At 69.0% G+C, this 56879-nt stretch carries 53 protein-coding genes (2 of these 53 running past the window's edge); 34 read left to right on the top strand and 19 right to left on the bottom strand.

Going from position 1 to position 56879, the window contains the following annotated elements:
- Positions 1-861, bottom strand: partial view of a ribosome hibernation factor-recruiting GTPase MRF gene (gene mrf, locus K883_RS06975; protein ID WP_020823737.1) — the 5' portion only. Its footprint begins 339 nt before the window's first position; only the first 861 of its 1200 coding nucleotides appear in the window; the start codon lies at positions 859-861; the stop codon falls past the left edge of the window.
- Positions 862-965: 104 nt separating this feature from the next.
- On the opposite strand from mrf, the gene rpmB reads away from it, so the two are divergent.
- From rpmB to K883_RS07000, 5 genes are read left to right on the top strand one after another with little or no spacing between them, the layout of a single operon-like run.
- Positions 966-1202 (top strand): 50S ribosomal protein L28, encoded by a 237-nt coding sequence (gene rpmB, locus K883_RS06980; RefSeq protein WP_036454116.1) that lies wholly within the window; start codon positions 966-968, stop codon positions 1200-1202.
- A complete protein-coding gene (gene rpmG / locus K883_RS06985; protein WP_020823739.1) occupies positions 1202-1366 on the top strand; it encodes a 50S ribosomal protein L33 in 165 nt (54 codons plus the stop codon). Before rpmB ends, rpmG begins: the two co-directional genes overlap by 1 nt.
- 2 nt (positions 1367-1368) lie before the next feature.
- Entirely contained in the window at positions 1369-1674 is a 306-nt protein-coding gene (gene rpsN, locus K883_RS06990) for a 30S ribosomal protein S14 (protein WP_008261701.1), read from the top strand.
- On the top strand, positions 1674-1937 hold the full coding sequence (gene rpsR / locus K883_RS06995; protein ID WP_009952527.1) for a 30S ribosomal protein S18: 264 nt from the start codon (positions 1674-1676) through the stop codon (positions 1935-1937). Before rpsN ends, rpsR begins: the two co-directional genes overlap by 1 nt.
- The gene (locus K883_RS07000) at positions 1934-2323 is read left to right on the top strand and encodes a hypothetical protein (protein WP_008261713.1); all 390 of its coding nucleotides are present in this window, start codon (positions 1934-1936) and stop codon (positions 2321-2323) included. The genes rpsR and K883_RS07000 overlap by 4 nt, the downstream gene beginning before the upstream one ends.
- A 34-nt stretch (positions 2324-2357) precedes the next feature.
- Here K883_RS07000 and K883_RS07005 read toward each other — a convergent pair whose 3' ends face one another.
- Together K883_RS07005 and K883_RS07010 are read right to left on the bottom strand one after the other, a co-directional pair.
- Positions 2358-3935 carry a PPE family protein gene (locus tag K883_RS07005; RefSeq protein WP_036454117.1) on the bottom strand — a complete coding sequence of 526 codons (1578 nt, stop codon included), beginning with the start codon at positions 3933-3935 and terminating at the stop codon, positions 2358-2360.
- 97 nt (positions 3936-4032) lie between these two features.
- Complete coding sequence (locus K883_RS07010; RefSeq protein WP_008261717.1) at positions 4033-4941, bottom strand: oxygenase MpaB family protein; 909 nt, start codon at positions 4939-4941, stop codon at positions 4033-4035.
- An 81-nt stretch (positions 4942-5022) separates the two neighbouring features.
- On the opposite strand from K883_RS07010, the gene K883_RS07015 reads away from it, so the two are divergent.
- Positions 5023-5685 carry a TetR/AcrR family transcriptional regulator gene (locus K883_RS07015; protein WP_020823743.1) on the top strand — a complete coding sequence of 221 codons (663 nt, stop codon included), beginning with the start codon at positions 5023-5025 and terminating at the stop codon, positions 5683-5685.
- A gap of 4 nt (positions 5686-5689) precedes the next feature.
- On the opposite strand, the gene K883_RS07020 is transcribed toward K883_RS07015, so the two are convergent.
- The 4 genes from K883_RS07020 to K883_RS07035 all read right to left on the bottom strand — a co-directional run bounded on the left by K883_RS07020 (position 5690) and on the right by K883_RS07035 (position 10093).
- On the bottom strand, positions 5690-7045 hold the full coding sequence (locus K883_RS07020) for a WS/DGAT/MGAT family O-acyltransferase (protein ID WP_020823744.1): 1356 nt from the start codon (positions 7043-7045) through the stop codon (positions 5690-5692).
- Positions 7046-7047: 2 nt separating this feature from the next.
- Positions 7048-8523: a condensation domain-containing protein gene (locus tag K883_RS07025; RefSeq protein WP_020823745.1), complete on the bottom strand. Its 1476-nt coding sequence runs from the start codon at positions 8521-8523 to the stop codon at positions 7048-7050.
- 403 nt (positions 8524-8926) lie between these two features.
- Complete coding sequence (locus tag K883_RS07030; protein ID WP_003874010.1) at positions 8927-9475, bottom strand: hypothetical protein; 549 nt, start codon at positions 9473-9475, stop codon at positions 8927-8929.
- A gap of 36 nt (positions 9476-9511) precedes the next feature.
- Positions 9512-10093, bottom strand: a complete 582-nt coding sequence (locus K883_RS07035; RefSeq protein ID WP_008261724.1) for a VOC family protein — start codon at positions 10091-10093, stop codon at positions 9512-9514.
- A 96-nt stretch (positions 10094-10189) separates the two neighbouring features.
- Here K883_RS07035 and K883_RS07040 point away from each other — a divergent pair, with 96 nt between their 5' ends.
- The 4 genes from K883_RS07040 (at position 10190) to K883_RS07055 (ending at position 15646) form a co-directional block, all read left to right on the top strand.
- Positions 10190-10840, top strand: a complete 651-nt coding sequence (locus tag K883_RS07040; protein ID WP_003874012.1) for a TetR/AcrR family transcriptional regulator — start codon at positions 10190-10192, stop codon at positions 10838-10840.
- A gap of 1 nt (position 10841) precedes the next feature.
- On the top strand, positions 10842-11972 hold the full coding sequence (locus tag K883_RS07045; protein WP_036454119.1) for an alpha/beta hydrolase: 1131 nt from the start codon (positions 10842-10844) through the stop codon (positions 11970-11972).
- Between the two features lie 116 nt (positions 11973-12088).
- Entirely contained in the window at positions 12089-14290 is a 2202-nt protein-coding gene (locus K883_RS07050) for an acyl-CoA dehydrogenase (RefSeq protein ID WP_020823748.1), read from the top strand.
- Positions 14291-15283: 993 nt separating this feature from the next.
- Entirely contained in the window at positions 15284-15646 is a 363-nt protein-coding gene (locus K883_RS07055) for a hypothetical protein (protein ID WP_008261730.1), read from the top strand.
- 3 nt (positions 15647-15649) lie between these two features.
- Here K883_RS07055 and fadD2 read toward each other — a convergent pair whose 3' ends face one another.
- Positions 15650-17338: a long-chain-fatty-acid--CoA ligase FadD2 gene (gene fadD2, locus K883_RS07060; RefSeq protein ID WP_036455303.1), complete on the bottom strand. Its 1689-nt coding sequence runs from the start codon at positions 17336-17338 to the stop codon at positions 15650-15652.
- 57 nt (positions 17339-17395) lie between these two features.
- On the opposite strand from fadD2, the gene K883_RS07065 reads away from it, so the two are divergent.
- Positions 17396-18664 (top strand): DNA polymerase domain-containing protein, encoded by a 1269-nt coding sequence (locus tag K883_RS07065; RefSeq protein WP_020823750.1) that lies wholly within the window; start codon positions 17396-17398, stop codon positions 18662-18664.
- On the opposite strand, the gene K883_RS07070 is transcribed toward K883_RS07065, so the two are convergent.
- Positions 18665-20056 (bottom strand): NarK family nitrate/nitrite MFS transporter, encoded by a 1392-nt coding sequence (locus tag K883_RS07070; RefSeq protein ID WP_020823751.1) that lies wholly within the window; start codon positions 20054-20056, stop codon positions 18665-18667.
- Between the two features lie 181 nt (positions 20057-20237).
- On the opposite strand from K883_RS07070, the gene K883_RS07075 reads away from it, so the two are divergent.
- From K883_RS07075 to K883_RS07105, 7 genes are all read left to right on the top strand, one after another.
- Entirely contained in the window at positions 20238-21242 is a 1005-nt protein-coding gene (locus K883_RS07075; RefSeq protein ID WP_036454121.1) for an ABC transporter substrate-binding protein, read from the top strand.
- Between the two features lie 113 nt (positions 21243-21355).
- Positions 21356-22030, top strand: a complete 675-nt coding sequence (locus K883_RS07080; RefSeq protein WP_020823754.1) for a 5-oxoprolinase subunit B family protein — start codon at positions 21356-21358, stop codon at positions 22028-22030.
- Positions 22031-22063: 33 nt separating this feature from the next.
- The gene (locus tag K883_RS07085; protein ID WP_020823755.1) at positions 22064-22981 is read left to right on the top strand and encodes a 5-oxoprolinase/urea amidolyase family protein; all 918 of its coding nucleotides are present in this window, start codon (positions 22064-22066) and stop codon (positions 22979-22981) included.
- A gap of 277 nt (positions 22982-23258) precedes the next feature.
- A complete protein-coding gene (locus K883_RS07090) occupies positions 23259-24704 on the top strand; it encodes an MFS transporter (RefSeq protein WP_179945049.1) in 1446 nt (481 codons plus the stop codon).
- 89 nt (positions 24705-24793) lie between these two features.
- A complete protein-coding gene (locus K883_RS07095) occupies positions 24794-25945 on the top strand; it encodes a uroporphyrinogen-III synthase (RefSeq protein WP_094081142.1) in 1152 nt (383 codons plus the stop codon).
- Positions 25936-26697, top strand: coding sequence for a sirohydrochlorin chelatase (locus K883_RS07100; protein ID WP_020823758.1), 762 nt, complete (start codon positions 25936-25938; stop codon positions 26695-26697). The genes K883_RS07095 and K883_RS07100 overlap by 10 nt, the downstream gene beginning before the upstream one ends.
- A 31-nt stretch (positions 26698-26728) precedes the next feature.
- Positions 26729-27181 (top strand): TetR/AcrR family transcriptional regulator, encoded by a 453-nt coding sequence (locus K883_RS07105; protein WP_008261746.1) that lies wholly within the window; start codon positions 26729-26731, stop codon positions 27179-27181.
- A gap of 12 nt (positions 27182-27193) precedes the next feature.
- Here K883_RS07105 and nirD read toward each other — a convergent pair whose 3' ends face one another.
- On the bottom strand, positions 27194-27562 hold the full coding sequence (nirD, locus tag K883_RS07110; protein ID WP_020823759.1) for a nitrite reductase small subunit NirD: 369 nt from the start codon (positions 27560-27562) through the stop codon (positions 27194-27196).
- Positions 27559-30153: a nitrite reductase large subunit NirB gene (gene nirB, locus K883_RS07115; RefSeq protein WP_081914354.1), complete on the bottom strand. Its 2595-nt coding sequence runs from the start codon at positions 30151-30153 to the stop codon at positions 27559-27561. The genes nirD and nirB overlap by 4 nt, the downstream gene beginning before the upstream one ends.
- A gap of 227 nt (positions 30154-30380) precedes the next feature.
- Here nirB and K883_RS07120 point away from each other — a divergent pair, with 227 nt between their 5' ends.
- Complete coding sequence (locus tag K883_RS07120) at positions 30381-30821, top strand: Hsp20/alpha crystallin family protein (RefSeq protein ID WP_020823761.1); 441 nt, start codon at positions 30381-30383, stop codon at positions 30819-30821.
- A gap of 66 nt (positions 30822-30887) precedes the next feature.
- Here K883_RS07120 and K883_RS07125 read toward each other — a convergent pair whose 3' ends face one another.
- Complete coding sequence (locus K883_RS07125; protein WP_036454125.1) at positions 30888-31649, bottom strand: isocitrate lyase/PEP mutase family protein; 762 nt, start codon at positions 31647-31649, stop codon at positions 30888-30890.
- A 105-nt stretch (positions 31650-31754) separates the two neighbouring features.
- Here K883_RS07125 and K883_RS07130 point away from each other — a divergent pair, with 105 nt between their 5' ends.
- From K883_RS07130 to K883_RS27850, 5 genes are all read left to right on the top strand, one after another.
- Entirely contained in the window at positions 31755-32060 is a 306-nt protein-coding gene (locus tag K883_RS07130) for a hypothetical protein (RefSeq protein WP_008261755.1), read from the top strand.
- 95 nt (positions 32061-32155) lie between these two features.
- Entirely contained in the window at positions 32156-32983 is an 828-nt protein-coding gene (locus K883_RS07135; RefSeq protein ID WP_036454127.1) for a hypothetical protein, read from the top strand.
- Positions 32984-33029: 46 nt separating this feature from the next.
- On the top strand, positions 33030-34973 hold the full coding sequence (locus tag K883_RS07140; protein WP_020823764.1) for a fumarate reductase/succinate dehydrogenase flavoprotein subunit: 1944 nt from the start codon (positions 33030-33032) through the stop codon (positions 34971-34973).
- Complete coding sequence (locus K883_RS07145; RefSeq protein WP_003874034.1) at positions 34974-35720, top strand: succinate dehydrogenase/fumarate reductase iron-sulfur subunit; 747 nt, start codon at positions 34974-34976, stop codon at positions 35718-35720. It begins immediately after the preceding gene.
- Positions 35721-35845: 125 nt separating this feature from the next.
- The gene (locus tag K883_RS27850) at positions 35846-36010 is read left to right on the top strand and encodes a hypothetical protein (protein WP_008261761.1); all 165 of its coding nucleotides are present in this window, start codon (positions 35846-35848) and stop codon (positions 36008-36010) included.
- A gap of 18 nt (positions 36011-36028) precedes the next feature.
- Here K883_RS27850 and K883_RS07150 read toward each other — a convergent pair whose 3' ends face one another.
- Positions 36029-36517 carry a flavin reductase family protein gene (locus K883_RS07150; protein WP_009954328.1) on the bottom strand — a complete coding sequence of 163 codons (489 nt, stop codon included), beginning with the start codon at positions 36515-36517 and terminating at the stop codon, positions 36029-36031.
- Between the two features lie 81 nt (positions 36518-36598).
- On the bottom strand, positions 36599-37660 hold the full coding sequence (locus tag K883_RS07155) for an isopenicillin N synthase family dioxygenase (protein ID WP_179945050.1): 1062 nt from the start codon (positions 37658-37660) through the stop codon (positions 36599-36601).
- Positions 37661-37820: 160 nt separating this feature from the next.
- Here K883_RS07155 and K883_RS07160 point away from each other — a divergent pair, with 160 nt between their 5' ends.
- A complete protein-coding gene (locus K883_RS07160) occupies positions 37821-39656 on the top strand; it encodes an acyl-CoA dehydrogenase (protein ID WP_014381387.1) in 1836 nt (611 codons plus the stop codon).
- Between the two features lie 86 nt (positions 39657-39742).
- On the opposite strand, the gene K883_RS07165 is transcribed toward K883_RS07160, so the two are convergent.
- Positions 39743-40213, bottom strand: a complete 471-nt coding sequence (locus tag K883_RS07165; protein ID WP_020823766.1) for a MarR family winged helix-turn-helix transcriptional regulator — start codon at positions 40211-40213, stop codon at positions 39743-39745.
- Positions 40214-40274: 61 nt separating this feature from the next.
- Here K883_RS07165 and K883_RS07170 point away from each other — a divergent pair, with 61 nt between their 5' ends.
- The gene (locus K883_RS07170; RefSeq protein ID WP_020823767.1) at positions 40275-40643 is read left to right on the top strand and encodes a VOC family protein; all 369 of its coding nucleotides are present in this window, start codon (positions 40275-40277) and stop codon (positions 40641-40643) included.
- 279 nt (positions 40644-40922) lie between these two features.
- Here the strand turns inward: K883_RS07170 and K883_RS07175 are convergent, their stop codons facing one another.
- Positions 40923-42269, bottom strand: a complete 1347-nt coding sequence (locus K883_RS07175) for an acetyl-CoA C-acetyltransferase (protein WP_020823768.1) — start codon at positions 42267-42269, stop codon at positions 40923-40925.
- 151 nt (positions 42270-42420) lie between these two features.
- Here K883_RS07175 and K883_RS07180 point away from each other — a divergent pair, with 151 nt between their 5' ends.
- A complete protein-coding gene (locus K883_RS07180; protein ID WP_020823769.1) occupies positions 42421-43785 on the top strand; it encodes a 3-oxoacyl-ACP reductase in 1365 nt (454 codons plus the stop codon).
- 9 nt (positions 43786-43794) lie between these two features.
- Complete coding sequence (locus K883_RS07185; protein ID WP_036454130.1) at positions 43795-44646, top strand: MaoC/PaaZ C-terminal domain-containing protein; 852 nt, start codon at positions 43795-43797, stop codon at positions 44644-44646.
- A gap of 20 nt (positions 44647-44666) precedes the next feature.
- Here the strand turns inward: K883_RS07185 and K883_RS07190 are convergent, their stop codons facing one another.
- The 3 genes from K883_RS07190 to K883_RS07200 form a co-directional block, all read right to left on the bottom strand.
- Positions 44667-45920, bottom strand: coding sequence for a chloride channel protein (locus K883_RS07190; protein WP_036454131.1), 1254 nt, complete (start codon positions 45918-45920; stop codon positions 44667-44669).
- A gap of 25 nt (positions 45921-45945) precedes the next feature.
- On the bottom strand, positions 45946-46590 hold the full coding sequence (locus tag K883_RS07195; protein WP_014383448.1) for a TetR/AcrR family transcriptional regulator: 645 nt from the start codon (positions 46588-46590) through the stop codon (positions 45946-45948).
- Between the two features lie 336 nt (positions 46591-46926).
- Positions 46927-48078 (bottom strand): glycoside hydrolase family 3 N-terminal domain-containing protein, encoded by a 1152-nt coding sequence (locus K883_RS07200; RefSeq protein ID WP_036454133.1) that lies wholly within the window; start codon positions 48076-48078, stop codon positions 46927-46929.
- A gap of 87 nt (positions 48079-48165) precedes the next feature.
- Between K883_RS07200 and K883_RS07205 the strand changes: the two genes are divergently transcribed.
- From K883_RS07205 to K883_RS07225, 6 genes are all read left to right on the top strand, one after another.
- The gene (locus tag K883_RS07205; RefSeq protein WP_008261786.1) at positions 48166-48360 is read left to right on the top strand and encodes a DUF2613 family protein; all 195 of its coding nucleotides are present in this window, start codon (positions 48166-48168) and stop codon (positions 48358-48360) included.
- A 91-nt stretch (positions 48361-48451) separates the two neighbouring features.
- Positions 48452-48625 carry a DUF2613 domain-containing protein gene (locus tag K883_RS26545; RefSeq protein ID WP_007769006.1) on the top strand — a complete coding sequence of 58 codons (174 nt, stop codon included), beginning with the start codon at positions 48452-48454 and terminating at the stop codon, positions 48623-48625.
- 58 nt (positions 48626-48683) lie between these two features.
- A complete protein-coding gene (locus tag K883_RS07210; RefSeq protein ID WP_036454135.1) occupies positions 48684-52892 on the top strand; it encodes an alpha-(1->3)-arabinofuranosyltransferase in 4209 nt (1402 codons plus the stop codon).
- Between the two features lie 98 nt (positions 52893-52990).
- Complete coding sequence (locus K883_RS07215) at positions 52991-54439, top strand: lipase maturation factor family protein (RefSeq protein ID WP_036454137.1); 1449 nt, start codon at positions 52991-52993, stop codon at positions 54437-54439.
- Between the two features lie 240 nt (positions 54440-54679).
- On the top strand, positions 54680-55684 hold the full coding sequence (locus K883_RS07220) for an ABC transporter substrate-binding protein (RefSeq protein ID WP_036454138.1): 1005 nt from the start codon (positions 54680-54682) through the stop codon (positions 55682-55684).
- 622 nt (positions 55685-56306) lie between these two features.
- Positions 56307-56879, top strand: partial view of a PPE family protein gene (locus K883_RS07225; protein WP_036454140.1) — the 5' portion only. 678 nt of this gene lie beyond the right edge of the window; only the first 573 of its 1251 coding nucleotides appear in the window; its start codon is at positions 56307-56309; the stop codon falls past the right edge of the window.

Consider the following 56879-nt stretch of genomic DNA (forward strand, 5'->3'; position numbering starts at 1 on the left):
CCCGGGGCCGGCCGATTCCAGCCACATCGCGCGGTCGGGATTGCTGGCCAGCCACAGCCGTCCCCGGGTCCTGATCACGCCGTCGAGCAACAGATCCAGGGCGGCGTGCAGGCGCTGCGGATGAAAGGGGCGACGGGCGTTGAATTCCACCAGGCTGATCGGACCGCGGGACTCCAGCGGCGGCTGCCCGGCCAGCAGCGGGCCGTGCGGGTCGTCGCTTCGGCCGCGGCGCGCGTCGCGGTACAGGTTCTTCAGTGCGTCCTCGATGCCGCCGGCCCCCACGCGGACGCGGGCGCGCGGCGACAGGCGACGCAGCACGGCCGCCACGAACGGGTTGGCGCGGTCGAGCACGACGACGTCGGCGAACTCGGCCTGTCCGATCACCACCTGGGCGTGGGTGCGGCCGTCGTCGAGTTCCTCCTCCCCCAACGCCTGGTCCAGCCAGGCCGCCGAATCGACGCAGGTCACCACGGCGGCGATCGCCACGTCCAGGGCCGCGGGCCCGTCGATGTACCCCGGCGCCACCCGCACCCGAACGTGCTTGATGGCCAAGCAGATTGGTTCGGGTTCCAACCAGGGCGCCAGGTGCACGACGATCCGGTCCACGTCGTCGCGGCGGTGCAGCCGGCGCAGCAGCACCAACAGGTCGTTGCGGATGGTGCACGAGACACAGCCGTGCGCGAGTTCCAGTCCGTTCTCGGTGCTGGTCAACACGCCGTCGGACAGCGACGTCGTCGTGCGGCGCACCACGTGACCGTCGAATCGGTGCTCGACGACCAGCGTTCCCGGCGTCCGCAGCATCGCACCCACAACGGCGTCGGTGTCCCGCTGGCCGGCGACCAGGATGACGGGCGTCCGCATCGTCCTCCTTATTGATAATCATTTTCATCTAGGCCGTTCCTACGGTACCGTCCGTGGGGGACCTTGTCGAAAATGATTTTCAATAAGAGATGTGGAGGTGCAGGGTGTCCGCCCACTGCCAGGTGACCGGCCGGCGGCCGGGTTTCGGTAACGCGGTGTCGCATTCCCATCGCAGGACCCGTCGGCGGTGGTCGCCGAACATCCAACTCAAGACGTACTACCTGCCCTCGGAGGGCCGCCGGATCCGGCTACGGGTCAGTGCCAAGGGCATCAAGGTCATCGACCGCGAGGGCATCGAGGCGGTCGTCGCGCGGTTGCGCCGCGAAGGGCAGCGAATCTGATGGCGCGCAACGATATCCGTCCCCTGGTGAAACTTCGGTCCACCGCGGGCACCGGATACACCTACATCACCCGCAAGAACCGGCGCAACGACCCCGACCGCTTGGTCCTGCGCAAATACGACCCCGTCATCCGTCGCCACGTCGACTTCCGCGAGGAGCGCTGACCATGGCCAAGAAATCCAAGATCGTCAAGAACGAGCGCCGCCGCGCGATCGTGGCCCGCTACGCCGAACGCCGCGCCGAACTGAAAAAGATCATCCGCTCACCGGCGAGCACCCCCGAGCGACGGGCGGCGGCGCAGGACGAGTTGGCGCGCCAGCCCCGCGACGCCAGCGCGGTGCGGGTGCGCAACCGCGACGCCGTCGACGGCCGACCCCGCGGCCACCTCCGCAAGTTCGGGCTGTCGAGGGTCCGGGTCCGCGAACTGGCCCACGCCGGCCAGCTCCCCGGCGTGCGGAAGGCGAGCTGGTGATGGCCAGAAAAGTCGCGCGTCGCCGGGCCACCGCGCCGGCCGGCCGCTCGCCCAAGAGGAATCTGCTCGACAGCCTCGGGTTGCGCACGGTGGACTACAAAGACACGGCGACGCTGCGGGTGTTCATCTCCGAACGCGGCAAAATCCGTTCCCGCCAGGTGACCGGCCTGTCCGTCCAACAACAACGACAGGTCGCGGCCGCCATCAAGAACGCCCGCGAAATGGCGCTCCTGCCCTACCCCGGACGGCACACGGCGCCTTGACGTCCCCACGCCGCGGCACCGATCGCCCGTTCACCGTAATCGTCTGTGCCGCATGCGCGGTCGACGATCGACTGTCGGTCATCGACGAATTGCGTCCCGCCATCCGGCGCTGCCCGCATTCCATGTTGGTCTCGGTCGCCTGCATGCTCGGACCACTCACCTGTGCCTCTCGGCCGACCGGTGGGGGCGTGATGGCCCTGGTCCAGCCCTGCACGAACGATCGGGTGGCCAGCGGCCCGGCGCGGTGGATAGGACCCATCGCCGACAGCGATTCAGCCGCGGCGCTGCGCGACTGGCTGGTGCTCGGTCAATGGGAAAACATCCCCGTCCCAAGGCAACTCGATCGGCATCAGCGCTGGACGCGCGACTCGCATCGACGCAACTGACGCCTGACGCATGCGCCGATGGGGTGCCGGGGCCCTAGCCGTCGCGGCCCGCTTCGTCGGCACCGCCGTCGCCCCAGGTGCCCGGCATCATCGGTGCCGTTGGGCCGCCGTTGAATTCGTCCCCGGCCAGCCGGGTCAGCCCGGCCGCCGCGGCGACCGCCTCACGCTCGGCGGTGCCGGCGAATCCCAGCGTGCCGGCTCCCTGGTGGGACGCCAGCGACCCGCCCCAGTCCGGGTCGACATCGACATTCATGTCCATGAACTCGTCGCCGTACCCGCGGTCCGTCGCGCCCCGGCGCCGCCGCGCCCGGGCCGCGTTGCGCGTGCGCGCGGCCGCGGCCGCCGCGGCGGCGGCGCTATCCGGTTCCGGCGCTTTCCTTTTCGCGCTGGAGCTGGCGCTCGCCCCCATCCCCGAGCCCGTTCCCATTCCGGGCGGGCCGACGACGTACGGAGGAAAGAAGCCCGCCGCGGCCGGCGCCGCAGCGGGTGCGGCCGGAGCGGCGGTCACCGTGGTCGCCGTGGGGGCGGGCGCCGGTGCCGGCGCGGAGGCCGGCGCCGCCACCGGCGCGACGGGGGCGGTGGGGGCCATGGCGATGGCGGGCGGGATGCTGGGCGTCGGCGGCGGCGGCGCGGCCACCACCGGGAGGGCCGCAGGCTGGGGGATGGCGGCGAGGCCGGCCAGCCCGGCGAATCCGCCGACGGCGCCGAGGGGCGCGGCCGCGAGGAGGAGCGCGGGCGCCAACAACTCCGGCTGGCTGATGAAAATCTCGAGGATGTGCGTCGGCCAGTCGAACAGGATGAGTTGCACCAGGTACTGGAAGGCCAACGCCGGATTGTGCACCAGGTAATAGCCGAACTGCTCGAAATCCTCCAGCAGTTCCAGGGCGCGCACCACCCAGAAGATGGGCTGCCCGGCATTCGTGTAGGCGTCGTAGGGCAGGCCGTTGACCGTGCCCTCGGACGGGTCCCAGTTGATGCCCAAGTTCTTCAGGATGTTGGCGATGAAGTCGTTGAACGGATTGTCGATCTTGGGGTCATGGTCCGGGTCGTCCGAGTCATCGCTGGAGGCATCGGATTTCACGATCGGCGGCGCCGGATCGGTTTGCGGTGTCGCGGCGACGGCGGCGGTGGACACCGCCTGGTAGGTCGACATCGTGGTCGCCGCCTGGGTCCACATCCGTGCGTAGTCGGCCTCGTTGACCGCGATCGGAACCGTGTTGACGCCGAAGAAATTCGTTGCCACCAGGGCGCCGTGGACGACGTGGTTGGTGGCGAGTTCGGGCAGCGTCGGCATGGCGGTCAGCGCGGCGGTGTAGGCGGCCGCGGCGGTCTCGTGCTGGGTGGCGGCGGCGGCGCTGTCGGCGCTGGATTTCGTCAGCCACGCCAGGTAGGGGGCGTGCGCGGCCACATAGGACTCCGCGCTGGGTCCCTCCCACGCCCCCGCCTGCACCCCCGCCAGCAAGGTGCTCAATTGTTCTGCGGCGGAAGCGTATTCGGCGCTCAGCTCGGACCACGCGCCGGCGGCCGCCAGCAGCGGCCCGGGGCCGGGGCCGCTGCTGAGCAAAGCGGAATGCACTTCGGGCGGCGAGGCCATGAAGATCGGCGCCGTCATAGGTACTCCTCGGGCTGGAGGGCTTACCAGACTGAGGAGAGCTTAATGAATATGATTGTCGTTATCAACTTGGCGGGAGCCGTCCCGCCGCGGGCCGCTACACCAGCGGCCGCCCCTTCTTGATCCGGCGGTCCAGGTCGTGCAGCAAGACGTTGAACGGGAACTGCCGAATGAACCGCGGCAGATACCGGTTCACCGTGGCCAGCACGGCGATCAGCCTGTCGAAGCGCCGCTGCTTGGTCGCGTCCCAGGGCAGCCGCATCTCGTCGCGGAACCGTTGCGGCAGGAAGCCCGTCGTGATCATCAGCGCGAAGCCCTCGGAGAGCCGCTGGATGGGACCGGGCAGCTTCACGCCCCGGATGCGGTTGGCGGCGATCGGGTACAGGTATTCCCGCACCGCGTCGTCGATGTGCACCTTGGCCAGCGACTCTTCCCAGTAACGGTCGAACGCCGCCCGGTCGGCCGGCCACATCTTCGGCGGCACCTGCAAGGTCGTGGCCAGCGCCATGCCCTCGCGGTAGTGGCGCTCGGCGTCTTCGCCGTCGAGCTCACCGATGAACATCCGGTAGATGTCGAGGCCGCCCTTGTACAGGCAGGCCCCCACCCAGAGCTGCAGCGCGGGATCAAAGGCGTTGTAGGACACCGGGCTTTCCGGCGTCGAGTAGACCTGCGCGTGGGCCTTGTTCACGGCCCGGCGGAAGGCGGCCTTCTGGGCCTCGCTGCCGTTGGTCGCCACGGCCAGGTAGGTGAACGTGGTGCGGGCCCGCTTGAACGGGTGCAGGTCGACCCGGCCGCTTTCGACGCGGCTTTCCATGACGCCGTAGCCCACACCCGGCTGCGCCAGTTGCATGATCACGTTCGCCGGACCGGCCAGCAGGGCGACGCCCATCAGGCCCTCGTCGATGCCCAGCGTCCGCCCGCGCCTGCGCCGCTGGGGGCGCGGCGGGTCGGTGGCCCCGCGCTCGACGTGCCCGATCGGTGCCTGCACCGACTGGTGAATTGCCATCGTCAGATCCTCCCGCAGCGCGGCCGCTAATGTGCGAACGCTTGTTTCCTGATATTGTCGCGCCGCGGCGTTAGTGTCAAGATGGTCCGCATGAGCGACACGTCCAGCGCGCGGCCGTATCGCGGGGTGGAGGCCGCCGAACGCCTGGCCACCCGCCGTAACCGGCTCCTGGCCGCCGGCCTGGACCTGCTCGGCGATCAGCGGCCGGACATCTCGGCGGTCACCGTCCGCGGGGTGTGCCGCCGCGCCGGGCTGGCGGCCCGGTACTTCTACGAGAGCTTCACCGACAAGGACGAATTCGTCTCCTGCGTCTTCGACTGGGTGGTCGCCGAGCTGGCCGCCACCACGCAGGCCGCGGTCGCCACGGTGCCCGCCGACGAGCAGACCCGCGCGGGCATCGCCAACATCGTGCGGACCATCACCGACGACGCCCGCGTCGGCCGCCTGTTGTTCAGCACGCAGCTGGCCGACCCCGTGGTGGTGCGCAAACGCGCCGAGTCCAGCGCCCTGTTCGCGATGCTGTCCGGCCAGCACGTCGGCAACGCGCTTCAGGTGCCGGCAAACGATCGCATCAAGGCCGCAGCGCACTTCGTGGTCGGCGGGGTCGGGCAGACCATCAGCGCCTGGCTGGCCGGTGACGTCCGGCTCGAACCGGGTGAGCTCGTCGATCACCTGGCCGCCCTGCTCGACAAGCTTGCCGAGCCAAACCTCTACCGGCTCACCGAAACACGGGCCGAGGCCTAGCGCCTCACACCGGGCAGACCGTGTGCCAGCCCGTTGTGGCGGCCAGCGAGAAGTCGCTCAGCGTCTTGGAAAGCGCTTGTCGCAGACCCTCGTTCGAATTGTGGCGGCCCAATTCGTAGGCGAGGACCGAGATGAAGACCCGGCCGTGGACCCGCCCCGACAGCAACGCCAGGGCCCCGTTGGTGCGGTGCATCGTCGCGGCGGTCACGCCCGGGTACACCGACTTCATGGCGAAGTAGTCGGCGTCCGTGCCGTCCGGCCGGTTGGCGGCCGGGTCGAGCGCGCCGAGATTGGACGACACCACGGTCGCCGCGCCGCCGGTGACCACGCTGAGCAACCGCCGAAACACCGGCTTCGGGATCAGCGGGACGAGGGGCAGCAGCGCCCACCGCTCGTCGGGCTCGTCGTGATGGCGAACCAGCGCCCGCTTGATGGCGGCGCGGATCTCGCGCAGGTCCGTGGTGATCGCCGCGGCCCCCAGCGTGACGTCGACGTTCGTGACCGCGTTGGCGCGCGTGTCGCTTGGGGCGCGCTCGTTGACGGGCATGCCGATGTTGACCGAGCCGTCGGGGGCCACCCGCCCCACCCGCTGGGCGAGGTGGGCCGCCAACCCGGCGAGCAGCGCGTTGCTGGTGCCGCCCAAGGCGGTTGCGCGCGCGTCCCAGTCGTCGGCGCTGACGAAGATCGTCTCCATCGGCAGGGCAATGCGGTCGTCGGGCGCGGCCGGCGGCGCGGGCCGCTTCCCGCGTGGCGGGGCGACGGCCGCGGTGCCGTCGCGGCCCTGCCGGAGCATCCGGGCCGCGGCGCCGACGGCGCGGCCGACATCGAGCGCGTCGTGCGCGGTTTGGCGCGCGTCCTCGCGCAGGGCTTGCCAGCGCCGCCGGTCTCCCGCGGCGGGCCAGCGGGTCCGGTTGCCGCGTCCCCGAGCCGCGTCGGCCAGGGCCTCGCACAGCCCGACGCCATCGGTGAGGCAGTGCGTGGTGACCAGGCTCACCACCGCGCCGCCGTCGGTCAGCGGGAGCATCGCCAAGTGCCATCCGGGCCCGCGCTCGGCGTCCGGCCGCTTGTGAGTCTGCTCGTCGAGCCACGCGTCGATGTCCTCGCGCTCCCGCGGCGGCGCGACGATCTCCAAGGGGGAGCACTCGGCGGCCGCCACCCAGCGATGACGGCCAAACGACAAGGCGGAGCGCTCGACTCGCCGCGACAGCCGCCCCCGGCCGAGGTGGCGGTGGAACTCACGCAGCCCACCGACGTCGACGGCGCGGTCGTACACCCAGACGCACTGCAGCAAGCTGGTGGCACCCGTCGCCCGCTCACCCAGGAAGAGTGTTTGGTCGGCCAGGTCCAGCACGTTGCTCATCGCTACGCCGCTTCGTGATCGTCCGTGTCCGGCGCCGGAGCGAATGTGTCGTCCGGGTTCACCTGGGGCGCAACCACAACCGGCTCGTCCCCGGTGGGCCTGGCGACACGCGCGAACACCTGGATCAGCGTCGCGATGTAGCGCAGCACCGACTCCCGCGCGATCGCGTTGTCCGGGAAGGACATCGTCACCGTGGTGTTCGCGGCCTGGCGGTTGATCCACATGTTCACCCCGCCGTGGGACAGGCTGTCGCCGTAAGTGCCGAATTTCGTCTCCGCCCACAACCCGTTGAGGGGGATCTTGCGGAAGTCGAGGAACGACAACATCATCGGCAGCTGCGTGGGCAGCTTGATGCCCAGTTCGTCCGGGGTGGCGAGCTCCAGCACCCGCTCGACCGGCACGTCGGCGAGGCGCTGAGCGTCGTCGAACGACTTCTGCGCCGTCCGGGCGGCCTGGGCGAACGTCTCGCCGGCGGTCGGCACCGTGATCGGAATCAGGCTGGCGAACCAGCCGACGGTCATCGAGTCGACGCCCGGTGTCCTGGTGTCCTTGGCCGTGAACCCGTGATAGGTCTTCTTGCCGGTCAATTCGTGCTCGGCCAGGCCCGTGCAGGCCAGCACTCCCCCGATGAACCGGGCGCCGGCCGCCACGCAGGCGGCGTCGAAAGACTCCGTGTCCTCGGCATTCATCAGCTCGACCGTCAACAGGTCGCCTCTGGTGCTGGACCACGTGTCACCAAGGGGCAGCGGGAAACTGGGCCAGTCGCCGTCGGTGTCGCGGGCGAACTCGATCCAGTCCTTGATCTCGGGCGACGAGAGCGTCAACGTCGCCGCCTTCTCGCGTTGGCGCGCAACGTAGTCGCGGTAACTGCGGATCTCCGGTAGGCCGGCGGGCTGGTGCCCGATCTGCGCGAGTTCCTGATACGTCAGGTGGACATCGAGGAAGATGAGGGCGGCCGACAAGCCGTCGATGTGCAGGTGGTCGACGCTCGCGTAGAACGTGAAATAGTCGGCGTGCTGGACGATTCCGTAGGTGAAGCAGCCCCACTCGAGGGTGTCCGGGGTGGTGGTCAAGGCATGGGCGCGGACTTGGTCCGCGGTCTTGTGCCCCAGCGCCACGGGGACGAACTCGATCGCTTCGGGATCGTCGATCACCCGGCGCACGAACGTGCCGTTGTCGTACTCGAACCAGTTGTGATAGGTGTCCTGGCGGCGAACGTGGGCGTTGATCGTCGCCGTCATCGCCGCAATGTCACAGGTGCCGGGGATGTCCCACGCGACGATCATCAGACGGGGCAGCTGGCGGTTCATGGCCTTGCCTTGGTAGGAGGCCCAGAGGTGCTGATTCTGTTGGTAACTCGGCGCCAGGTCGCTTCGCCGTGCGGCGCGGGCCGCTTCGCGTGCGGCGGGTGCGGCCATCCACATGGTGACCGGGCCGTGCGGCGGGTGCCATTCGTTGATATTTCCGAGTGCGACCATTTCCTCGAGTCCTTGTGCTGTGAGACGACGACGTTTGCGGGGCGGTCTGGGGGTGCTGGAAGTGCGGTTGGCGCTTGGCTTTTCGAGGATCGTCGATGTGTGTCGCGCTTGAAATTGTCCGACGGACTTTCGCCTGTGTTGGTGAACTACCCCGCCGCTCATACCCCTATGTCGCTGCTGTGGACGCTAGCTGACGCAGGCGAAGATTTCGCGGTTTTGTCAAGACTCGAATTCCGCCGCGAGATCGCCGGCGGTGCAGTAATCTTTTCCCCCTCAACGGCCCTGGCCACGCCGGGCGGGGTCGATTCGCGGCGACTTATCGCCGATTCGGCCCGCTACGCCCGCAACTCGGGATACAGTTGTCCGGCCCTCGAGCCGGTGCGCGGGCCAAACCCGCACCGCCTCACGGGAACAGCGGCAGCTCCCAGAGGCGCATGCCGGGACGCAGCAGCCACAAACGCATCATGGTGAGCCGCAGGATGCGCATGGCGCTGAAGATCATGAAGATCGCCAGCGGCACCTCGATCAGCAGCGCGGTGATCACCGACAGCCACACGTCCTTGGGGCCCGCGGTCATGAGATCGAACCACGCGTCGCAGATCAGCAGCACCCCGGTGGTGAACGCGGCGAGCACCAGCAGCTGGCGGCGCAGATACCCCAGCGCGGCCGTCGTCAGCATGAAGGCGACCAGCAGCACATCGAAGCCGATCCAGGTGACCGGCCAATTGTGGGCGACGTACTTCTCGGGCAGCGTCATCGCCAGGTATCCCAGCCAGGGAACCATCGCGATGGAACCGCCGATCATCAGACTCAGCCGGACGCGGCGCACGCGGTCCAGGAAGTCCGGGTCGATGACCTCGCCGAGGGGCCGCTCCAGCCGGGAGATGAGGTCGCGGCGCTGCCCGGGGGTAAGCGCGGCGATCTGTTCGTCGGTCAAAATGCCGTCGGTCATACCTAGCATTCTCCGACTCGCGGAGCAGCGGCGCGATCAGCGACCGGCGCCCACCGGGGGTCGGCGGTCCGCGGCGGTCTTGGGCACGGCCTTCGCGTCGCCGCTTTCGAATTCCTTCACCCAACAGGCGAACTCGAGGGTAATGCCGTCGGGATCCTGGAAATAGAACGAGCGCACATAGACGCCGGGATGCACGGTCGCCGAGACCTGCATGGGGCTCTCGTCGTGGTTGAGCACCGGCCCGACCCGCACCCCTTTGTCCTTGAGTCGCTGGCGGTAGGCGTCGAACTTCTCGGCCGGCACGTGGAAGGCCAGGTGGTTCATCGTGCTGACCGCGCTGGTGATGTCGCCGATGCCGGGGATGGCGCCCGGCGACGAAATGCCCGGCACCCGGTCGGGGGCGTCGGCGAACCAGAAGAAGGCGACGCAGTCGCCGTTGCCGGCGTCGAAGAAGAAGTGCTGGCCCGCCCCGCCGGGCAGATCGAGCGACTTGATCAGCGGCATGCCCAGGATGTTGCTGTAGAAGTCGACGGTTTTGGCCATGTCCGAGCACACCAGCGCGACGTGATTGATCCCGCCGAGTTCGAATTCCGCGTTGGTGTTGTGCGGCTTGATCATCGTGCGGCTCCCCTCGGTTCCCGGCTCGATGAGCCTGGCCAAGATCCGAATCTGAATCTAACATCAGATTCAGTTTTGGCCCAGGGAGGTGCGCAGGTGTCCACCGCGGCATCCCCTGCTGACCGGAGCGGGCCACCCGCGGAGCTGCCCACGCATCGCGGCAGGCGGACGCAGGCCGCGATCGATCTGGCCGCCCGGACGGTCATCGCGCGCAAAGGTGTCCTGGCCACGACCATCGCCGACATCGCCGCGGAGGCCGGCCGCTCGGCGGCGTCCTTCTACAACTACTACGAGTCCAAAGAGGCGATGGTGCGCCAATGGGCGCTGCGCTTCCGCGACGAGGCCAACCAGCGCGCGCTGTCGGTGACCCAGCACGGGTTGACCGATCGCGAGCGCGCGTACGGGGCGGCCGCCGCGCACTGGCACACCTACCGCAACCGGCTCGCCGAGGTGATCAGCGTGTCACAGCTGGCGATGATCAACGACGACTTCGCCCAGTACTGGGCCGAAATCTGCTCGATACCAATATCTTTCATCGCCGAATCGGTCCGCCGCGCACAGGCCGAGGGCCGTTGCCGCGACGACGACCCGCAGCTGATCGCGGAGGCGATCGTGGCGATGTTCAACCAGTTCTGCTACGTCCAGCTCGGTTCGGCACGTTGCGGGGAACCCGACGACGAGGCCTGCATCCAAACCCTGGCCAACATCTATTACCGGGCCATCTACGCCACTGAGGGGGACCGCTGAATTGACTCGTCGTACCGGTGCCGGAGTCATCCGCGAATTCGTCGGACTGCCGTCGCCTACGGCCGGGCGCGCCGGCGCCGGCGGGCACCCCTGCCAGGGTTTGTATCACCGGGGGGTGGGACGCAAGCCCAAGGTGGCGATGATCGCCGCGCACTACCAGATCGACTTCTCCGAGCACTATCTCGCCGATTACATGGCCACTCGCGGCATCGGATTCCTCGGCTGGAACACCAGGTTCCGCGGCTTCGAAAGCAGCTTTCTGCTCGACCACGCGCTGGTGGACATCGGGGTCGGAGTGCGCTGGCTGCGCGAGGTGCAGGGCGTGGATACCGTTGTGCTGCTGGGCAACTCGGGCGGAGGGTCGTTGATGGCCGCCTACCAGTCCCAGGCCGTCGAGCCGAACGTGACCCCGCTGGAAGGCATGCGCCCGGCGGCCGGGGTGACCGAGTTGCCGCCCGCCGACGGCTACGTGGCCACCGCCGCCCATCCCGGGCGACCCGAAGTGCTCACCGCCTGGATGGACGCCGCCGTCGTCGACGAGAACGATCCCGTGGCCACCGACGCCGACCTCGACCTGTTCAACGGGCGCAATGGGCCGCCCTACACCGCGGAGTTCCTCGCGCGGTACCGCAGCGCGCAGGTCGCGCGCAATCACGCCATCACCGACTGGGCCGAAAGAGAGCTCAAACGCGTTCGCGCGGCAGGGTTTTCCGATCGCCCGTTTTCGGTGATGCGCACCTGGGCCGACCCGCGCATGGTCGATCCCGGCATCGAGCCGACCAAACGGCAGCCCAACATGTGCTACGCGGGCGTCCCGGCCAAGGCGAACCGCTCGGCGCACGGCATCGCGGCGGCGTGCACGCTGCGCAACTGGCTGGGCATGTGGAGCCTGCGGGTGGCCCAGACCCGGGCCGAGCCGCACCTGGCCCGGGTCCGGTGTCCGGCCCTGGTGATCAACGCCGACGCCGACACCGGCGTGTTTCCCTCTGACGCGCAACGCATCTTCGACGCCCTCGCCGGCGCGGACAAGACCCGGGCCTCGGTGGACGCCGATCACTACTTCACCACCCCCGGGGCCCGCAGCGAGCAGGCCGACATCATCGCCGGGTGGATCGGCAAGCGGTGGCGCTAGCGGTGGTGGCGACCAGCCGCGCCTCGTCACGAGCCCGTGTCGTCAACCAACCGACTGGTTGTTAGCTTGGAAGGTACTTGGCCGAGACGGCGTCCTGCAGCAACGGAAGGCGACCAATGCCGATCGCGATAAATCCCGAGCATCAAGAACTGGCCGATTCCGTGCGGGCGCTGGTGGCGCGCATCGCCCCGTCCGAGACGCTGCACGAGGCGATGGAGACGCCGGTCCAGAACCCGCCGCCGTACTGGCAGGCCGCGGCCGAGCAGGGCCTGCAGGGCGTCCACTTGGCGGAATCCGTCGGCGGGCAGGGCTTCGGCGTCCTCGAGTTGGCCATCGTGCTCGCGGAATTCGGTTACGGGGCGGTGCCGGGCCCCTTCGTGCCGTCCGCGATCGCCAGCGCGTTGATCTCCGCGCACGACCCGGACGCCAAGGTGCTCGCCGGGTTGGCGTCCGGCGCCGAGATCGGCGCCTACGGCCTGAATTGCTGCGCGCTGACCGCCACCCGGCAGGGCAATTCGCTGGTGATCCGCGGCGAGCTGCGCGCGGTCCCCGCCGCCGCGCAGGCCTCGCTGCTGGTGCTCCCCGTTGCGATCGACAGCGGCGAGGCGTGGGTGGTGCTGCGCGCCGACCAGCTCGAGATCGAGCCGGTGAAGAGCCTGGACCCGTTGCGGCCCATCGCCGACGTGCGGGCCAACGCCGTGGAGGTCGGCGACGACGTCGTCTTGACGAACCTGAGCATGGGCACCGCGCACGCGCTGATGACGACGCTGCTGTCCGCCGAGGCCATCGGCGTGGCGCGCTGGGCGACCGACACCGCGTCGAGCTACGCCAAGATCCGCGAGCAGTTCGGCAGGCCGATCGGCCAATTCCAGGCCATCAAGCACAAGTGCGCCGAGATGATCGCCGACACCGAGCGGGCCACCGCGGCGGTGTGGGATGCCGCCCGCGCGATCGACGAGGCCCGCGAAAACCGTTGGGACACCGCGGGTTCCCACGTCGACTTCGCCTCCGCCGTGGCGGCGACACTGGCGCCGGCGGCCGCCCAACGGTGCGCGCAGGATTGCATCCAGGTGCATGGCGGGATCGGGTTCACCTGGGAGCACGACACGAACGTGTACTACCGCCGGGCGCTGATGTTGGCCGCCTCCTTCGGCCGCAGCTCGGACTACCCGCAGAAGGTGGTCGACACCGCGACCACCACCGGGATGCGCGCGGTGGACATCGACCTCGATCCCGAGACCGAGAAGCTGCGGGCGGAGATCCGGGCCGAAGTGGCGGCACTCAAGGAGATCGAGCGCGAGCAACGCAAGGTCGCCATCGCCGAGGGCGGCTGGGTGCTGCCGTACCTGCCCAAGCCGTGGGGCCGGGCGGCCGGGCCGGTGGAGCAGATCATCATCGCGCAGGAGTTCGCCTCCGGGCGGGTCAAGCGGCCCCAGACCGGCATCGCCACCTGGATCGTCCCGTCGATCGTGGCGTTCGGCACCGAGGAGCAAAAGCAGCGGTTCCTGCCGCCGACCTTCCGCGGCGAGATGATCTGGTGTCAGCTGTTTTCCGAGCCGGGCGCCGGTTCGGATCTGGCCGGCCTGTCCACGAAGGCCACCCGGACCGACGGGGGCTGGCGCATTACCGGCCAGAAGATCTGGACGACCGCCGCGCAGTTCTCGCAGTGGGGCGCGCTGCTCGCGCGGACGGATCCCAGCGCGCCGAAGCACAGCGGCATCACGTACTTCCTGCTGGACATGAAGAGCGAGGGCGTCGACGTCAAGCCGCTGCGCGAGCTCACCGGCAACGCGATGTTCAACACCGTCTACATCGACGACGTGTTCGTGCCCGACGAGTGCGTGCTCGGTGAGGTGAACCGGGGCTGGGAGGTCAGCCGAAACACCCTGACCGCGGAGCGGGTGTCGATCGGCAGCAGCGAGGCGAACTTCCTGGCCACGCTGTCGCAGTTCGTCGAGTTCGTTCGTGACGGGCAGTTCGATCAGGTCGCGCAGCACCGCGCCGGTCAGCTGATTGCCGAGGGCCACGCGGCCAAGGTGCTGAACCTGCGTTCCACGCTGCTGACGCTGGCCGGCGGGGACGCGATGCCGTCGGCGGCGATCTCCAAGCTGCTGTCGATGCGCACCGGCCAGGGTTACGCCGAGTTCGCGGTCTCGTCCTTCGGGACCGACGCCGCGATCGGCGACACCGACCAACTGCCCGGCAAATGGGGCGAGTACCTGCTGGCCAGCCGGGCGACCACCATCTACGGCGGGACGTCCGAGGTGCAGCTGAACATCATCGCCGAGCGGTTGTTGGGCCTGCCGCGCGATCCGTAACCGGGCGCAGAAATGGGCCATGCCGGCCTGACTGAGTCAAGCCGGCATGGTTCCCCCCATACGCGAGCCGTCCATCCCGAGGGTTGGCGTGTCGGTGATGGCCGGCTACCGCGCGGAGATGGTGGTCACCACCACCAGTTCCACCAGTGCTGGGGCTTCCAGTAGCCGGGCCCGTGGCCCCAGCCACCGTGCCCCCAGCCACCGTGACCCCAATTGCCATGTCCCCGACCATCATGGCCACCCCATCCACGGCCACCGGGGCGGTCGGGAATGAGGCCCGGTCCGCTTTGCGGCCCGGCACTGGCGAAGCTTGTGGAGTGACTCGGCCCGGGGGCGGCCGAAGCCACGGGGGCGCCGCCGAAGAGCAGCGCGCCCGCCACGGCCCCGGCACCCACAACACCTACGGCCGCGCCACGTAACGATGCTGACGAGATCATCGAGGGCGCTCCTTTCGAAAGACTTTGAATCGATGCTTAAAACGCTAACCGGACATTTCTAAGCAAACAAGCGAATTCGGGGATTTTGGGGTGTGAATTGCGCAACAATGCCGTGTTGACGCGCGATCAAAGCTGCGATTATCCATTCATATTTACGCAATTCATTGATCCGCGAATACTGAGCGAGCGCGCGGAGGTTCCGGTTATCGCCGCAGTTAAATGGCGATATACTGATGTACTGTCCGGGCTTGACGTATTTACTGAAGTCCGAATATGCGCATTGTCAGATCCACTGATTCGATCCCGAATTACCGACCGCGACTCGCCGGATGGCCGCAATCCCGGCGCCCGTCTTACCGACGTCAGCTATTTCTCAAATTTGCTCTTTCGCCTGCATCCGGCGTCGCGGAGCCGCGCGTAAATCCATCGGCGTCCCACCCGGGCCCTCCGCGGCCCGGCGACGCGACTTAGGGTGGCGTCGGTGAGAGAATCAGTATTGACACATAGGCGACGAGCGCTGATTTACTGATCCGCACTCACGGAGGAAGACACCGAAGTGAACTTCAAGCCCAGTCCCAACGGACCCAGCGCCGGATCCTTTCGCGCCCCCACCCCGGCGGGCGGCCCCGCCGGAGACGCCGCGCCGACCGAGCGCCTCAGCCTCGGGCAGCCCCGCGGCCAGCGCATCGCCAGCGAGCCGTCGGCCAACCAGGCGGGGCGCACCCAGCGGACCCGCCGGACCGTCGACCTGGCGGCCGCCACTCACCGGGCCCTCGACATCTGGCAGCGCGAGGCGGCCGATCGGCTCGGCGTCGCCCGCGTGACCGGGCAGGAGGTGCTCACCGCGCTGATCGACCAACTCCTGGTCGACCCGAAGCTCACGGCCCAGATCACCCGGGCCATCAAAGAACGCCGCTGAGGCTTATTCGATCTCCATTTCGCGCAGCTCGCGCTTGAGGATCTTGCCGGTGGGGTTGCGCGGCAGCTCGTCGAGGAAGATGACCTCGCGCGGCACCTTGTAGCGGGCCAGGTGATCGCGCACGTAGTGCTTGACGGTGTCCTCGTCGAGGTCCGCGCCGTCCTTCTTCACCACGAAGGCGCGCAGGCGGTGGCCCCACTCCTTGTCGTCGACGCCGATCGCGGTGGCCTCCACGACGTCGGGGTGCCCGGTGATGAGGTCCTCGACCTCGGCCGGGAAGACGTTCTCGCCGCCGGAGACGATCATCTCGTCGTCACGCCCGCTGATGTAGAGCAGGCCGTTCTCGTCGAAGTAGCCGACGTCGCCCGACGACAACAGGCCGTCGATGATCTGCTTCTTGCCCCCGCCCGTGTAGCCCTCGAACGGGAAGGCGTTGCCGACGAAGATGCGGCCGACCTCGCCCTGCGGCAGCTCCTTGCCGTTGTCGTCGTAGATCTTGACGCGCACGCCCTTGACGACCGGCCCGACGGTCGACGAGTTGTACTGCAGGTGCTTGGGTTCGGCGATGGTCGCAAAGGCGATCTCGGTCGAGCCGTACATGTTGTAGATCACCGGGCCGAGGTCCTTGAGCGAGCGCTCCGCCAGGTCGGCCCCCAGCGCCGATCCCGACACGAACACGATCTTCAGGCTGGACAGGTCGGGCTTGGAGTCCATCTTCTCGACCGCTTCGAGGATCCGCGACAACATCACCGGGACGACGACCATCGCGGTCACCTTGTACTTCTCGATGTCCTGCAGCACCAGCGGCGGCTTGAACTTGCGGCGCAGCACCAGCGTCGAGCCCAGGAACATCGCGATCGTGCCGTGCAGATAACCCAGCGCGTGGAACATCGGCGCCGGCAGCGACGTCACCTCGCCGGCCTTGAACGGGACGTGCGACAGGATTCCGCCGACCGGAGCCAGCGTCGGCGGGGTGCTGCGGTTCGCGCCCTTCGGGGTGCCGGTCGTCCCGCTGGTCAGGATGATGATCGAGGCGTGCCTGTCCGCCTTGGGGGCGGGCTCCTTGCTGCTGCGCTCGATCAGGTCGGCCAGCGTCTCGTCGGTGCTGCCGGACGGCTCGTCACTATCCGGGTTGGTCCCCAGCGCCCGCAGCTTGCCCAGCTCCGGTGAGGCCTTGCTGACGGCCTTGGTGTACTCGTCGTCGTAGATGATCAGCTTGGCGCCCTCGCGCTCGGACACCTCTTTGATCTGCGGACCCGAGAATTCGCTGTTGAGCAGGATGATGCGCGCGCCGACCCGCGCGGCGCCGTAGTTGGCGATCAGGAACCAGCGGGTGTTGCGGGCCAGGATGGCGACGCCGTCGCCGCCCTTGACGCCCTTCTCGATCAGCCCGTTGGCCACCGCGTGCGCCGCCTCGTCGAGTTCGCGGTAGGAGAATTCGCCCTCTTCGTCGATGCACGCCGCGCGGTCGGGATGGCGCCGCGCGTTGAGGGCGGGCAGCATGCCGAACTCGCCCCACTTGTAGATGTCGGCCGCCATCGCGGCGTAGTTCTGCGGTGGCTCGATCCGGAACGCGCCCGACTCGAAGATTTTGCGCACGTAGTGCAGTTCGGCGGAGCCGCGCTCGACGTACTGGTGCAGTTTTGCTACCGCTTTGGAGGCCTGGCCGGGCAGGCCGAGGAGGTTAGGCATGGAATCCACCATATGTGACGTCCGTCTCAGCACGGCCAGAAATTCTGGCGAATTAACATGAACCGCATGACCCGTCCGGTTTTGCTGGAGGTGGCCGGGCGCGAGGTCACCGTCACCCATCCGGACAAGGTCGTGTTCCCCCGCGCGGACGGCCACAAAACATCGGGCCCCTACACCAAGCTCGACCTGGTCCGCTATTACCTGTCCGTGGCCGACGGCGCGCTGCGCGGCGTGGCCGGGCGCCCCATGATCCTGAAGCGCTTCGTCAAGGGCATCACCGAAGAGGCGGTGTTCCAGAAGCGCGCGCCGGCGAAACGGCCGGACTGGGTCGACGTCGCCGAACTCCGTTACGCGCGAGGCACTTCCGCGGCGGAGGCCGTCATCCGCGACGCCGCCGGGCTGGCCTGGGCGATCAACCTGGGCTGTGTCGACCTGAATCCGCACCCGGTGCTCGCCGACGACCTCGATCACCCCGACGAACTGCGCGTCGACCTCGATCCGATGCCCGGGGTCTCCTGGCGGCGCATCGTGGACGTCGCCCTGGTGGCGCGCGAGGTGCTCGAGGACTACGGCCTGACCCCGTGGCCGAAGACGTCGGGGTCGCGCGGCTTCCACATCTACGCCCGCATCGCCCGGCGCTGGGAGTTCCGCCAGGTGCGCCTGGCCGCGCAGACAGTCGCCCGGGAGGTGGAGCGGCGCGTGCCCGAGGCGGCGACCAGCCGGTGGTGGAAGGAAGAACGCGAGGGGGTGTTCGTCGACTTCAACCAAAACGCGAAGGACCGCACGGTCGCCTCGGCCTATTCGGTGCGGGCGACGCCCGACGCCCGGGTCTCGACCCCGCTGCACTGGGACGAGGTCGCCGGGTGCCGGCCCGAGGCGTTCACCATCGATACCGTGCCCGCGCGGTTCGCCGAGATCGGTGACCCCTGGGAGGGAATGGACGACGCGGTCGGTGACCTCGACCGGTTGCTGGTGCTGGCCGAGGAGATGGGGCCTCCCGAGCGGGCGCCCAAAGGGTCGGGCAAGCGCGACAAGGGCACCGGCGGGCGGCGTCAATCCTCGATGCCCCTGATCGAGATCGCCCGCACCAAGACCAAGGACGAGGCGATGGCGGCGCTGGACACCTGGCGCGACCGCCATCCGGCGGCGGCCGAGCGGCTGCAGCCGGTCGACGTCCTCGTCGACGGCATGCGCGGGCCCAGCTCGATCTGGTACCGGATCCGGATCAACCTGCAACACGTTCCCGAGGACCAGCGGCCGCCGCAGGAGGAGCTGATCGCCGACTACAGCCCCTGGGCCAACTACGGCGGCAAGCAGCAGCCCTAACTAGATCCCGACCCGGGTTATCGCGTTGTGCCTGCGCAGGTAGCAGTACCAGGTGACGCCCAGCAGGGCGAGGAAGAACGCGATGTAGAAGCGCAGCGCCGGCTCGATGCTGCCGAACTCCGATTTCGACCAGGCGTAGGCCAGCGGCACGATGAAGCCGCCGAAGGCGCCCACCGCGGAGATGACGCCCAGCGCGCCGGCGGCCTGGCGCCGCATCTGCACCATGGTGTCCGGATCGCCGCCGGCCAGCTCGCCCTTGATCTTGAAGATCCGCGAAATCATCCGGTAGGTCGAGCCATTGCCGATGCCGGTGGCGACGAACAAGAACATGAAGCTGGCGAAGAACGCCGGCAGGTTGACCGCCCGCACCGACCACAGCGCGGCCGCCGCCCCGAGGGCCAACAGCGCGAAACTGGCGGCGGTGATGCGCGCGCCGCCTATCCGGTCGGCCAGCTTGCCGCCGAGGGGCCGGATCACCGATCCGATGCCGGCGCCGAGGAAGGCCCAGGTCAGCGCGATGTCGCCGCGGCCGAACACCGTCTTTAGCAGGGTCGGGAAGGCGGCCGAGTAGCCGATGAAGGACCCGAACGTGCCGATGTAGAGCAGCGACATGACCCAGGTGTCGGGGTGGCGCAGCGACTGCCACACCGGCTTCACGTCGGCCTTCGCCTCGCTCAGGTTGTTCATGAACAGGAACGCGCACACGGCGGCCACGACGGCCAGCGGCACGTAAAACAGTCCGGCGCGGGCCAGGGCCACCCCGCCGCCGGCGACGACGACGGGCGGGATGATCTTCTGGACGACGGCGACGCCGACGTTGCCGCCGGCCGCGTTCAGGCCCAGCGCCCAGCCCTTGTCCTTCTCCGGGTAGAAGAAGGAGATGTTGGCCATCGACGAGGCGAAGTTGCCGCCGCCGAAGCCGGCGGTCGCCGCGACCGCCACCAGGACCGCGAACGGGATGCCGGGATGGCTCACCGCCCAGGCCAGCAGCAGGCACGGGATCAGCAGCAGCGCCGCCGAGATGGTCGTCCAGTTGCGGCCGCCGAAGATCGGCACCGCGAAGGTGTACGGCAGCCGCAGGAAGGCGCCCACCCCGCTGGGGACGGCGACCAGGCACAGCGCCTGGCTGGGGGTCAGCGCCCAGCCGGACGCGGCGGGCAGCCCGTGCGCGCCCGCGGTCATCTGCACCACGACGATGCTCCACAGCATCCACACGCTGAACCCGACGTGCTCGGCGAAGATCGAGAAGATCAGGTTGCGGCGGGCGATCGGCTTGCCGGTCGCCTCCCAGAACTCCGGGTCTTCGGGTCGCCAGTCGTCGATCCAGTGCCGTCCGGCAGGACGCTCGCGCGTCGGCGCGGGCTGCGATGCCGGGCTGAGGGTCGTGGTCATCTGGTGGGACTCCCTTGTGGGTAGGCGCGGGCGGTGACCACTTGACGCTAGAGAGGCACTGTTACCGGTCCGGGTGTGCACAGTTACGCGGGCGATACGCAGAAATCGCAACGGGGCCGGCGCGTTTGTCAGAACTCTGCAACGCGAGCCGCCGGGTGGCGGAACGCGATACTCTCACGCGATGCGACAGGGATGGAATCGACGGGGATTCTTGCAGCTCGCAGGGGCTTCCGGCGTCGCCGCGATCGCCGGGTCCTCGGCGCTTTCGGCGGGGTGTTCGTCGAACAAACCGGCTCCGGGTGCCACCCCGGGCTCGGTGACGCTGACCCACCTGTTCGGTCAGACCGTCGTCAAGGAACCCCCCAAGCGCGTCGTCAGCGCCGGCTTCACCGAGCAGGACGACCTGCTCGCCGTCGGCGTGGTGCCGATCGCGGTCACCAACTGGTTCGGTGACCAGCCGTTCGCGGTCTGGCCATGGGCCGCGCCCAAACTCGGCGGGGCCCGTCCGGTGGTGCTGAACCTGGACAACGGCATCCCGGTCGACCAGATCGCGGGCCTGAAACCGGACCTGATCGTGGCCGTCAACGCCGGCCTCGACGCCGACACCTATCAGAAACTGTCCGCGATCGCCCCGACCGTCGCGCAATCCGGGGGCGACGCCTTCTTCGAACCGTGGAAGGAGCAGGCCGCCGCCGTCGGGCAGGCCGTGTTCCAGGCGGACCAGATGAAGTCGTTGATCGACGGTGTCGACCAGAAGTTCACCGACGTCGGCAAGAAGAACCCGCAGTGGACCGGCAAGAAGGCGCTGCTGATGCACGGCGCGCTGTGGCAGGGGACCGTCGTGGCCACCATGGCGGGCTGGCGCACGGATTTCCTGAACCAGATGGGGCTGGTCGTCGCCGACAGCATCAAACCGTTCGGCACCGATCAGCGCGCCGTCATCCCGCGCGATCACATCAAGTCCGTGCTCGATTCGGCCGACGTGGTGATCTGGACGACCCGCAACCCCGACGATCAGAAGGCCCTGCTGGCCGACCCCGAGGTGGCGGGGTCACTGACCACCGCGCAGAACCGCCACATCTTCACCTCCGCGGAGCAAGCCGGCGCGATCGCCTTCGCCTCACCGCTGAGCTACCCCCTCGTCGCCGACCAACTGCCCCCGCTGCTCACCAAAATCCTGGGCTAGCCGCTCGCGCGCATCCTGGCTGTTTGAGCGTTTGCTAAGGCAGCTCTGGCAGTGCTCGAAAATCCCGCCGCCGCCCCTCGCACGAGCCCCGATCCCGGGGTTACCGTCGAGTAATGAGCGTGACGGACCTTAGCGGCGACCTGGCCCACGAACTGCCGACCGAGCTGGCCGGCAACACCGTCCTGGACTACGGCGACCGGGCGCTGATGGTGCAATGTGGCAGTGCCGCAGAGGTTTTGGCGTGGACCGCCGCGCTGCGCTCCGAGCCCATCGCGGGCGTGGTCGATGTCGTGCCGGCCGCCCGCACCGTGCTGGTGAAGCTGGACGGCCCCCGCCGCCAGGGCGTCGTCCGCCGGAGGCTGCACGCGATGCGCGTCACCGCCACGCCACCGGCCCCGTCCGAGAGCGGCGCCGACGTGGTGATCGACGTGGTCTACGACGGCCCCGACCTCGCCGAGGTCGCCGGCCACACCGGGCTGACCATCCCGCAGGTGATCGACGCCCACACCGCCACCCTGTGGCGGGTCGGATTCAGCGGATTCGCACCCGGTTTCGCGTACCTGGTCGACGGCGACCCGCGCCTGCGGGTGCCCCGGCGTCCCGAGCCGCGGACCGCCGTGCCGGCCGGATCCGTCGCCCTCGCCGGGGAATTCAGCGCGATCTATCCCCGGCAGTCCCCCGGCGGGTGGCAACTCATCGGCCACACCGACGCGGTCCTGTGGGACCTGCAGCGCCCGGACCCTGCGTTGCTGATGCAAGGCATGTGGGTTCAGTTCCGGGCCGTCTAGCCCAACCGGGCCGCACCATTCAAGGAGGCAGTCGTGGCAGTCCTGGAGATCCTGCGCACCGGGCCGTTCGCCGTCGTCGAAGACCTCGGCCGGCCGGGACTGGCCCACCTCGGCGTCAGCCGGTCCGGGGCCGCCGACCGGCGCGCGCACAAACTGGCCAATCGGCTGGTGGCCAACCCCGACGACCGCGCCACCGTGGAGGTGACGTTCGGCGGGTTCGCGGCCAGGGTCCGGGGCAGCGACGTCGACATCGCGGTGACGGGCGCCGACACCGATCCGACCGTCGACGGAATCGAGTTCGGCACCAACAGCATTCAGCACCTGCGCGACGGCCAGGTGATCTCTTTGGGCGCCCCGCGGGCGGGGCTGCGAAGCTACGTCGCGGTCCGCGGCGGGATCTGCGTGGAGCCGGTGCTGGGCTCGCGCAGCTACGACGTCATGTCGGCCATCGGGCCCTCACCCCTGCGGGCCGGGGACCGGCTGCCGATCGGCGAGCACACCGCGGACTATCCCGAGTTGGACCAGGCGCCGGTGGCGGCCATCACCGGCGGCGTCGTCGAGCTGTCCGTGGTGCCCGGGCCGCGCGACGACTGGTTCCTCGACCCCGACGCGCTGGTGCGCACCGCTTGGGTGGCATCCGATCGCAGCGACCGGGTGGGGATGCGGCTGGTCGGCCGTCCCCTGCAATGCCTCCATCCGGACCGGCAGCTGCCCAGCGAAGGTGCCACCCGTGGCGCAATCCAGGTGCCGCCCAACGGTTTACCGGTGATCCTCGGTCCGGACCACCCCGTCACCGGTGGCTATCCGGTGGTGGGCGTGGTGATCGACGAGGACGTCGACAAGATCGCCCAGGTGCGGCCCGGCCAGTCGGTGCGGCTGCACTGGGCGCGGCCCCGTACCCCGGTCGGCGCCGTGGCCGGGGCCGGCGTCGCGAGTTGGCCGTTCGGCTAACGCAATTCCGGCGTTCGACTGTAGGACAGCTCACAAAGTCCGACGCCCCGGCGTGAGATCACTTGGCGGCGATCGGCATTCGCGCGCGCCGGCACCCTTCAGGGACTTACCAGATAACTGGTAATCAACTAACAGCCCATATCGGCCGATTCCGGTTGACCCGCTCGCGTCCTAGATGTGAGCATCGGAAACCTACGGCGGGGCATGCCCCTTCATGCGGGACGCCCACGCGCGTCGCCGGCCAGACCCCGAACTGCTTCCAAAGAGAGGGATCGGTATGCACGCACGCGCAGCGTCCATATGCCAACGCGCCCAGGTGATTTCGCCGCACCGCAACCATCGCATCGCGGACTGGAATCCCGAAGACGCGGCGGCCTGGGAGGCCGGGAACAAGAAGATCGCCCGGCGCAATCTGCTCGGCACCATCGCGGGTGACCACGTGGCCTTCTCGATCTGGACGCTGTGGCCCGTCATGGCGCTGTTCATGCCGGGCGCCGTCTACGGTTTCTCCGCGAGCGACAAGCTGCTGCTGGGCGCGGTGGCCACCCTGGTCGGTGGTTGCGCCCGGATCCCCTACACCCTGGGCATCGCCGCCTTCGGCGGTCGCAACTGGACGACGTTCTCGGCCTTCGTGCTGGTGATCCCGACGGCGGGCACGATCGCCCTGTTGGCCAACCCCGGCCTGCCCCTATGGCTCTTCGTGCTGTGCGCCGCGCTGACGGGGCTGGGCGGCGGCAACTACGCGGCCTCGCTGGCCAACGTTAACGCCTTCTACCCGCAGCGACTCAAGGGCGCCGCGATGGCGGTCAACGCCGGCGTCGCCAACCTCGGCGTCGCGGTGATCCAGCTGGTCGGCCTGCTGGTGCTGGCCACCGCCGGGCACCAGGCCCCGTACTGGGTGTGCGCGATCTACCTGGTCTTGCTCGTCGCCGTGGGGATCGCGGCCGCGTTGGTCATGGACAACGTCCACCACGGCACCCAGCTGCGCACCATGCGCTCGATCCTGTTCGAGCGCGACACCCACGTCATCTCGCTGCTCTACATCGCCACCTTCGGCTCCTGGATCGGGTTCTCCTTCGCCTTCGGGCAGGTGCTGCAGGTCCACTTCCTGGAAAGCGGGGAAACCGCCAAGCACGCCGCGCTGCACGCCGCCCAGGTCGCCTTCGTCGGTCCCCTGCTGGGCTCCGTGGCGCGCATCTACGGGGGCCGGCTGGCCGACCGCATCGGCGGCAGCCGCGTCACGCTTGGCGTCCTCGCCGGGATGACGCTGGCGGCCGCGCTGTTGGTCACCATCAGCGCCCTCGAGGACCAGCACGCCGTGGCGCGTTCCGTCAGCATGATCGGCTGCGTCGCCGGCTTCATGGTGCTGTTCGTCCTGTCCGGCATGGGAAACGGGTCGGTGTTCAAGCTGATCCCGACGGTCTACGAGGCCCGCAGTCGCGGGCTGGACATGAGCGAAGACGACCGTCGTCGTTGGGCGCGCGCGCAGTCGGGATCGCTGATCGGCATCTGCTCCGCGGTCGGCGCGTTCGGCGGCGTGGCAATCAACCTGGCGCTGCGGCAGTCCTACCTGAGCACCGGCACCGAAACGGCGGCGTATTGGGCGTTTTTGGCTTCCTACGTCGGCGCGGCGATCATGACCTGGATGGTCTACGTCCGGCGTCCCGTCTCGGTCCCGGGCCGCTCCGGGGCGCGGGCGGAAGCCGAGGCCGCCCGTGTGTGAGCGGACTCGCAACACGGGCAATGCCACAGCAATTGCCCGGTAACGCAACCGAAATGTCGCAGGCATACACACTTCATATGGCCCCCCAACTGGCCCCTTTAGACTCCGCGCCGCTGACCGGCTACCGGATCGCCGTGACCTCGGCGAACCGGGCCGAAGAGCTGTGCGCGTTGCTGCGCCGCAACGGCGCGGAGGTATCCAGCGCCGCGGCCATCAACCTCATCGCGCTGCCCGAAGACGAAGAACTGCAGCGCCACACCGAAGCGGTCATCGCCGAGCCTCCCGATATCTTGGTGGCGCACACCGGCATCGGCTTCCGCGGCTGGGTCGCCGCGGCCGACGGCTGGGGACTGGCCACCCAGCTGCTGGCGTCCCTGTCCCGGGCGCGGATCGTGGCCCGCGGGCCGAAGGCGACCGGCGCCTTGCGCGCCGCCGGACTGCACGAGGAGTGGTCGCCTAAGTCCGAATCGTCGAGCGAGGTCCTGCGCTACCTGCTCGAATCGGATGTCGCCGGAAAGCGGGTCGCGGTCCAGCTGCACGGCGCGGCCGACACCTGGGACCCGTTCCCGGAATTCCTCAACGGGTTGCGGTCCGCGGGCGCCCAGGTGGTCCCCATCCACGTATATCGCTGGAAACCAACGCCGGCCGGCGGCGACTTCGACCAACTCGTCACCTCGGTCGCCCGGCGGCAGTTCGACGCGGTGACCTTCACCTCGGCGCCCGCGGGCGCGGCGCTGCTGGAGCGCAGCCGCGAGTTGGGCGTCGAAGAGCAACTGCTGCAAGCACTTCGCAGCGACGTGCACGCGATGTGCGTGGGCCCGGTCACCGCGCAGCCCCTGCTCCGCGCCGGGGTCCCCACGTCGTCGCCCGAGCGAATGCGGTTGGGGGCGTTGGCCCGTCACATCGCCCAGGAGCTCCCGACCCTTCGCTCGACCACCATCCGGGCGGCCGGCCACGAGATGGAGATCCGCGGGACCTGCGTGCTGGTCGACGGTTCGCCGCGGTCCCTGTCGGGATCGGGAATGGCGACGCTGCGCGCGCTGGCGGAGCGCCCCGGCGAGGTCGTCGCGCGCAACGACCTGTTGCGGGTGCTTCCCGGCAACAGCAACGATCCCCACGCCGTCGACACGGCCGTGCTGCGGCTGCGAACGGCGCTGGGCGACAAGAACATCATCGCGACGGTGGTCAAGCGTGGCTACCGGCTCGCGATCGACCATCCGGACGAATCCCCATGGCACTGATCCTGGTGGCGCACGGCACCCGCAGGCCCGGCGGCGTGGCGATGGTCGAAGACCTTGCGGCACAGGTGAGTACGCTCGTCCGCAGCCCGGTCGACGTGGCGTTCGTCGACGTGGTGGGACCCACCCCCAGCGAGGTGCTGGCCACAGCGAAGGCCGCCGGCCGGCCGGCCATCGTGGTGCCGGCGTTCCTGTCGCGCGGATATCACGTCCGGGTCGACCTGCCCGCCCACGTCGCGATCAGCGGTCATCCGAACGTGACCGTCACCCCCGCGCTGGGCCCGAGCGGGCAGGTCGCGCGGATCGTCGGCGATCAGCTGCTGAAATGCGGTTGGCGGCCGGGCGATTCGGTGATTCTGGCGGCCGCGGGAACCTCGGACGACAAGGCCCGCGCCGACCTGCACACCACGGCGACGTTGTTGTCGGCGCTCACCGGATCGCGGGTGAGCCTGGCGTTCGCTGCCACCGGGGACCCGCAACTGCACGAGTCGGTCGACCGGGCGAGGCGCCGCGGTGGACGCGTCGTGGTCGCCTCCTACCTGTTGGCCGACGGCCTGTTCCAACAACGGCTGCACGACTGCGGCGCCGATCTGGTCAGTCAACCGCTGGGCACCCATCCCGGCCTGGCCCGCCTGATCGCGAACCGATTCCGCCGCGCCCTGCCGCCCGCCCTGGCCGCCACCGCCCGGCATGCGTCGCGTCGATCGGCCCCCCAACAGGTCACCCACGCGCGCGCGTTACGGCCAATTCCTTGATCTTTGGGCTCGAACCGGCGATCCTGGCACCATGCCCCGTCGCGAAGAGCCGTCGCGTGGCATCCTTGATCCGGTCGCCAAGGCGCTGCGTTTGCCGTTCGGCACACCGGAATTCATCGACCGGCTCGTCACCGGAGGGGTCAATCAAATCGGCCGCCGGACCCTGACGATGCTGATCACCACCTGGGATGCCGCCGGGGGTGGGCCGTTCGCGGCCAGCGCAGTCGCGTCCACGGGCATGGCCAAGACCGCCGAAATCGTCCAAAGCAATTTCGTGGGCCCGGTCTTCGGCCCGCTGCTGAAAATCCTCGGCGCCGACAAGGCGGCTACGCGGGCCTCGTTGTGCGCCTCCCAGCTCGTGGGCCTGGGCATCATGCGCTACGGCATCCGCTCCGAGCCGCTGCACTCGATGTCGGTGGACGCGCTGGTCGACGCGATCGGTCCGACGATGCAGCGCTACCTGGTCGGCGACATCACCCGGTGAGCGGTCGCGCGCTCAGGCCGCCCGGGCGTCGGCGTCGCGGGCGATCTGCACGAAGCCGTCGGCGGTGATCCGCACCGGGTACACCGGCACCGAAACGCTCGGATCGTCCAGGCAGGAACCGTCTTCGAGCGAGAACGCCTGCTTGAGGATGGGCGACTGAACCGTGACGCGGCCGCCGCGGTCGCCGACGATGCCGCGGGACAGCACGGCCGCCCCGGAGAACGGGTCGACGTTGCCCACCGCGTGCACGGACCCGTCGTCGAGCCGGAACAACGCGGCCTGGGAACCGTCGTCGAGCAGCACGCCGACGCCGCGGCCGGGAATGAGGTGGTCGTACGCGCACGCGCTCGTCCACACGGCAAGGTCGTTGAGAAGCGTCATGATACCTTCCTCGTTCCTTCGGAGTTGTGCTCGCGGACCGTCGGCATGCCAATGGACACAGGGATTTTGCGCCCGGCGTGCTCGGTGAACGTCACCGTCGAATCGACGGCGTCGGGGGCGTTGACGAACGACACGAAGCGCGAGAGCTTGTCCGGGTCGTCGAGCACCCCCTTCCATTCGCACTTGTAGTTGCGCACGTGCCGCTCCATTGCGGCCTCGAATTCGGCTGCCAGGCCCAGCGAGTCCTCGCAGACGACCTCGCGCACGTGGTCCAGACCGCCGTCGAGCGACTCGACCCACGGCGCGGTGCGCTGCAGCCGGTCGGCCGTGCGGATGTAGTACATGACGAACCGATCGACGTACCGGACCAGCGTCTCGGTGTCGAGGTCGCTGACCAGCAGCTGCGCGTGCTTGGGGGTCATCCCGCCGTTGCCGCCGACGTAGAGGTTCCAGCCCTTTTCGGTGGCGATGACGCCGACGTCCTTGGAGCGGGCTTCGGCGCACTCCCGCGCGCAACCCGAGACGCCCATCTTGATCTTGTGCGGCGCCCGCAGGCCGCGGTAGCGCAGTTCGAGGTCGATGGCCAGCTGCACCGAATCCTGCTGCCCGTAACGGCACCAGTCGGTGCCCACACAGCTCTTCACCGTGCGCAGCGCCTTGCCGTACGCGTGCCCGGATTCCATGCCGCCGTCGACCAGGCGCTTCCAGATCTCGGGCAGTTGGTCCACCCGCGCGCCGAACAGGTCGATGCGCTGGCCCCCGGTGATCTTGGTGTAAAGGCCGAAGTCCTGGGCGATCTGGCCGATCAGGATCAGGTGCTCGGGCTTGATGTCGCCGCCGGGGACCCGCGGCACCACCGAGTAGCTGCCGTTCTTCTGGATGTTGGCCAGGAAGTGGTCGTTGGAGTCCTGCAGCGAGGCCTGCTCGCCCTCGAGGATGTGGTCCGAGCCGGTGGACGCCAGGATCGAGGCGACCACGGGTTTGCAGATGTCGCAACCCTTTCCGCGGCCGAAGCGCTCCAGCAGTCCGGAGAAGGTCCGCAGCTCGGTGGCGGAGATGATCTCGAAAAGCTCGGCGCGCGACTGGCTGAAGTGCTCGCACAAAGCCTTGGACTGCTCGACGCCCTCGGCTTCGAGCAGCTGCTTGAGCAGCGGCACGCACGACCCGCACGACGTCCCGGCCGAGGTGCACGACTTCAGCGAGGGCACGTCGGCGCAGCCGTCGGCGATCGCGCACTTCAGATCGCCCTTGGTGACGTTGTTGCACGAGCAGATCTGGGCCGAATCCGGCAGCGCCCCAATGCCCAACGCCTCGCCGCCGCCGGATTGGGCCGGCGCGATCAGCGCGAGCGGATCCCCGGGCAGCTCGCTGCCGACCATCGGCCGCAGCACCCCGTAGGAGGAGGCGTCGCCGACCAGGACGCCCCCGAGCAGGGTCTTGGCGTCGTCGGAGAGCACCAGCTTCGCGTACGTCCGGTTCACCGCGTCGTTGATGGCGACCTCGAGGCAGTTCTCGGTGACGCCCATCGCGTCACCGAAGCTGGCGACGTCGACGCCCAGCAGCTTCAGCTTCGTGGACAGGTCCGCCTCGCCGAACTCCGCGACGCCATCCAGCAGGCGGTCGGCCACCACCTCGGCCGAGGTGTAGCCCGGACCCACCAGGCCGTAGCACCGGCCGCCGATCGCGGCGACCTCGCCGATCGCGTAGATGTCGGGATCGCTTGTCCGGCAGGACACGTCGGTGAGCACACCGCCGCGCTCGGCGCGCGTCAGCCCGGCGGCGACCGCCAGTTCGTCGCGCGGCCGGATCCCGGCCGCGAAGATCACCAGGCCGGCGTCGACCACCTGGCCGTCGGTCAGGCGCACCCGCGCCGACGTCGACCCGTCCGGGTGGTCGACCGATTCGATCGACTCGGTGCCGGTGCCGACATGCACGGAGATGCCCAGGTCCCCGACCATCCGGGCCAGCAGCGCGCCGCCGGCCTCGTCGATCTGCTGGGCCATCAGTCGCGGCATCATCTCGATGACGTGGGTCCGCAACCCGAACTGGCGCAGCGCATTTGCGGCCTCCAGCCCCAGCAGGCCGCCACCGATGACCACGCCCGCGGTCGCGTGTGAGCTTTGCGCCGCGCGCTGGGCATCGGCGCGGATGGCGTCGAGGTCGTCGAGCGTGCGGTACACGTGGCAGGCGGGCAGGTCGTGGCCGGGCACCGGCGGCACGAACGCGTAGGAGCCGGTCGCCAGGACCAGGGTGTCGTAGTCGTGGCGCTGACCGTCGGCGGTGAGCACCGACTTTGTCGCGCGGTCGATTTCGGTGACCCGCTGGTTCAGCACCAGCCGGACCCGGTCGTCGCCCGCGTACTCGTTGCCGGGCAGCGCGAGCAGCTTGCGGTCCCAGCTCTCGGTGTAGGAGGTCAGCCCCACGCGGTCATAGGCGGCGTCGGTCTCCTCAGCGAAAACCGTTATGCGCCAACGGCCCTCGGTGTCGCGGGCGCGGAGCGCCTCGACGAACCGGTGGCCCACCATGCCATGTCCGACTACGATGATGTGACGCGGCGCACAGCTTGCGCGCGAAATCCCGTCTGCAGACATGGCTTTGAGAGTAACGGCCAGAAATTACGTCTTTTTCGCGCAATGTGACAGTCCTATGACGAGGATCTCACAACTCACAGGGACGGCTGTGATTGATCGTTCGCTGCCGGCGAACGGCCAGCTGGAACTTAAGCGTGGTCGACTCATGTTTGTACTAGTAGCCGGTCGTCGAAGCGCCGGTCACAGGAATCTCACAACGAAGATCAAGGAATTGAAAGGGAAGCACCATGAGCAACCTCGCACTGTGGTCGCGACCGGCCTGGGACACCGACCGCTGGCTGCGCGACTTCTTCGGCCCCGCCGCCGCCGCGGACTGGAACACCCCGGTGAGCAGCGGTTTTCGGCCCGCCGCCGAGATCGTCAAGGACGGGGACGACGCGATCGTACGGGTCGAGCTCCCGGGCGTTGACGTCGACCGGGACGTGAACGTCGAGGTCGACCGGGGCCGCCTGGTCATCCACGGCGAACACCGCGACGAGCACTCGGAAGAGAAGGAAGGCCGCACGCTGCGGGAGATCCGGTACGGCTCGTTCCGCCGGTCCTTCCAGCTGCCCGCCCACGTCACCGGCGACGCCATCACCGCGTCCTATGACGCCGGCGTGCTGACGGTGCGGGTCACCGGCGCGTACGCCGGGAACCAGGCGCAGCGCATCGCGATCACCAAGTAAGGCACCGACAAGACGCAAAAGCCCCCGCGCGCACGGCGTGTCGGGGGCCTTTGCGTCTGCTCGGCATCAACTCCAGCGGGCGAGCAGCTCGTTGGCCCGGCCCGTCAGCGCGGCCTGCAGGAAGGGCCCGAAGCTGACCCGGGCCACGCCCAGCGGGCCGAAGGCCGCGGGGTCGTCCTGGTCGGGCAGCGCGATCGCGTTGACCGGCAACACCAATTCCGCGGTCAAGCGCCGCAACGTGTCGGGGTGGTGGCGGCCGACCGGGTACAGGACATCGGCGCCGGCGGCGGCCGCCCGATTCAGCCGCGCCACGGCGCGGTCGACGCGATCGGACTCCTCGCCGTCTTGGCGCAGGAACAGATCGGTCCGGGCGTTGATGACCACATGCACTCCGGCCGCGTCGGCGGCCGACCGCAGCGCGCCAACCAGCTCGGCGTGTTCGTCGGCGGACCGCAGCCGCCGGCCCTCCGAGTGCACGGTGTCCTCGATATTCAGCCCGACGGCCCCGACGCTGAGCAGCCCCTCGATCAGGCGGTCCGCCGGAAGTCCGTAGCCGGATTCGATGTCCACCGACACCGGGACGTCCACCGCCGCGGTGATCTGCGCGACGCGGGTGAGCACGTCGTCGAACGACATGCCCTCGTTGTCGGGTTTGCCGATCGAGTCCGCCATCGGATGGCTGCCCACGGTCAGCGCGGCGAACCCGGCGCCGACGGCCAGTCGCGCCGACCAGGCGTCCCACACGGTCGGCAGGATGACCGGGTTGCCCGGCCGGTGCAGCTTCAACAGGGTGGCGGCGCGCTCGGCCGGCGTGGTGGGGCCCGTCATCAGTGTTTGCTCCCTTGGCGTCGGAGCTCAATGGTCTGACGTTCGCCTGTGCCGTGGATAGTATTGGGGACGTACTGTGATCCGAAACACTGCCGAGGAGATGCGTTGACGAGCACGACTGGCACGACAGAATTCGCCGAACTGCACGACCTGATCGGCGGCCTGCGGCGGTGCGTGAGCTCGCTGCGGTCGCGATACGGCGACAGCCCCGCGATGCGTCGCATCGTCATCGACGCCGACCGCATCCTGTCCGACGTCGATCTGCTCGACACCGACGTGTCCGAGTTGGACCTGGCGGGCGCCACCGTGCAGCAGTCGGGCGAGAAGATCGTCATCCCCGACACCCAGTACGACAGCGAATTCTGGCGTGATGTCGACGACGAGGGCGTCGGCGGTCACAACAGGGCCTGAACAACCCGAGCGCCCCGACTCCAAGCCCCCCGCTGGAGGGGGCCTTGGATCTGTGTACCCTTCGACAGACAGCCCGTTCGAAGAGGAACAACTAGATGAGCGCACCCACGGCGAACCGTCCTGCGTCCGGTGTCTTTTCACCCACGCGCGCCCGTATCCAGCAGCGGACCCTCCGTACCGACCGGTGGTGGATGTCGCCGCTGAGGATCGACCTCGGCTTCGCCGCATTCGTCATCTACGCGACGGCCCGGGCGTTCCAGCAGAACTACTTCTTCGTCCCCAAATACCACTACCTGACGCCGTTCTACTCGCCGTGCGTCAGCAAGGGTTGCGGTGAGGCCGGCGACATCTGGCCGCAGTTCCTGCCCGACGTGTGGTGGCTGCCGTATGCGGCGGTGTCGCTGCCGTTCCTGCTGCTGTTCCGGTTGACCTGCTACTACTACCGCGGCGCCTACTACCGCACGGTGTGGCAGTCGCCCACCGCGTGTGCGGTGGCCGAGCCCCGCGTGCACTACAGCGGCGAGACGAAGTTCCCGCTGATCATCCAGAACACCCACCGGTACTTCTTCTACATCGCCTGCCTCATCTCGATCGTCAACAGCTACGACGCGATCGTCGCGTTCCATTCCGACAGCGGGCCGGGCGGATTCGGCTTCGGGCTGGGCAACCTGATCCTGCTGGGCAACGTCATCATGCTGTGGGTCTACACGCTGTCCTGCCACTCCTGCCGGCACGTCACCGGCGGGCGACTCAAGCACTTCTCCAAAAACCCTGTGCGGTATTGGATCTGGACGCAGGTCAGCGCGATGAACACCCGGCACAAGCAGTTCGCCTGGATCACGCTGGGCACCCTGATGCTCACCGATTTCTACATCGCACTGGTGGCCAGCGGCGCCATTCCCGACCTGAGATTCGTTGGCTGAAAAGCCATTTGACTTACAAATCAGAACGTAGCTAGCGAGGGTTTTCATGGTTGATGTCGAGCGGCATGCCTACGACGTAGTCGTCATCGGCGCCGGCGGCGCGGGATTGCGCGCGGTCATCGAGGCGCGCGAACGCGGCCTGCGGGTCGCGGTGGTGTGCAAGTCCCTGTTCGGCAAGGCGCACACCGTGATGGCCGAGGGTGGGTGCGCGGCCTCGATGGGCAACACCAACCCGAAGGACAACTGGAAGACCCACTTCGGCGACACGATGCGCGGTGGGAAGTTCCTCAACAACTGGCGGATGGCCGAACTGCACGCCAAGGAGGCCCCGGACCGCGTCTGGGAGCTGGAAACCTATGGCGCGCTGTTCGATCGCCTCAAGGACGGCAAGATCAGCCAGCGCAACTTCGGCGGGCACACCTACCCGCGGCTGGCGCACGTCGGTGACCGCACCGGCCTGGAGCTGATCCGCACCATGCAGCAGAAGATCGTCTCGCTGCAGCAGGAGGACTACGCCGAGCTCGGCGACTACGAGGCCCGCATCCGGGTGTTCGCCGAGACCACGATCACCGAACTGATCAAGGACGGCGACGCGATCGCCGGGGCGTTCGGCTACATCCGCGAAAGCGGCAACTTCATCCTGTTCGAGGCGCCCGCGGTGGTGCTGGCCACCGGCGGCATCGGCAAGTCGTTCAAGGTCACCTCGAACTCCTGGGAGTACACCGGCGACGGGCACGCCCTGGCGCTCCGGGCGGGCGCGTCGCTGATCAACATGGAGTTCGTCCAGTTCCACCCGACGGGCATGGTGTGGCCGCCGAGCGTGAAGGGGATCCTGGTCACCGAGGGCGTTCGCGGCGACGGCGGGGTGCTGAAGAACTCCGACGACAAGCGGTTCATGTTCGACTACATCCCGCCGGTCTTCAAAGGCCAGTACGCCGAGACCGAGCAAGAGGCCGACCAGTGGCTGAAGGACAACGACTCGGCCCGCCGCACCCCTGACCTGCTGCCGCGCGACGAGGTCGCGCGCGCGATCAACTCCGAGGTCAAGGCCGGCCGGGGCAGCCCACACGGCGGCGTCTTCCTCGACATCGCGTCGCGGCTGACGCCGGCGGAGATCAACCGCCGCCTGCCGTCGATGTACCACCAGTTCAAGGAGCTGGCCGGGGTCGACATCACCAAGGAGCCGATGGAAGTCGGGCCGACCTGCCACTACGTGATGGGCGGCGTCGAGGTCGACGCCGACACCGGGGCCGCCACCGTGCCCGGGCTCTTCGCCGCGGGCGAATGCTCCGGCGGCATGCACGGCTCGAACCGGCTGGGCGGCAACTCGCTGTCGGACCTGCTGGTGTTCGGCCGGCGCGCCGGCCTGGGCGCCGCCGACTACGTGCGGGCGCTGAGCAGCCGTCCGACGATCGGCGAGAGCGCCGTCGAGGCGGCGGCGAAGCGGGCCCTGTCCCCGTTCGAGGCGCCGGCTGGCGGCGGCCCCGGCGAGAACCCCTACACCCTGCAGCTCGAACTGCAGCAGTCGATGAACGACCTGGTGGGCATCATCCGCAATGCCGACGAGATCTCCGAGGCTTTGGCCCGGCTCGACAAGCTGCGGGAACGGTTCAAGAACCTGCATGTGGAGGGGCAGCGCCGCTACAACCCGGGCTGGAACCTGGCCATTGACCTGCGCAACATGCTGCTGGTCAGCGAATGCGTCGCCAAGGCCGCGCTGCAGCGCACCGAGAGCCGGGGCGGGCACACCCGCGACGACCACCCGTCGATGGACTCGTCGTGGCGCAAGCTGTTGCTGGTCTGCGAGGCAGTCGCCGAGCCAGGCGACGTTGAAGCCGCGGTGATCCCCGACATCACCATCACGAAGAAAGAGCAGACGCCGATGCGGCCCGATCTGCTGGAACTGTTCGACATCGCCGAGCTGGAGAAGTACTACACCGACGAGGAGCTCGCCGGGCATCCAGGGCGGACACCCAGGACGGAGAAGTAAATGACCTACAACGCGACGATGCGGGTGTGGCGCGGCGACGACGCCAACGGTGCGTTGCAGGACTTCACCGTCGAGGTCAACGAGGGTGAGGTCGTCCTCGACATCATCCACCGCCTGCAGCAGACCCAGACGCCCGACCTGGCGGTCCGGTGGAACTGCAAGGCGGGCAAGTGCGGCTCGTGCTCCGCGGAGATCAACGGCTATCCGCGGTTGCTCTGCATGACCCGGATGTCGACGTTCGCCGAGGACGAGGTCGTCACGGTCACGCCGCTGCGGACGTTCCCGGTGATCCGGGACCTGGTCACCGACGTCTCGTTCAACTACGAGAAGGCCCGCGAGATACCGTCTTTCGCGCCGCCCAAGGACCTGCAACCCGGCGAGTACCGGATGGCGCAGGAGGACGTCCAGCGCTCCCAAGAGTTCCGCAAGTGCATCGAATGCTTCCTGTGCCAGAACGTGTGCCACGTGGTCCGCGACCACGAGGAGAACAAGAAGGCGTTCGCCGGCCCCCGCTTCCTGATGCGGATCGCCGAGCTGGAGATGCACCCGCTGGACACCCGGGACCGGCGCAAGGACGCCCAGGAAGAGCACGGCCTGGGCTACTGCAACATCACCAAGTGCTGCACCGAGGTCTGCCCGGAGAACATCAAGATCACCGACAACGCGCTGATCCCGATGAAGGAGCGCGTCGCCGACCGCAAGTACGACCCGGTGGTCTGGCTGGGTAACAAGCTGTTCCGTCGCTGAGCGCTCCCGCCGCGCCCTCACCCGGCTTGCGGGGTTAGGGCGTCGCGGTACCCGGGTAACCAACCTGCATCCTGTCGGGCCGTCCGGATGGACGGCCGCTGTACCAACGACCGGAAAGGCAGCTCATGGAACCCAGGCGAGAAACGGCCAGCATCAACAACATTCGGACCGCAATCCGGCAATTGTCGGTCCGCGCCCAGCTCGCGCAGAAGGAGGGGCGGCACAACGACGCCGCCGAACTCGAGAGCCGCATCCAAGGCTTCCGGGAAGAACTCAGCCACCGCCCCTAGCGCGCTGGGCGGCCCGGTTCAGGCGCCCAAGCGGCGGAAATTGCTCCGGTGGAACACGATGGGCGCCACGTCGGCGTCCACGGTCACCTCGCTGACCCGCAATACGACGATCGTGTGGTCGCCGGCGGGAATGAGTTGCTCGATGGCGCTTTCCAGCCACAGGCCGGTGCCCTTGATGAACACCGCCCCGGTGGGCCGCGAGACGGTCTCGAGGCCGGCGAACCTGTCGCCGGTTTTGGCGGCCAGCGTGCGGGCGGCCTCGTCGTGCGCCTCGCCGAGCACGCTGATGCCCAGCATGGGCAGGTCCTTGAGTTTGGGCCACGTCGTCGAGGTGTTCTGCACGCAGAACGACACCAACGGCGGGTCCAGCGAGACCGGGACGAAGGTGCTGGCGGCCAGCCCTTCCCGGGTTCCGTTCACCTCGGCGGCGATGGCCACCACACCAGACGGGAAATGACCGAAGGCCTCACGAAGTGACGACGCTGTCAGCTTGTTGTTCGAGTTCACCGGACTTTTTCGCCCCTAGAGCGCCAGACGTATTTTCGGGTCCGACCCTACCCGGCGCGCGTCGCCCCAGCGCGGCCACCCTTACTCGTTTTCTAAGCGCTCTGCCGAATACCCGTGCGCGGAAGCGACATCCGGGTGCGAGCGCAGCCGGCTCTTCCAGGCGTTGCGGCCGTAGACCGAAAAGATGGGGTCGGCGGGATCCTGCGATGCCGTCCAGTCCGTCCCGGTGCCCGCCGCGAGTCCGCGCGGCAGCGCGAGCACGGGTATCCGCGCGTCGAGGCGCGGATTGAAGAAGTAGGGCACCGAGATCCGGTCGGTCGCCGGGCCCTGCAGGTTGACCCGGTGCTCGGTGGCCCGCAGGTAGCCGCGCGTCGCCGCCTCCAGCAGTTCACCGATGTTGACGATGAACGCCCCCTCGCGCGGGGGGACGTCGATCCAGGCGCCGTCGAACGCCCGCCGCACCTGCAGGCCCCGGCTGCCCGGCTCCGCCAGCAACAGCGTGAGCACCCCGGCGTCCCGGTGCGCGCCCACGCCCTGGGAGCCGGCCGCGCGCCCGGGGTAGCGGATGATCTTGATCAGCGTGGCCGGGGTTTCGGCGTAGGCGGGGTCGAACACGTCGGCCGGGCTGCCCAGCGAGGCCGCCCAGTGCCGCAGCAGGGTGCGGGCCACCGCCGACAGCGCGGCGTCCCACTCCTCGACGAGTCCGGGCAGCTCGGGCAGCGCGGCCGGCCACTGGTTGGGGCCCTGTAGCCACCGGTAGTCGGACTTGCCCAGCCCGCCGATCGGCGGCCGCTGCGGCCCGATGTCGATCTGCTCGCGCCAATCCACCTCGCCGCGGGTCACCTCGCCGCCCAGGTGGGTGTAGCCGCGGAAATGCGGGCTGCGCACCATGGCGACCGAGTCCTTGCCGTGCTGCGGCAGCGCGAAGAGCCGGCGCGCGGCCTCGAGCATCCGCGTCACCAATTCCGGGGCGACCCCATGGCCGGTCAGATAGAAGAATCCGACCCGGTGGGCGGCCACGCGCAGACCGTCCCGCAACCGCGCCGGATCGGCCCGCAGGTCGACGACCGGCACCGCAGTGACGCCCGGCACATCGGCCGTCCCGCGCCCGTCTCCGCAGGTAGTGCGGGTTTTCGACGGCATCGGCGCACACTTCCCAACCGGTTGGTTAATTAGGCAATGAAATCTAGCTCACATCCGCTTGCATCCCACTGACGCTAACGATATTTTAGGTGTTGTTACTGGTGGGTAACTTAGACCTAGTACCCAACCACAAGTGGCATTCTCAACGAGGAGGACCGTAGTGAGCCACTACAAGAGCAACGTCCGCGACCAGGCGTTCAACCTGTTCGAGGTATTGGGCGTTGACAAGGCCTTGGGCCAGGGCGAATACAGCGACCTGGACGTAGACACCGCCAACGAAATGCTCAACGAGATGAGCCGGCTGGCCGAGGGGCCGATCGCCGACTCGTTCGTCGAGGGCGACCGCAACCCGCCGGTCTTCGACCCGAAGACGCACTCGGTGACGCTGCCGGAATCCTTCAAGAAGTCCGTACACGCCGTCATCGAGGCCGGGTGGGACAAGGTCGGCATCGACGAGGCCCTCGGCGGCGTGGCAATGCCCAAGTCGCTGCTGTGGGCGCTGCACGAGCACATCCTGGGCGCCAACCCGGCCGTGTGGATGTACGCCGGCGGCGCGGGTTTCGCGAACATCCTGTACCACCTCGGCACCGAGGAGCAGAAGAAGTGGGCCGTCCTGGCCGCCGAGCGCGGCTGGGGTTCCACCATGGTGCTCACCGAGCCGGACGCCGGCTCCGACGTCGGCGCCGGGCGGACCAAGGCCGTCAAGCAGGACGACGGGTCCTGGCACATCGACGGTGTGAAGCGATTCATCACCTCGGCCGACTCCGGCGACCTGTTCGAGAACATCTTCCACCTGGTGCTGGCGCGCCCCGAGGGCGCCGGACCCGGCACCAAGGGCCTGTCGCTGTTCTTCGTGCCCAAGTTCCTGTTCGACTTCGAGACCGGTGAGCTGGGCGAGCGTAACGGCGTGTTCGTCACCAACGTCGAGCACAAGATGGGCCTGAAGGTCTCGGCGACCTGTGAGCTGAGCTTCGGCCAGCACGACGTCCCCGCCAAGGGCTGGCTGGTCGGCGAGGTGCACAACGGCATCGCGCAGATGTTCGACGTGATCGAGCAGGCCCGCATGATGGTCGGCACCAAGGCCATCGCGACCCTGTCGACGGGCTACCTGAACGCGTTGGAGTACGCGAAGTCCCGCGTCCAGGGCGCGGACATGACCCAGATGACCGACAAGACGGCACCCCGGGTGACCATCACGCACCACCCCGATGTGCGCCGGTCGCTGATGACCCAGAAGGCCTACGCCGAGGGTCTGCGGGCGCTGTACCTGTTCACGTCGACCTACCAGGACGCGGCGGTGGCCGAGGCCCTGCATGGGGTGGACGCCGAGCTGGCCGTGAAGGTCAACGACCTGATGCTGCCGGTGGTCAAGGGTGTCGGCTCGGAGCAGGCCTACGCCAAGCTGACCGAGAGCCTGCAGACGTTCGGTGGGTCCGGCTTCCTGCAGGACTACCCGATCGAGCAGTACATCCGGGACGCCAAGATCGACTCGCTCTACGAGGGCACCACCGCCATCCAGGCGCAGGACTTCTTCTTCCGCAAGATCGTCCGCGACAAGGGTGTGGCGCTGGCCCACGTGTCCGAGCAGATCCAGAAGTTCGTCGACAGCGAGTCCGGCAACGGGCGGTTGAAGACGGAACGGGAGTACCTGGCCAAGGCCCTGACCGACGTTCAGGCCATGGCGACCTCGCTGACCGGTTACCTGATGGCGGCGCAGGAGGACGTGACCAGCCTCTACAAGGTGGGTCTGGGTTCGGTGCGCTTCCTGATGAGCGTCGGTGACCTGGTCATCGGCTGGCTGTTGCAGCGTCAGGCCGCGGTGGCCGTGGCGGCGCTCGACGCCGGCGCCAGCGGTGACGACAAGGCCTTCTACGAGGGCAAGGTCGCGGTGGCGTCGTTCTTCGCGAAGAACTTCCTGCCGATGCTGACCAGCACCCGCGAGGTCATCGAGACGCTGGACAACGACATCATGGAGCTCGACGAGGCCGCCTTCTAGGCCGCTTCGAAGGGACGCACAAATCCCCCGCCTCCGAAAGGAAGCGGGGGATTTTTGTGCGCCGGCGAGGTCGTCTGCACGGGTTTTTATCGTTCGGGTGCACTCCTACCCGGGCCATCGCGCAGGGAACGGGTCATGCTGTGCAGGATCCGGAACGCGTCTGACCGCTCGGCCTCGGTCAGGCCGGCCAGCATTCTGACCTCGACGGACCGGACCGCCTTGCTGGCTTTCTCGAGGCTCTGTCGGCCACGCGGCGTGAGGCGCGTGGGAAGAATCTTCCCGACGGGTGCCTCCGCGGGCCGGGCCACATAGCCGTCTCGCTCCAGGGCCTGAAGGAGCACGTTCATCGACTGCCGTGTCACGAACGCGCCCCGCGCGAGCTCGGAGTTCGACAAACCCGGCCGTTGCGCGAGCAGCTCGAGGCAGGAGTAGTGCGTCACGCTCATCCCGAGCGGGCGCAGCACCTCCTCCATGGCCGCGCGCAGCGCACTCGACGCCTCTTTCAGCGCGTAGCCCAGGGACGTATCCAGGTCTACGCCGACACCCTCTTGACTCATGTCAGCATTCTGACATACGCTGCTATGTCAGAAATCTGACACGAATCGAAGGAGCAGCGTCATGGCCGCCACCGGCCCCGACTTCATCTCCCTGCAAGCGCGCGACCTCGACGCATCGCAGGCGTTCTACGAGCAGTACCTCGGCCTCGTCCGCTCGCCGGCCGGACCTCCGCACGCCGTTGTATTCGAAACGAAGCCAATCGCGTTCGCGCTCCGCGAGGTCGCTCCGGGCACCGACCTCGCATCCATGGCTCAGCCCGGCATCGGTGCCGCGATCTGGGTGCACGCCACCGACGTCCAGAGCATCCACGATGCTCTCGTCGCCGACGGTCACACCATCGTCTCCGCACCGATCGACGGCCCCTTCGGCCGGACATTCACCTTCGCCGACCCCGACGGCTACCACGTCACCCTCCACGACCGCACCTGATCGACGACCGGGCGATCAGCGCAATGCCCCAATACCGCGGTTACATCGGCGGAGTCGGTCCGTCGAAGGAACCAAAAAGGCCGCCGCTGGATCCCCTCACTCCAGCGGCGGCCCTTTTCGGACGCCCATCGGCAAGACCGACAGGCGGTCGTTCCGGGGGATGCCCCGTATTGCCGTCGGGGTCGGGGGGTCAGACCACAACACGGGGCCATCCGGGGTCACGGATACCCGCCGCCTTCGATCGCTAACCCGATGTGACCCATCTCATGGGCCCGACGGTCAGGCCTGAAGGATCGCGGCCACTCCCTGGCCGCCCGCCGCGCAGATCGAGACCAGGGCGCGCACCGGCTTGCCCGCGCCCTTCTGCTCGGCCTTTCGCTGCGCGAGCTGCTTGGCGGCCTGAGCCAGGATCCGCCCGCCGGTGGCGGCAAACGGGTGGCCGGCGGCCAGCGAGGAGCCGTTGACGTTGAGCTTGGACCGGTCGATCGAGCCCAGCGCGGCGTCCAGCCCCAGCCGCCCCTTGCAGTACTCCTCGGATTCCCACGCCTGCAGGTGACACAGCACAACCGACGCGAACGCCTCGTGGATCTCGTAGAAATCGAAGTCCTGCAGGCTCAGGCCGTTGCGGGCGAGCAGCCGCGGCACCGCGTACGTGGGCGCCATGAGCAGGCCGTTCCGCCCGTTGACGTAGTCGACCGCCGCCGTTTCGGAGTCCACCAGGTACGCCAGCGGTGTGAGCGAGTGGGCCTCCGCCCACTCGTCGGTGCCCAGCAGGGCGACCGAGGCGCCGTCGGTCAGCGGGGTCGAGTTGCCGGCCGTCATCGTCGCGTCGCCGGCCTTGACGCCGAACACCGGCCGCAGCTTGGCCAGCTTCTCGGCCGACGAGTCCGCTCGCAGGTTGTCGTCGCGGTACAGCCCCAGAAACGGCGTGACGAGGTCATCGAAGAAGCCGCGGTCGTAGGCGGCGGCCATGTTGCGGTGGCTGGCGGCGGCCAGCTCGTCCTGGGCGACGCGCGAGATGCCCATCTGCTTGGCGGTGATCGCCTGGTGCTCCCCCATGGACAGCCCGGTGCGCGGTTCGCTGTTGACCGGGATCTCCACGCCCAGGGTCGCGGGCAGCGTGCCCACCAGCTTCAGCCGCTGCACGTTGGACTTGGCGCGGCGCAACTTGAGCAGGGTGCGACGGAGGTTGTCGCCGAGGCCGATCGGCGCGTCGGAGGTGGTGTCCACCCCACCGGCGGCGGCCACCTCGTAGCGGCCTGAGGCGATGCCGTCGGCCGCGGCGATCGCCGCCTGCAGGCCGGTGCCGCACGCCTGCTGCAGGTCGAACGCTGGCGTGTACGACGCCAGCTGCGAACCGAGCACGCATTCGCGCGTGAGGTTGAAGTCCCGGCTGTGCTTGAGCACGGCGCCGCCGACCACCACGCCGAGCCGCTCGCCGGCCAGCCCGAAACGATCTACCAGCCCGCCCAGCGCGGCGGTGAACATGTCCTGGTTGGAGGCCTCGGCGTAGGCGCCGTCGGACCGGGCGAACGGGATGCGGTTGCCGCCCAGGATGGCGACCCGCCGCCGCTCGGAGCTGCGCTGAGCAGCCGGTGTACTTGCCTCAGAACTTGCAGGGGCCACTGTTTTCTCCGTGCTCGTGCGGTCTATCGGTTTGGGATTCGCCCGTCTGGGGCCATACTACCCACTGTTCTTACTCTGCAGTAAGTTCGTCCTCGATACGGTTGTGCTGTAGGCATACCCCGACTTCGCAAGAACATGGAAGGTAGCTCCGGTGGCTCCCAAAGTCTCGTCCGATCTGTTCTCTCAGATCGTCAACTCCGGTCCTGGTTCGTTTCTCGCCAAGCAGCTCGGTGTTCCCCAACCCGAGACGCTGCGCCGCTATCGCGCCGGTGATCCGCCGCTGGCCGGGGCGCTGCTGATCGGCGGGGAGGGCAGAGTCGTCGAGCCGCTGCGCGCGGCGCTGGACGCCGACTACGACCTGGTCGGCAACAACCTGGGCGGGCGCTGGGCCGACAAGTTCGGCGGGCTGGTCTTCGACGCCACCGGCATCACCACGCCCGAAGGGCTCAAGGGGCTGTACGAGTTCTTCACCCCGCTGCTGCGCAACCTGGGCCACTCGGCCCGCGTGGCGGTGGTCGGCACCACGCCCGACGGCGCCGCCAGCCCGCACGAGCGGATCGCCCAGCGCGCGTTGGAGGGCTTCACCCGCTCGCTGGGCAAGGAGCTGCGCAACGGCAGCACGGTCGCGCTGGTGTACCTGTCGCCGGACGCCAAACCCGCTGCGACGGGCCTGGAATCGACCATGCGGTTCATCCTGTCGGCCAAGTCGGCGTACGTGGACGGCCAGGTGTTCTACGTCGGGGAGGCGGACTCCACACCGCCGGGTGATTGGGAACGGCCGCTGGACGGCAAGGTCGCCATCGTGACGGGCGCGGCCCGCGGCATCGGCGCGACGATCGCCGAGGTGTTCGCCCGCGACGGTGCGCGCGTCGTCGCGATCGACGTCGAATCGGCCGCCGAGGCGCTGGCCGAGACGGCCAGCCGGGTGGGGGGCACCGCGCTGTGGCTCGACGTCACCGCCCCCGACGCCGTCGACAAGATCACCGAGCACCTGCGCGAGCATCACGGCGGCCACGCCGACGTCCTGGTCAACAACGCCGGGATCACCCGCGACAAGCTGCTGGCCAACATGGACGATGCGCGCTGGGACGCCGTCTTGGCCGTCAATCTGCTTGCCCCGCTGCGCCTTACCGAGGGGCTGGTCGGCAACGGCAGCATCGGCGAGGGCGGCCGGGTGATCGGTTTGTCGTCGATGGCCGGCATCGCGGGCAACCGCGGCCAGACCAATTACGCCACCACCAAGGCGGGGATGATCGGCCTGACCCAGGCGCTGGCCCCGGAGCTCTACGACAAGGGCATCACCATCAACGCCGTCGCACCGGGATTCATCGAGACCCAGATGACGGCCGCCATCCCGCTGGCCACCCGCGAGGTCGGCCGCCGGATGAACTCACTGCTGCAGGGCGGCCAGCCGGTGGATGTCGCGGAGGCCATCGCCTACTTCGCCAGCCCGGCCTCGAACGCGGTGACCGGCAACGTCATTCGCGTATGCGGCCAGGCCATGCTGGGCGCATAGGAGAACGTGATGAACCAGCCAAGCGGCCTGAAGAATCTGCTGCGCGCGGCCGCGGGAGCCCTGCCGGTGGTGTCCCGCGGCGGCGGACTGCCCAACCGCACGGTCACCATCGAGGAACTGCCCATCGACCGCACGAACGTCGCCGAGTACGCGGCGGTGACCGGCCTGCGCTACGGCAACTGCGTGCCGCTGACCTACCCGTTCGCGCTGACCTTTCCGGCGCTGATGTCGCTGGTAACCGGGTTCGACTTTCCTTTCGCCGCAATGGGTTCGGTGCACACCGAAAACCACATCACCCAGTACCGCCCCATCGCGGTCACCGACACCGTCGGCGTGCACGTGCACGCCGAGAACCTGCGCGAACACCGCAAAGGTCTGCTGGTCGACCTGGTGACCGATGTCAGCGTCGGCGGTAATTCCCAGGACACCGCGTGGCACCAGGTCACGACCTTCCTGCACCAGCAACGCACCAGCCTGTCCGACGAACCCAAACCGCCTCCGCAGAAACAGCCCAAGCTGCCGCCACCGCCCACCGTGCTGCGCATCAGCCCGGGCCTGATCCGGCGTTACGCCGTCGTCGGGGGCGATCACAACCCGATACACACCAACCCGATCGCGGCCAAGCTGTTCGGATTCCCCACCGTGATCGCGCACGGAATGTTCAGCGCCGCAGCCGTATTGGCCAACATCGAGGCCGCCATCCCGGACGCGGCTCGATACTCGGTGCGTTTCGGCAAGCCGCTGGTGCTGCCCGCGACGGCCGGTCTCTACATCGACGAAAACGCCGACGGCTGGGATCTTTCGCTGCGCAACATCCCCAAGGGATACCCGCACCTGACCGGCACGGTCCGGCCGCTTTAGCTTCTAGCGGTGGCGACCGGCTAGCCGGCGTGCGTCGAACCGCGCCCGCAGGCAAGTACTTTCAGCGCGTGGGCGGCGGTCGCGGTCAGCAGGAACAGCGCAAACAACCACAGCGGCGGGCGGGAGAGTTCCCACACAAAGATCGCCGCCCAGATCGGCGAGCCCTGGGTCACCGCGAGCACACCGGCGGCCCCGGCCAGCGACACCGCCGGCACGTGCAGGTGTGTCCCGCTCGCCCAGTTGATCGCCAGCACCAGCGCCGCCCCCGCCGCCGCGCCGGTGGCCAGCGACGGCGTCAGCAGCCCGCCCGTACCCCCGGCGCGCAGGAACAACGCTGTCAGAAGGGGTTTCAACGCCAGGATCGCCAGCGCGGACACCAGGGTCATGCCGCTGGCCAGGCTGACCGTCAGGATGCTGCGGCCGTTGCCGGGTAACTCGGGCCACCAATGCGAGCAGACGCCCATCACCAGGCCCGCTCCGGCCAGCGCCGGGATCAGCACCCAGCTTCGCACCGGGCGCGGCGGCCGCGCCGCGGCCATCAACCGGTTGAAGGCCCAGCCCGCCGCGAAAGCCACCGGCGCCAACAGCAATCCATGCGCGGTCAACAGATAGGTCGATTCCTCGATCGGCCACTGCAGGTTGGGTTGATCGCGGGTGATGGCCGAGCCGATGGCGACCGCCAGGCCGGAGGACAGGAACGCCGCCCCCACCGCGCGCGGCTGCCAGGTGCCCAGCAAGATCCGGATCGAGAAGAGCGCCCCGGCCAGCGGAACCGCATACACCGCGCCCAGTCCGGCCCCGGCCGCGCAGGCCAGCAGGATCTCGCGGTCGCACCCGGAGAGCCGCTTGAGCCAGCCGGTTCCCAAATCGCTTAGCACCGCGGCGAATTGGCGTGGCGCCCCTTCCCGGCCGAGCGATGCTCCCGACCCGACGAGCAGCACCTGCAGCATGGCGTCGATGCTCCACGAGAGCCGCGGCACGCGTTCTCGGCGGGCAATGGTTTCCGCCAGCGGCGGCACGTCCGTGCGGCGCCGCAGCAGCCACCACCCGAGCGCGGCCAACGCGGCGCCGATCATCGGGCCGACCACGCGGCGTATCGGGCTGCTGGCGGCGACCCCGGCCAGCAGGGTGCCGAAGCTGTAGTGGTAGGTGGCGTGCTGGACCGCCCGCAGCACGAGCGTCGTCGCCAACCCGGCGACGCCGGCCAGCAACCCGACGATGACGACCGCGCAAAAGAAGTCGAGGTTGCCGCGGTCCGTGCGGGCGACGGGCATCGGGGCCACCTGACGAAGGAGGGGTCTAGTCGCCGGCGGCGTCCGAGCCGTCCGGCTGGGACCGGGCCGCTTCCCGCTCCTCCGGCGAGCCCTTGAGGCCGTACCAGAACAGGTCGATCATCAGCTGGGCCGCCTCGTCGACATCGATATCGCCGGTGGACAACCGGTTGGCCACCGCCTCGCCGGCGCCCACCAGCGCCACGGCCATCATCTCGTGCTCGATGTCCGGCCGCGGCGCGCGGCTGCCGGCCCGCATCAGCCCGGCGACCAGGTCAATGATCTGCTCGCGTCCCTCGCGCACCATGTGGGCGAACGCCTGCGAGCTGGTGGCCTGGGTGTACATCACGATCCACGACGCCCGGTTCGCGTCGATGTAGCGCATGAACGACGCGATCGTGTTGCGCAGCATGTCATTCGGGCTCTGGCGAAAGTCGATATCGGCGCGCAACACGTCGATGAACCGGGTCATTTCCCGGTTCAGGCAGGCACCGAACAGGTCCTCCTTGGAGCCGTAATACAGGTACAGCATGGGCTTGGAGATCTGCGCCTCGGCGGCGATGGCGTCCATCGAGGTCTCGTGGTAGCCGTTGACCGAGAACATCTGCACGGCGGCGTCGAGCATCTGCTGCTCGCGCACGGCGCGCGGTAATCGCTTGGTACCACCCGCCATCGCTCGCCTCTCTAGCCCGTCTATCTGACTCAAGAGTAAGCAATGCGGCCGGACCGCACAGCACTAGTGCCCACGGCGGCGCCCCACTTCGCCGCCCGCCTTGGCCCGTCTTCGCCGCCGCGCCTTGGCCCGTCTTCGCCGCCCGCCTTGGCCCGTCTTCGCCGCCCGCCTTGGCCCGTCGAGTGTGAATCGTTGGCTTTCGGTGTGAATCTGCGGCGGCGACACGCCGATCGGGCGCGCCGCCACTGCACACTCAAAGCCGCCAGTTCACACTCAAAGCCGTCAGTTCACACTCAAGGTTGCGGCGGCCGGCTCACGCCGCGCTCGCGATCGCCGTTAGTGCCCGCAGGTCGGGCCGGGGCCCTTCATCTTCGCGACCCGCACCAGCGCCTCGTCGACCCGGCGTGCCGGCAGTTCGCCTGAGGCGACGGCCTTTTGCAAACGGTCCAGCACCGCGGGTACCTCGTCGGTGGTGACCCACAGCGCGACGTCGACGCCGGCCAACAGGCTGCGCAGCACCGCCTCCGACACCCCGTACCGGTCGGAGATGGCGGCCATGCTGGACAGGTCGTCGCTGAACACCGGGCCGGTGAACGGCGGCCCCTTGTAGCCGACGCCGTTGCGCAGCAACTGCACCGCCTCGGGGCTCAGGCTGGCGGGGACATCGCCGGTGAGGCCCGGGACCTGCAAGTGGCCCACCATCACCGCGACCGGCGCCGCGGCCACCAGCGACCGGTAGGGCACCAGGTCACTGGTTTGCAGGTCGGCGAGCGGCGGTGTGACCACACCGCCGGTGTGCGAATCACCCGAGCCGTGCCCGTGCCCGGGGAAATGCTTGAGCACCGGCAGCAGCCCGGCGTCGCGGAGGCCCTGCGCGTACGCCCCGGCGTAGTCGGTCACCGTCTGCGGGTCCGCGCCGAAGGAACGGTTGCCGATGACGGCGTCGTCGTCCTCGTCGCTGACGTCGACCACGGGAGCGAAGTCGACGGTGATGCCCAGGTCGCGCATCTTGCGGCCGCGGTCGGCGGCCAAATCGTGGACCTGCTGGACGGTTTGTGTCTGCGCCAGCTCCCGGGCCGGCGGCGACGTGCCGATCAGGGTCTTCAGCCGCGACACCCGGCCACCCTCTTCGTCGACGCTGACCGCCAGCGGCAGCGGTCCCGCCTTGGCGCTGATGTCCGCCAACGGCCCCTGGAAGATCGTCAGGTCGGTCCAGCTGCCGATGAAGATCCCGCCGACGTGGTAGCCGTTGACGACGGCCCGCGCGTCGTCGGCGTTCTTCACGCCCACCATCAGGAGTTGGGCCAGCTTGTCGCGGATGCCCAGCGCGGCCGGCACCGCCGCCGGGTCGGCGCACACCGGGGGCGCCGGCGCGGCCGCCGGCTTGCTCGACGTCGACGAGTGGGCGGGCGGCGCCGGGTGGTGGCCGCAGCCGGCCACCAGCGCCGACGCGGCCGCGAGCACGGCGAAGGTGCGCGAAAATGCCATCGGGCCATGCTTTCACAGGGGGGCGTTTCGTCCCCGGCCCCAGGGGGCACAAGCGGTAGGTTGCCCATCAGGGGAGGTCAGCAGGCGATGAGCGGTTTCACGGTGGCGGCCGCGGCCAGCATCGCGGCGGGGTTGGCCGTCGGGATCGCGACGACGGTCGGCATCACGCTCGCGGTGGCCGACGACACCGCCGTCCCCGTGCAGGCGCCGGCGCGCCCGGCGTTGCCCTATCAGGTGCAATACGGCGACCGCTGTTTCCACGGACACTGTCTGCACTGGTGACGAGCGCTCCGGTCGGTCGACCTCTCTTCTGCTAGGTTGGCGCTAGGTTGAAGTCACGACCGCAAGCCCCGCAATAACCCAGGAGCCGTCGATGAACCGGATCGTTGCGCCCGCCGCAGCGAGCGTTGTGGTTGGCCTGTTGCTCGGCGCGGCCGCGATCTTCGGGATCACGTTGATGGTCCAGCAAGACACGAAGCCGCCACTCCCCGGGGGCGATCCGCAGTCGTCAGTGCTCAACCGGGTCGAGTACGGCAACCGTAGCTAGCGGCGAGGTAGGGGCAGCGCGGCCGGAACCCGCGGAGACGACCCTCACTTCGTCGGCTGTGTCGCGCCGCTGGTTGTGGTTGGTCGGCGCGATCGCGCTGGCGTTGACGTTCGCCCAATCGCCGGGGCGGATCTCCCCCGACACGAAGCTCGACCTGACCGCCAACCCCCTGCGATTTTTGGCGCGCGCGACCAACCTGTGGAACAGCGAGCTGCCGTTCGGACAGGCGCAGAATCAGGCCTACGGCTACCTGTTTCCGCACGGCACCTTTTTCCTGATCGGTCACGCGCTGGGCATGCCCGGCTGGATCACGCAGCGGCTGTGGTGGGCGCTGCTGCTCACAGCGGGCTTCTGGGGGCTGATGCGCGTCGCCGAGGCGCTGCGGATCGGCAGCCCGGCGTCGCGGGTGATCGCCGCGGTCGCGTTCGCGCTGTCGCCGCGGGTGCTGACCACCCTCGGATCGATCTCCTCGGAAACCTTGCCGATGATGCTGGCGCCCTGGGTGTTGCTGCCCACGATCCTCGCGTTGCGGGCATCGACGGATCGGTCCGTGCGAGCGCTGGCCGCCCGTGCGGGCCTGGCCGTCGCGCTGATGGGCGCGGTCAACGCCATCGCGACACTGGCCGGCTGCCTGCCCGCGGTGATCTGGTGGGCATGCCACCGACCGAACCGGCGGTGGTGGCGTTACACCGGGTGGTGGCTGCTGGCGCTGCTGCTGGCCACGCTGTGGTGGGTGGTGGCGCTGGTGATGCTGCGCGCCATCAGCCCGCCGTTCCTGGACTTCATCGAATCCTCCGGCGTGACAACGCAATGGTCGTCACTGACCGAGATGTTGCGCGGGACCGACAGCTGGACCCCGTACGTGGCGCCCAACGCCACCGCGGGCGCCCCGCTGGTGACGGGGTCGGCGGCCATCCTGGGCACCTGCCTGGTCGCCGCGGCCGGGCTGGCGGGGCTGGCCTCGGCCGCCATACCGGCGCGTGGCCGCCTGGTCACGATGCTGTTGGTCGGGGCGGTGTTGATGGCCGTCGGCTACAGCGGCGGGCTGGGCTCGCCGGTGGCGCACGCGGTGCAGGCCTTCCTGGACGCCGGCGGCGCCCCGTTGCGCAACGTGCACAAGCTGGGGTCGGTGATCGGCATCCCGGTGGCGCTGGGCATCGCCCACCTGCTGGGCCGGATACCGCTGCCGGGCGCCGCCCCGACGCCGGTATGGCTGCGCGCGTTCGCCCACCCGGAGCGCGACAGGCGGGTGGCGGCCGCGATGGTGGTCCTGACGGCGCTGATGGTCAGCACCTCGCTGGCGTGGACCGGTCGGCTGGCGCCGCCGGGGACGTTCACCGCCATCCCGCCGTATTGGCATGAGGCCGCCGACTGGCTCACCGAGCACAACACGGGCGACCCCACACCCGGGCGGGTGCTCGTCGTGCCGGGGGCGCCGTTCGCCACGCAGGTGTGGGGTACCAGCCACGACGAGCCGCTGCAGGTGCTGGGCAGCAGCCCGTGGGGGGTGCGCGATTCGATCCCGCTGACCCCGCCGCAGACCATCCGGGCGCTGGATTCGGTGCAGCGCCTGTTCGCCGCCGGACGGCCCTCGGCGGGATTGGCCGATACCCTCGCGCGCCAAGGCATTTCCTACCTTGCGGTGCGCAACGACCTGGATCCCGACACGTCACGCTCGGCGCGCCCGATCCTGGTGCACCGCTCCGTGGACGGCTCCCCGGGGCTGCGGAAGGTGGCGCAGTTCGGCGCGCCGGTGGGGCCCGGCACGCTGGCGGGCTTCGTCGCCGACAGCGGGTTGCGGCCGCGCTACCCGGCGGTCGAGATCTACCGGGTCGCCGGCGGCGGTGACGTCAGTGACCCCGCCACGCCCTACCTCGTCGACGCCGACCGGCTGGCCCGCGTCGACGGCGGCCCGGAAGCGTTGCTGCGCCTGGACGAACGACGGCGGCTGCTGGGCCAGCCGCCGCTCGGCCCGGCGCTGCTGACCGCCGACGCGGGCGCCGCCGGCCTGCCACTGCCGCCGGGAGCCGGCGTGACCGTCACCGACACCCCGGTGGCACGGGAGACGGATTACGGTCGGGTGGACCAACATTCGTCGGCGATCCGGGCCCCCGGCGACGCGCGGCACACCTACAACCGGGTGCCGGACTATCCCGTCCCCGGCGCGGAGCCGGTGGCCGGCGCGTGGACCGGCGGGCGGATCACCGTGTCGAGCTCGTCGTCCGATTCCACCGCCATGCCCGACGTCGCCCCGGCGACCTCCCCGGCCGCCGCGATCGACGGGGACTCCGCGACCGCCTGGGTGTCCAACTCGCTGCAGGCCGCCGTCGGCCAGTGGATGCGGATCGATTTCGACCACCCCGTGACGAATGCGGCAATCACGTTGACCCCCAGTGCAACCGCCGTCGGCGCCCAGGTCCGCCGCATCCTGATCGAAACCGCCACCGGCAGCACCACCCTGCGGTTCGACGAGCCGGGCAAGCCGCTCGCCGCGGCGCTCCCCTACGGTGAAACGCCGTGGGTGCGAATCACCGCCGCGGGCACCGATGACGGGTCCGCCGGCGTGCAATTCGGCATCACCGACCTGACGATCACCCAGTACGACGCGTCCGGGTTCGCCCATCAGGTCGACCTGCGACACACCGTGCGGGTGCCCGGACCGCCCCCCGGCGCCCCGATCGCAGGGTGGGACCTGGGCTCGGAACTGCTCGGCAGGCCCGGCTGCGCCCCGGCGCCCGACACCGTGCGCTGCGCGCCGTCGATGGCGCTGACCCCGGAGGAGCCGGTCAACTTCAGCCGGACGTTGACCGTGCCGGCGCCGGTGTCGGTGACCCCGACGGTGTGGGTGCGGCCCCGGCAGGGCCCGAAGCTGGCCGCCCTGATCGCCGAGCCCAATGCGACTGTCGCCCAGGGTGATTCGGATGCGGTCGATGTGCTGGGCTCGGCCTACGCGGCCACCGACGGCGACCCGGCCACCGCCTGGACGGCGCCGCAGCGGGTGGTGCAGCACAAGACCCCGCCGACGCTGACGCTGAGGCTGCCTCGACCCACCGAGGTCACCGGGTTGCGGCTGGTGCCCAGCCGGGCGGCGCTGCCCGTGCGTCCGACGATGGTGGCCGTCAACCTCGGTGACGGCCCGCAAGTGGCGGCGGTCAAGGCCGATTCAGGCGCGGCGCAGACGCTCGCGCTGAAGCCCCGGGTGACCGACACGGTGACGCTCAGCCTGCTGGACTGGGACGACGTCATCGACCGCAACGCGTTGGGCTTCGACCAGCTCAAGCCGCCCGGGCTGGCCGAGGTGGCCGCGCTCGGTGCCGACGGCAACGCGATCGCGCCCGCCGACGCCGCCCGCAACCGCGGCCGGGAGATCTCCCTCGGGTGCGATCGCGGCCCGGTCATCGCGGTCGCGGGCCGGTTCGTGCACACCGCGATCCACACCACCGTCGGGGCGATACTGGACGATCAGCCCCTGGCTGCGGTGCCGTGCGACCGCGATCCGATCGCGCTGCCCGCCGGCGACCAGGAGCTCCTGATCAGCCCGGGGGCACAGTTCGTCGTCGATGGGGCCCAACTGTCGACCTCGGGTGCCCCCGAAAGCGCGCGGGCCGAACGTCTTTCGTCCTGGCGGGCATGGGGACCGGCCCGGCGCGAGGTCCAGGCTCCCCCGTCGGCCACCCCCCGGGTGATGGTCATCCCGGAAAGCATCAACCCCGGCTGGGTGGCGCGCACCAGCAGCGGGGCCCGGCTGACGCCGATCGCCGTCAACGGCTGGCAGCAGGGGTGGGTGGTCCCCGCGGGCGACCCCGGCACCATCACGGTGACGTTCGCGTCCAACCCGCTCTACCGCGCGGGACTGGCGGTGGGACTGGCCTTATTGCCGCTGCTGGCGCTGCTGGCGTTCTGGCGCACCCGAACACGCGACGCGGGCGCCCCCACGCAACCATGGCGGCCCGGGCCATGGGCGGCGGTCCCGGCGCTGGCCGCCGGGGCGCTGATCGCCGGTGCCGGCGGCGTCGTCGTGATGGGCGCCGCCCTGGGGTTGCGGTACGCGCTGCGCGCCCGGCGCTGGGAACGCCTCGCCCTGGTGGGCAGCGCCGGCGGGCTGATTTTGGCCGGGGCGGCGTTGTCGCGCCAGCCCTGGCGCTCGCCGGACGGCTACGCCGGCCATTCGGCGAACGTCCAACTGCTGGCGCTGGTTTCGCTCGCGGTGCTGACCGCCTCGGTTATCGTCTTGCCCGACCGGGAGCGGCGGCCCAGCGACGAATAGTGCCGAATAGTTTTGGCGGGTAGTGGCTACCCCCGTTTATCGGCTGATTGACTGGATATGCGGTCGGTGCGACAGCCGCCGATCGGGGAGTGAGCGCCATGAGCTGGTTTTCCGCGCCCGAATACTGGGTGGGCAGACTGGTCCTCGAGCGCGGCGCCGCGGCGATCTATCTGCTGGCGTTCGTCGCGGCGGCCGCGCAATTCCGCGCGCTCATCGGCGAACACGGCATACTGCCCATTCCGCGGTTTGTGGCGGCGCAGTCATTTTGGCGCACGCCGAGCATCTTTCACCTGCGCTACTCCGATCGGCTGTTCGCTGCGGTCGCCTGGTTCGGCGCGGCGCTGTCGGCGGCCGTCGTCGCCGGCGCGGCCGACGCGGCGCCGCTGTGGGCCGCGATGGCGATGTGGCTCGTGCTGTGGGTGCTCTATCTCTCGATCGTGAACGTCGGGCAGACCTGGTACTCGTTCGGTTGGGAGTCGTTGCTTCTCGAGACCGGGTTTTTGATGATCTTTCTCGGCAACAACGACGTGGCGCCCCCGGTGCTGACGTTGTGGATGGTCCGATTGCTGTTGTTCCGAGTCGAATTCGGTGCGGGGCTGATCAAGATGCGCGGCGATCCGTGCTGGCGCGACCTGACGTGTCTGTACTACCACCATGAGACGCAGCCCATGCCCGGGCCGCTGAGCTGGTTCTTCCACCACCTGCCCAAACCGCTGCACCGGGTCGAGGTGGCGGGCAACCATTTCGCGCAGCTGATCGTGCCGTTCGGATTGTTCGCGCCGCAGCCGGTGGCCAGCGTGGCGGCGGCGATCATCGTCATCACCCAGCTGTGGCTGGTCGCGTCGGGCAACTTCGCCTGGCTGAACTGGGTGACGATTCTGTTGGCGTGCAGCGCCATCGACGACGCGTCGGTCGCGTCGCTGCTTCCCGGCACCCTCGTCGCGGCGCACGACGGCCCGGCGGCGCGCGCGTGGTTTGTGGTCCTGGTTGCCGCGGTGTCGGCGGCGGTGCTGTTCATGAGCTACTGGCCGATACGGAACATGTTGTCGTCGCGTCAGCGAATGAACATGTCGTTCAACTCATTTCACTTGGTGAACACCTACGGGGCCTTCGGCAGCATCGGGCGGATCCGTCGGGAGGTGGTGATCGAGGGCACCGACGATGACCAGCTCAGCGACCAGACCGTCTGGCGGGAATACGAATTCAAAGGCAAGCCGGGTGGGCCGCGCCGGCTGCCGCGACAGTGGGCCCCCTATCATCTGCGCCTGGACTGGCTGATGTGGTTCGCCGCGATCTCGCCGGGCTACGCGCAGCCCTGGCTGCGGCCGTTCCTGCAGCGGCTGCTGCGCAACGACCGGCCGACCCTGCGTCTGTTGCGCCACAACCCGTTCCCGGATGCGCCGCCGCGGTTTGTGCGCGCCCAGCTGTACCAGTACCGCTTCACCACCCCGGCCGAGCTGCGCCGCGACCGGGCGTGGTGGCATCGCGCCCTGGTGGGTGGCTACGCGCCGCCCATGACGTTGTCGACACCTACCACCACCAATTGAGGCCAATCTCGGCGTCACAGGTCATATCGGTCGGGACGCGACGCAAGGCCGCGTGAACCCCCTCTAGGCGCGGTTGCGTTCACGGAAATTCAAACCGTTGTCAGCCCAACCGATCTGCCATAGCCTCGCCTTCCACAGTGCCGCAGCCTTGCCTGCGCGAATCCCGTGCCAACCGGGCCCGTCCCCCGGGTACCGCACCGACGTGCTCAGCCAGCTCGGTGTCCTGATCTGAGGAGCTCGATGTCGACACGACGCCATACCGCGCTACTGCTGGCTGCCATCGCTCTGGCGCTGCCGGCGTGCGTCTCCCGCCAACAGGCCGCCGGCCCCGGCGCGGTGCCGGACCGAGTTCCGCTGTCACAGCTGGCCGACCTGACTCTCAGGGTCGGCGATCAAAAGAGCGTTGGCACCGAAGCCATGCTGAGCGCCGCCGGCGAGCTGCAGAACGTTCCGTACCGGATTGAATTCTCCACCTTCACCTCGGGACCACCGATGGTCGAGGCCGCCGCCGCCGGAAAGATCGATTTCGCCATCACCGGTGACACCCCACCGATTTTCGGCGCGGTCGCCAACGCCCGCATCAAGGTGGTGTCCGCATTCGACGGCGGGGGCCCCGGCGATCAGATTCTGGTTCACGTCGATTCGCCTATTCACTCCGTCACCGACCTGCGAGGCAAAACCATCGCGCTGGCCAAGGGCAGTTCGGCGCACGCCAATGTGCTTGATCAGCTCGACAAGGCCGGACTCAAACCCAACGACGTCCACCTGGTGTTCCTGCAACCGGCCGACGCCCTGTCGGGATTCCGCAATGGCCAGGTCGACGCGTGGGCCGTGTGGGATCCCTATACCGCGCAGGCCGAACAGCAACTCCCGGTGCGGGGCCTGGTCACACGCAAGTACAAGTACTCGTTCGGGATCGCCTCCGACCAAACACTGGCCGACGCCAAACGGAACACCGCCCTGGCGGATCTGCTGGCGCGATACACCCGAGCCGCGGTCTGGGCGCGCGAGCACCCGCAGGAGTGGGCCGCCCAGTACGCCGGGTCCGCCGGCATCGACCCCGCCGTCGCCGCCGTCGCGCAGGGGCGCACTCTGCGACAGCCGATCCCCCTCGACGACACCGTGATTGACGCCGAGCAGCGCCTCACCGATCTACTGGCGGCGGCGGGCCAGATTAAGTCCGCACCGCGCTTCGGCAACTGGGTGGATCGTCGCTTCACCGCGACCGCCGCCGAAACTCACTGACCCGCATGAGATAGGACCTCTGACCACGAGGCAGATCGCCGCGCGATAGTGGGCGCGGCAAGGCCGACGTAGTGGTGTTCGCATCGGTTGACGCCGCCGGGGCGGCCGGCTCAGGCACCGGAGGCTGTGGAGCGAAACAACATTCGCGGTCGTCGCCGCCCCGGTGATTCCGGGCCGCGACGGCGACGTCGTGTTGCCAGTGGACTTTGGTCAAGCGCGCGCGGATGACCGCGCCCGGTGCGGGGCAGCGAATTTTGGATGGTGAGATTTTTATTGGGGAAACCCCCTGGCCCGCTCATGTTTGCCGGGTGTTGATCGTGTTTTCACTCTGGGACGTGTACGAATTCGCCCGAGGTAGACGGGGCTATCGGCGCCTTGCCTATCGAACCGCCGCGTTGCAGGCCTTGCCATTCGAACGCGGTGCTGGCCCGGCGTCGGCCTGCATTTGCCACCAGGCTGGTCGGGCAGAGCTGGCTAGTCTTCTGAGCACCCGAACATTTCAAGCAACTGGCATCCACTGGCGGGCGCCGACCGAAGTTGCTCAATGTTGTTGAAGACCAACCTTATCGGCAGGGACGAGCGCAGGGTCCGTGGTGTTCGCGGCCGGAGGCGGAGGAAAGCAATGGAATTCGGAGCGTTACCTCCGGAGATCAACTCCGGCAGGATCTACTCAGGCCCCGGGCCGGCCCCGTTGTTGGCCGCCGCGGCCGCCTGGGACGGATTAGCGTCCGAATTACGCGCCACGGCAGCGTCTTACGGGTCCGTCGTCGCAGAGCTGAGAACCGCGTGGAATGGCCCCTCGTCGACATCGATGGCGGCCGCGGCCGCACCGTACGTTGCGTGGCTGATCGGCAGCGCCGCGCAGGCCGAGCAGTCGGCCAGTCAGGCGAAGGCGGCGGCGGGCGCGTATGAGGCCGTCTTCGCGGCCACGGTGCCGCCGCCGGTGATCGCGGCCAACCGGGCGTTGTTGGCGACACTGGTCGCGACCAACATCCTGGGCCAAAACACCCCGGCCATCGCGGCCACCGAGGCCCAGTACGCCGAGATGTGGGCCCAAGACGCGGCCGCGATGTATGGCTATGCGGGTTCCTCGGCGGCCGCGACTCAACTAGCCCCGTTCACCACGCCACCGACGACCACCGACAGCAGCGCGGAAACCAACCAGGCCGCCGCGGTCGCCGCCGCGGCCCAGTCG

Source organism: Mycobacterium sp. TKK-01-0059, assembly GCF_000709305.1.
GTDB classification, from domain to species: domain Bacteria; phylum Actinomycetota; class Actinomycetes; order Mycobacteriales; family Mycobacteriaceae; genus Mycobacterium; species Mycobacterium intracellulare.

Bases quoted from the DNA above. Each gene is read 5' to 3' on its own strand.
- rpmG (WP_020823739.1), top strand. From the start codon at position 1,202: ATGGCGCGCAACGATATCCGTCCCCTGGTGAAACTTCGGTCCACCGCG.
- rpsN (WP_008261701.1), top strand. From the start codon at position 1,369: ATGGCCAAGAAATCCAAGATCGTCAAGAACGAGCGCCGCCGCGCGATC.
- rpsR (WP_009952527.1), top strand. From the start codon at position 1,674: ATGGCCAGAAAAGTCGCGCGTCGCCGGGCCACCGCGCCGGCCGGCCGC.
- K883_RS07005 (WP_036454117.1), bottom strand. From the start codon at position 3,935: ATGACGGCGCCGATCTTCATGGCCTCGCCGCCCGAAGTGCATTCCGCT.
- K883_RS07010 (WP_008261717.1), bottom strand. From the start codon at position 4,941: ATGGCAATTCACCAGTCGGTGCAGGCACCGATCGGGCACGTCGAGCGC.
- K883_RS07015 (WP_020823743.1), top strand. From the start codon at position 5,023: ATGGTCCGCATGAGCGACACGTCCAGCGCGCGGCCGTATCGCGGGGTG.
- K883_RS07020 (WP_020823744.1), bottom strand. From the start codon at position 7,045: ATGAGCAACGTGCTGGACCTGGCCGACCAAACACTCTTCCTGGGTGAG.
- K883_RS07025 (WP_020823745.1), bottom strand. From the start codon at position 8,523: ATGGTCGCACTCGGAAATATCAACGAATGGCACCCGCCGCACGGCCCG.
- K883_RS07030 (WP_003874010.1), bottom strand. From the start codon at position 9,475: ATGACCGACGGCATTTTGACCGACGAACAGATCGCCGCGCTTACCCCC.
- K883_RS07035 (WP_008261724.1), bottom strand. From the start codon at position 10,093: ATGATCAAGCCGCACAACACCAACGCGGAATTCGAACTCGGCGGGATC.
- K883_RS07050 (WP_020823748.1), top strand. From the start codon at position 12,089: ATGCCGATCGCGATAAATCCCGAGCATCAAGAACTGGCCGATTCCGTG.
- fadD2 (WP_036455303.1), bottom strand. From the start codon at position 17,338: ATGCCTAACCTCCTCGGCCTGCCCGGCCAGGCCTCCAAAGCGGTAGCA.
- K883_RS07065 (WP_020823750.1), top strand. From the start codon at position 17,396: ATGAACCGCATGACCCGTCCGGTTTTGCTGGAGGTGGCCGGGCGCGAG.
- K883_RS07070 (WP_020823751.1), bottom strand. From the start codon at position 20,056: ATGACCACGACCCTCAGCCCGGCATCGCAGCCCGCGCCGACGCGCGAG.
- K883_RS07075 (WP_036454121.1), top strand. From the start codon at position 20,238: ATGCGACAGGGATGGAATCGACGGGGATTCTTGCAGCTCGCAGGGGCT.
- K883_RS07080 (WP_020823754.1), top strand. From the start codon at position 21,356: ATGAGCGTGACGGACCTTAGCGGCGACCTGGCCCACGAACTGCCGACC.
- K883_RS07090 (WP_179945049.1), top strand. From the start codon at position 23,259: ATGCACGCACGCGCAGCGTCCATATGCCAACGCGCCCAGGTGATTTCG.
- K883_RS07100 (WP_020823758.1), top strand. From the start codon at position 25,936: ATGGCACTGATCCTGGTGGCGCACGGCACCCGCAGGCCCGGCGGCGTG.
- K883_RS07105 (WP_008261746.1), top strand. From the start codon at position 26,729: ATGCCCCGTCGCGAAGAGCCGTCGCGTGGCATCCTTGATCCGGTCGCC.
- nirD (WP_020823759.1), bottom strand. From the start codon at position 27,562: ATGACGCTTCTCAACGACCTTGCCGTGTGGACGAGCGCGTGCGCGTAC.
- nirB (WP_081914354.1), bottom strand. From the start codon at position 30,153: ATGTCTGCAGACGGGATTTCGCGCGCAAGCTGTGCGCCGCGTCACATC.
- K883_RS07120 (WP_020823761.1), top strand. From the start codon at position 30,381: ATGAGCAACCTCGCACTGTGGTCGCGACCGGCCTGGGACACCGACCGC.
- K883_RS07125 (WP_036454125.1), bottom strand. From the start codon at position 31,649: ATGACGGGCCCCACCACGCCGGCCGAGCGCGCCGCCACCCTGTTGAAG.
- K883_RS07135 (WP_036454127.1), top strand. From the start codon at position 32,156: ATGAGCGCACCCACGGCGAACCGTCCTGCGTCCGGTGTCTTTTCACCC.
- K883_RS07140 (WP_020823764.1), top strand. From the start codon at position 33,030: ATGGTTGATGTCGAGCGGCATGCCTACGACGTAGTCGTCATCGGCGCC.
- K883_RS07145 (WP_003874034.1), top strand. From the start codon at position 34,974: ATGACCTACAACGCGACGATGCGGGTGTGGCGCGGCGACGACGCCAAC.
- K883_RS27850 (WP_008261761.1), top strand. From the start codon at position 35,846: ATGGAACCCAGGCGAGAAACGGCCAGCATCAACAACATTCGGACCGCA.
- K883_RS07155 (WP_179945050.1), bottom strand. From the start codon at position 37,660: ATGCCGTCGAAAACCCGCACTACCTGCGGAGACGGGCGCGGGACGGCC.
- K883_RS07165 (WP_020823766.1), bottom strand. From the start codon at position 40,213: ATGAGTCAAGAGGGTGTCGGCGTAGACCTGGATACGTCCCTGGGCTAC.
- K883_RS07170 (WP_020823767.1), top strand. From the start codon at position 40,275: ATGGCCGCCACCGGCCCCGACTTCATCTCCCTGCAAGCGCGCGACCTC.
- K883_RS07185 (WP_036454130.1), top strand. From the start codon at position 43,795: ATGAACCAGCCAAGCGGCCTGAAGAATCTGCTGCGCGCGGCCGCGGGA.
- K883_RS07190 (WP_036454131.1), bottom strand. From the start codon at position 45,920: ATGCCCGTCGCCCGCACGGACCGCGGCAACCTCGACTTCTTTTGCGCG.
- K883_RS07195 (WP_014383448.1), bottom strand. From the start codon at position 46,590: ATGGCGGGTGGTACCAAGCGATTACCGCGCGCCGTGCGCGAGCAGCAG.
- K883_RS07200 (WP_036454133.1), bottom strand. From the start codon at position 48,078: ATGGCATTTTCGCGCACCTTCGCCGTGCTCGCGGCCGCGTCGGCGCTG.
- K883_RS07205 (WP_008261786.1), top strand. From the start codon at position 48,166: ATGAGCGGTTTCACGGTGGCGGCCGCGGCCAGCATCGCGGCGGGGTTG.
- K883_RS26545 (WP_007769006.1), top strand. From the start codon at position 48,452: ATGAACCGGATCGTTGCGCCCGCCGCAGCGAGCGTTGTGGTTGGCCTG.
- K883_RS07215 (WP_036454137.1), top strand. From the start codon at position 52,991: ATGAGCTGGTTTTCCGCGCCCGAATACTGGGTGGGCAGACTGGTCCTC.
- K883_RS07220 (WP_036454138.1), top strand. From the start codon at position 54,680: ATGTCGACACGACGCCATACCGCGCTACTGCTGGCTGCCATCGCTCTG.